We start from the raw sequence: 54579 nt of genomic DNA, 5'->3' as shown, positions 1-54579 counted from the left end.
GACCGGCCAACTCCGCGTCCAGGCGCCGCAACGCCTTGGCCCGGCCCACGAACGTCCTCAGCCTGGGTACGTTCGGCATCCCACGCGGGGACACCGCCTCAGCCGGGAGCGGACTCGACTCCTCGACCTCCCCCGCCTCCTCCCCCACCCCCACCGGCCGCTCCGCCACCCGGATCTCCCGCCCCCGCAACACCTCCAAGGCCTCCTCGCTCACCAACGCGAACGGCTTCCCCGCCGCGCCCAGGGCCCGGGTGCCCGTGCCCGCCGCAACCGGCACGACCGCGGGGAAGGAGCGGGCCGCCGCGCCCGCGCGGGCCTCGATCTCCTTGCCGATGCGGGTGAGGAGGTCGGCGACGGCGAGGGACTCGGCGCGGGGCAGCGTCGCGAGGAGGGCGGCGCGGGCGCCGGGGACGAAGTCGTACAGGCCGCGCGCCGGGTCCACCGGTTCCAGGAGGCCGCTGAGCAGGACCTCGGCGAGGTCGCTCGGCCGGGAGCCGGGAGTGACGCGCTGCTGGATGAGCCGCATGACCGGGAGCGCGGGCACCGAAAGGGCGACGTGCGCGGCGAGGTCGGCGGCCGTGGGCGAGGCGGCGAGCTGGAAGCGCAGGATGCGGTCCGTCATCGGCAGGTCGCCCTCGAAGGAGCGGGGTTCGGTGGGGGCGGGCGCACCGGCGGTGACGTAGGTGACGGCCGTGTCGCGGGGGCGGTCGCCCGCCGCCGTCACCAGGGCGGCCCAGTCGGCGAGCCACTCGGGGGCGAGTTCCAGGACGGGGACGGGCAGCGCCCCGCACCGGCGCCGTGCGCGGCCGTCGTGCGGGGTGAAGCGGAGCGCCGTGTTGGGGGCGAGGGGCCGGGCGGCCATGGCGCTGCCGGGCGTCGCGGGCGCGGCGGTGCGCCGCCAGAGGCGCTCGGGCAGCGGCTGGAGCAGGGCGGTGGGCCCGCGCCGGGCCCAGGTGTGCAGGGCCTTCGCGGCGCGCCCGGCCCACCAGTGGGGCCCGGAGCAGTCGCTGAGGACGAGGGTGAGCTGACGCCCGGTGGGGTCGAGCGCGGCGGCCGGGTCGAGGGCGGGGCGCCCCGGCGCGGCGCGCAGGCCCACGCGGTCCCCCAGGTCGGCGACGTACCAGACCCTGATGTCCCGGAAGGCGCCCGTGCGTTGGAGCGCCGCCCGCAGCTCCGCCGCGAGGGGCAGCCAGAGGTTCATCGCGGGGCCGGTGTCGACGACGAGGGCCAGGCGCAGCGGCCGCTCGGTCGCGGGCACGAGGACGGGGCCCCAGGGGCGGCGCGCGCCGTCGGACGCGGCGCGCGCGGCGGTGGCGTCCTCGTCGAGGACGAGGCGGCGGGCGTCGGGGACGCGCCGCTTCAGGGGGCGCAGGGCGCGCTGGAGGGCGAGTTCGTGGCGCAGGGCCTGCGGGGCGGGCACGAGGACGTCGTCGGCGTCGGCGCCGGGGCAGGCGGTGCCGTGCGGCAGGTGCAGGGTGCCCGCGGCGGCGGGTGCGCCGGGGCGGGGGGCGTCGGCGGGGCGGGGGTCGGCCCCGGCGTACGGGCCCCGGGGTGCGCGCACCGGGTGGTGCGGGACGTCGTCGTCGGCGCCGCCTGGGCGGAGCGCGTCCGGCGTCCGGGGCGTGCCGTCGCGCGGCGCGGGCCCGTCCGCGCCCGGCGGCAGCGTCGAGGCGAGCCACAGCATCTCCGCGAGCTCCAGCGGGGTGACGGGCGGGCCGAGCGCCTCCAGGGCGGCGCGCAGCCGGTCAAGCGTCATCGGGCCCTGTCGCCTCGCCGCTCAGGTCGCTGCTCAGATACGGCATGACCTGGTCGGCCAGTTCCAGGACGCTGTCCGGGGGGTCGCTGAACGCGGCGTGGTGGCACATGTAGATGGCGTTCAGGAGCTGGTCGTTGGCGAGGAGGCCGCCGCCGCGCCGCTCGAAGAAGCGCTGGATGACGGCGCGGGTGGCCGCGGGGAGTTCGCCCGCCTCGTCGCCGACGACCCCGGCGAGGTGTTCCCGCACGATCGCGGTCAGCTCGTCGACCGTCTTGGGCTGCTTCAGGTCCACGGTCACGCAGCGGCGCAGGAACGCGGGCGGGAACTCGCGCTCGCCGTTGCTGGTCATGACGACGAAGGGGAAGGCCCGGCAGGTGACGGTGCCGTCGCGGATCTCGACGCGGTCGGTGGTGCTGTCGGCCGTCATCACCCGGGCCGTGGCCTCGGCCCTGCGGGCCAGCTCGACGAGTTCGTAGGAGCCCTTCTCGAAGATGGTCAGCAGGTCGTTCGGCAGGTCGATGTCGCTCTTGTCGATCTCGTCGATGAGCAGGACACGGGGGTTCTCGTAGGGCAGCAGGGCGGTGCCGAGCGGGCCGAGGCGCAGATAGTCGCCGATGTCGTCATGGGGCGCCGCCGCCCCGTCCCCGGCCGCGTCGCCGCGGGCGCGCTCGGCGGCGTACAGGCGGGTGAGCGGGTCGTACGCGTACAGCCCGTCGCGCAGCGTCACGCGGCTGGTGATGGGCCAGTGCAGGACCTTGCCGAGCCCCAGTTCATGGGCGACGGCGTACGCCAGCGAGGACTTTCCGGTGCCGGGGGCGCCGGTGACCAGCAGCGGTCTGCGCAGATACAGCGCGGCGTTGACCTGCCGGACGGCGTCCGCGCCGGGGCGGTAGCTGACGGCCGCGTGGTGGTTGCCGCTGTCGCCGGGCGGCACGGGCAGCGGCGGGCCGCCGTCGAAGCGGCGCCAGGGCGGCGGGTCCGGCAGCAGCCGCACGCGCGCGTGCGGGGTGCGGCTGCCCCGGAAGACCTGCCAGCTGGACGGCGGCTGCTGCTCCCTCACACGGCCCTCCCGATCACGCACACGGCCCCCTCACTCACACTCACGCCCCTCTCAGCCACACACACGGCCCTCTCAGCCACGCGCACAGCCCTCTCCGTCACGCACACGCCCCACTCCGTCACGCGCACAGCCCTCTCCGACACGCACACGCCCCACTCCGTCACGCACACGCCCCCCTCCGTCACACCACTCGCCTCAGTCACTTCCCTTGCCCCCCATCGCCAGCGGCGGGTCCGGGCGGCGCTCCGGGTCGTCCCAGAAGAGCGTCAGCCGGTGCCCGCAGTGGTCGGCGCCGCCCCGCTGCGGGGAGCGGGCCGCCTTCCGCAGCCGCATGACCTCGTACGGGAGCCGGTCGGGGTCGTATCCGGCGACCTCCCGCGTGAGCCGGTCGAGGAACGCCGTGGGGGCGCAGGCCTCGTGCCCCGCGCCCGCGCAGTCGCGCCGCCGCCACAGCATGACGGGCACACCGATGTCGAGGGCCGCGGCGAGCCAGTCCTCCACGGGGTTCGCCGCGTACGCGAGGACACACACGTCGTCCTTGTCGTCCAGCCAGTCGTAGAAATCGTCGTAGTCGTACGCCAAGGAGCACGCCACCGGCACCGGGCGGGTCTCGCCGCGCGCCCTGAGGGTCTCCCACCGCTTGCGGGTGAGCCAGGAGACCCGCAGCGGCTTGAGGCGGTCCACGTGCCGCACCACGACGGGCACCGTCCGCATGGGCTGGGGCCGCGCGGCGCCCGGCTCCCTGATGTGCCACTCCTCGAAGGGCTCGCCCATCAGGCCCTGCGGCACGACGAACTCCAGCATCCAGTCGACGTCGTGGACCGCGCCGACCTGCGCGGCAAGCAGCGCCTCGACCTTCGCGCGCAGCTGCTGGCGCCGGATGCGCACGGGGCCCGCGCGGGCGACGGGCACGCCGTCGACGACCGTGCACACCGACAGGTCGAGGCCGCCGCCGCGGGTCATCGGCTCGGCCCGGAACATGACGGACGCCGTGGGCGCGGGCGGTCGCGCGCGTCCGGCCCCGGCCTGCTCGGCCTCCTCCGGCAGCCACCGCCGCAGCCACGCGGCGAGGCCCCGCGCGGTGTCGGCGGGAGCCCGGTGGCGCAGCTCGCGCAGGAGCCGTACGAGGCGGTCCTCGCCGACCACCTCCTCGGCCACGTACCGGATCGCCTGCCAGGGGGAGGTGAAGGGCGGCGGCGCGCAGTTGAGCGTGGGGGCGGCGAGGCGTACGGCCACCTCCAGGGCGGCCGCGTCGAGTGCGGTGCCGTCGAACACGGCGCGCAGCTCGCGGCGCGGTTCCGGGCCCATCCAGTCGAGCGGCAGCAGGTCGTCGAGGGCCTCCCAGTGGCGGCGGATGCTGTCCAGGGGCAGCATCCGCCCCTGCGCGCCGCCGAACTCCCCCTCCAGGTCGGCGTCCGTGACGATGCCGACGACCATCCCGCTCACCGGGTCGTACACGCCCGCGCCGCTGAACCCCTCGCCGAGGCGCCGCAGATGCTCGCGGGTGACGTCCACCTCCAGCCACTCACCGGCCAGGCGCCGGTCCTGACTGGTGCTCAGGGTGACGTGGGTGCCGCCCTCCTCGTGGCCCTCCGGGAAGCCGAGGGCGCGCAGCACGTGCCCGGCGCGCCCCTCGCGGGGCCGCAGCGCCCCGAGCGGGGCGAACACGCAGGGCGGCACGGCGACGGGCCGGTCGAGCACGAGCACGGCGAGGTCGGCGTGGTCGTCGACGGCGCGCCAGCCGCCCGTCCACGCCACCCGCGCCCGCACCTCACCGGCGGTGCCGGGCAGCGCGACCCACACCTCGGCGCGGCCGACGACGACATGGGCGCAGGTGATCACCCGCGAGCCGTCGACCAGGACGCCCGCTCCCAAGGGGGCGCCGCCGTCGACCGCGCCGATGCGGGCACGCCACTGCATGGTCGCCATTATTCGCCCTGCACGCCCCCGTCCGCCCCCCTTCGCGCCGACTCTTCCGCGCCCCGCTCCCCCTTCGACTCCCCCGTCGGCTCTCCCGTCGACTCCCTCTTCGACCAGGTGAGCTTGACCGTCAGATGCCCCTCGGCCGCCGTCTTCGCGATGACGGCGCCCGCGGCGGCGCTCAGCTTCACCCCGAACTCCAACTCGATGCCGTCCGGGTCCAGGGCGCGGTCCCTGAACGTGCGCAGCGCCGACATCGCGGCGCCGCGCACGTTCCCAAGCGCCGACTCGAACCGTCCCTCCACCTCGCGGATCCCGTCCCCGTCCCGGCGCGACACGGACGCGTACCCCACGTCCTTGCTGTCGACCTCGACGACGACGGGACCTTCGTCGGACTCCCAGCGCATCAGCTCCCTCATCCCGCCGAAGGTAGCCCCAACAGGTGCGGCGGAACGGGAGAGTTGGCAAATACGCCCGCCCGAGACAGCGCTCAGCGCACCCCTCGCATTCATTACTCAAGTTTGACTAGACTGACGGAATGGCTGAGAAAACGATCCCCCTGCTGCCGTGCCAGACCATCCAGCCGATCGTCGACTTCTACACCGCCCTCGGCTTCGAGACGACGTTCCTCCAGAAGAGCCCCTACGCGTATGCGGTCGTCGAACGCGGCGCCATAGAGCTCCAGTTCTTCGGGATGAAGCAGTACGAGCCCGCGGAGTCGTACGCGGGGTGCTATGTGCTGACGGACGACGTGGACGCGCTGTACGCGCGGTTCCGGGCGGGGCTGAAGGAGGCGTACGGGAAGGTGCCGCGGCGGGGGCTGCCGCGGATCGGACCGCTCAAGGACATGTCGTACGGAGTGCGGCAGTTCCTGATGACCGACCCCGGCGGGAACTCCATCCGGGTCGGGCAGCAGATCAGCGAGGACCAGAGCCATCGGCCCGCGCCCAAGGAGACGTTCGCGCGGGCGCTGCACATCGCCGACGTCTTCGTCGACTCCAAGGAGGACCTGGAAGGCGCCGCCAAGGTCATCGACCGGGCGCTCGGCCTTCAGGACGAACGGCCCACGCCCGCGCAGCATCTGCGGCTCCTGGTGCTGCGCGGGGACATCGCCCAGCGGGTCGGGGACGACGGCCTGGCGGCGCGGCTGCTTGAGCGGGCCGCCGGGATCGAACTCGACGCGCGGGAGCGGGAGTCGGTGCGGGACGCGCTGGCGCGCCTCGCGGACCTGCGGGCGTGAGCCGAAGGACCCTAGGGCTTCACGGCGACGTGCACCGTGTGGGCCACGAGCAGGAACACGTCGTCGCGGCGGTGCAGGCTCTGCTCGTCCGCGGGGTCGAGGAGGCGGCCGAGGACCTCCAGGTCGTCGGCGGCGAGGGCGCCCTCCTCGGCGGCCAGGTCGCGGTAGCGCCCGAAGGTGGAGATCACGTGGGCGCGCGCCCGGTCGTCCAGGGGCGCCGGCAGGTCCAGCAGGAACGTGCGCGTCGCCGTGTGGCGCAGGCCCGCCGCGGCGAGGAGCGCGGGCCAGTGCTCGGGGACGTCCTTGGTGCCGGGCAGGCCCGCGCGCATCCGCGTGAACCAGTCCTCGTTGGCCGCGTCCAGGCGGGCCTGGAGCCCCGGGCGGCCGAGGCCCAGGTCGCGCGGCAGGCTGCGGGGCGGAAGGCCGCCCTCGAGGACCGCGAGCGCGCCGCCGGGCGCGAGCCGGCCGGCGAGGGCGGTGAGCGCGGCGACCTGGTCGCCGACGTGGTGCACGGACCGGGCCGCCCAGATCAGGTCGGCGGGCGGCAGCGCGCCGAGCCCGTCGGGGAGTTCCGCGCGGTGCGTGCGCACCCGGTCGCCGAGGCCGAGGCGGTCCGCGCGGGCCCGCGCCCGGTCGAGGAGCGCCTGCTCGGGGTCCGCCGCGACCACCTGAGCCTTGGGGAACGCCTCCGCCAGCAGGCCGGTGACCACGCCGGGGCCGCTGCCCGCGTCGACGACCAGGGACGGCTCACCGCCCCGCGCGCCGTCCGCACCGCCGGTGCGCAGTTCCCGCAGCCAGTCGGCGACCTGCCGGTACGCGGGGGCCGTGACCTCCGCGTTCTGCTCGAGGACGGGAGCCATCTCGGCCCAGTCGACTTCGACGTGACCGCCGTGGCTGTGGCTGTGGCTGTGCCCGCCACCCCCGCCGTGCTCGCCGTGCCCGCCGTGCTCGCCATGCCCATGGCCGCCGCAGCCGCCGTGGTGCCGTGCCCCGCCGTCGTCCTCGTGCGCCGTGTCCGCCGTGTCCGCCGTGTGCGCCGTCATCGTCTCGCCGCCTCTCTGCTGGCTCCCGGGAATCCCTCTGGCTCCCGGGAATCCCTCACCCGGGATCGCTGTCAGCCTGCGCCACCGGTCGCGATTCTGGCCAGCTGGCTTGCCGGAACAGCAAACCCCGTTCCCTGACACAAGAGGTCAGGGAAGGCGTCGCCGCGTACGTCCTGCGCTTCGGGTGCGCCGCCGCCGGGCAGCCCGTGCTCGGCTGCCCCGACCGCGACCCCACGCACTTCGTCCCGGTGGGGCGCGACCAGCCGTGGATCGGCTGCGTGTGGGAGCTGCCGCCGATCCAGCACGAGCGGAACGCCTGGGTGCGGCATCTGCTCGCGCCCGCCGCACCGGACCTGGCCGCCTACCTCGCCGACAGCCTGCCGGACGGCAGCACGGGCGCCTGACGCGCTCAGCCGGCGGCGGGCTTCGCGAACGCGAGGAGGGTGAACTCCGGGTCCGGGCGCCGCACGTCCTGGTCCGGCAGGCCTGCGAGCCGCTCCGCGTACCCCCGGGCCATCGCGCTGTCCGGCGGAATGCTGGTGAACCAGCCGCGGTACAGGTCCTCGGCGGTGCTGCGCGGGCTGCGGCCCTGGCCGTGGCCGCGGAAGCGGGCCCGCCCCGCGGCGACGAGACCGAGGTCCCGCGCGCACGCGCCGACCTGCGCGGCGCCGTCCACGGGCGGCCTGATCGGGCGGCCCTTGAGGACGGCGTCGATGTCGCTGCCCACGTCGTGCGAGGTGGCCTTGTCGACGGTGGTGACGAGGCGGCCCCCGGGCCGCAGGACCCGCGCGCACTCCGCGAGCACCGTGCGGACCTCCTCGCCGTCCGCGAGCAGATGCAGCAGCCACACCGTGGTCACCGCGTCGAACCGGGCGTCGGGGAAGGGCAGTCGGCGGCTGTCGCCGAGGACGACGGCGCCCGGGACGCGGTCGGCCGCCATGAGCGCCATGGCGTACGTCGAGTCGACTCCCGTCACGTGGAGGCCGGGCTCGGCGGCGAACCGCCGGGTGACCAGGCCGGTGCCGCAGGCCACGTCGAGGAGGTTCGCGGTGTCCGGCGGCAGCAGGGAGAGGACGGCGGCGGCCGCGGCGGCGGCGCGGGGCTCACCGCCGCGCGAGGCGTCGTACCGGACGGCCTCCTTGCCGTAGTCGAGCATGGCGCTCCGCGCCCGCCCCGGTGTCACGCGGCACCGTGCCCGGGGGCCAGCTCCTCGACCCTGCGGGCGAGTGCGAAGTCGCGCTCGGTGACGGCGCCGCCCGCGCTGTGCGTGTGCACCGTGAGCTCCACCGTGTCGTAGCCGAGGGTGATCTCCGCGTGGTGGCCGAGCTCTTCCTGTACCTGGGAGACGTGTACGACGAACGCGGTCGCCGCGGCGTGCGACGCGAGCCGGTAGGAACGGGCGATCCTGCCGTCGAGCTGAGACCAGCCGGGCAGTTCGGCGAGCCGGTCCTCGATCTCCTTCTGCGACAGCGGCTCCAGGGGCATGGCCGCGCTCCTTTCCGTGCGTTCGCGCTCGTCACCCCCGCGGTGGCGCGCAGTGCCAGCCTGCCACAGCGCGTCTCTGACGGGGACTCGGCGGAACTCAGCCGCGCACGCATTCCGCCGCGAGGTCGTCCGCGAGCACGGCGATCACCGCCCGGCCCTCGGTGGCCCGCAGCCAGTCGGCGGGCAGCGCGTGGTCGCCGTGCCGGGCGCCGAGCAGGTTGCCGCAGACCGAGCCGGTCGAGTCGCTGTCGCCCGAGTGGTTCACGGACAGCGGCAGCGCGTCCTCCACGCGGTGCGTGGCCAGGGCCGCGTACACGCCGATGGCCAGGGCCTCCTCGGCGACCCAGCCCGCGCCGAGCGACTCCACGCGCTCCGCGCTCGGCTCGCCGTCGGCGGCCAGGTCCACGGCGCGGCCGAGCGCGGCGGACGTCTCCTCGTGGCCGGGGTAGCGGCGAAGCAGCCGCAGCGCGCGCAGTACGGCGCCCTCCAGGGAGTCGCCCGCGACCAGGTGCGCGACGATCGCCGCGAGGGTGCCCGCGGCGTAGGCGCCCGTGGGGTGGCCGTGGGTGATCCGCGCGCAGCGCGCCGCCAGTTCGAAGGAGCGGTCGGCGGGGGCGCGGGTGAGCCCGAAGGGCGCCGCGCGCATCACGGTGCCGCAGCCCTTCGACTCGGGGTTGACGGGACCCGGCGGGCCGAGCGGGGCCCGCGGGTCGGGGGCGTGGCGGTGTTCGAGCCCGCTGAGGCAGGCTTCGCCGGGGGCGCGGCGCGCGTACAGCCAGGGCTGCGCGGCGAGCCCGCCGCGCACGTCCGGCGCGGGGGCGGGCCGCCGCTGGGTGTCCAGCCAGCGCAGGTACGCCTCCAGGACCAGTTGGGGCGCGGCCCCGCCGATGCCCTTGCGGCGCTCGCGGGCGTGGGCGGCCTGCAGGGCCTCGACGGTGAAGAGCGTCATCTGGGTGTCGTCGCTGACGCGGCAGACGCCGTCCGCGTCCGGCAGCGGCCCGCGCACGCCGCGCGGGCCGTGCGCGGCGCGGATGCCGTCCAGCGAGCTGAACTCGACGGGATAGCCGAGCGCGTCCCCGATCGCGCCGCCGAGCAGGCAGCCGCGCACCCGGGCGCGGTAGGCCACGGTGGCCTCCCACGACGGGGCGTCCCACGGATTCGTCATGCGCCACTCCTCGATTACCGTTCGCGGTATGACAACTCTCGCTTCCGGCAGGCGAAACGGCAAAGACGGCGCCCGGGGCGGCGGCGCGGCCCGCGGCGCGCCCGCGGCGACCGACGTGGGGGCGCTGCTGCGCGGCTGGCGCGAGGAGCGGCGCGTGAGCCAGCTGGAGCTGGCGCTGCGCGCGGACTCCTCGGCGCGGCACATCAGCTTCGTGGAGACCGGCCGGTCCAAGCCCAGCGAGGAGTTCGTCCTGAAGCTCGCCGAGCACCTCGACGTGCCCGTGCGCGAACGCAACGCGCTGCTGCTGGCCGCCGGTTACGCGCCGCGCTTCCCGCACACCCCGCTCGACGACCCGTCGATGGCCGCCCTGCGCGCCGGGATGGAGCGGCTGATCCAGGGCTACGAGCCGTATCCGGCCCTGGTCGTCGACGCGACGTACGACGTGGTCGCGGCGAACCGGGGCATCGCGATGCTCCTGGACGGCCTGCCGGACGACGCCCTTCGGCCGCCCCTGAACGCCATGCGGATCGCGCTGCACCCCAAGGGCCTCGCGCCGCGGATCCGCAATCTGCGGGAGTGGCGCGGGCATCTGCTGCACCAGATGGAGCGGCAGATCGCGCTCCAGCGCTCGGCGCCGCTGCGCGCGCTGTACGAGGAGGTCGCCGCGTACCCCGTCGAGGACCCCGGCGAGGACACGGCGGCGGACGGGCAGGTGCCGCATTTCGCGCTGCCGCTGCGGATCGAGCACGAGGGCCGGGTGCTCTCCTTCATCTCGTCGATCTCCACGTTCAACACGCCGATGGACGTCACCGTCGCCGAGTTGGCCATCGAGACGCTGCTCCCGGCCGACCCGGCGACGGTGAAGTACCTCCAGGCGAAGGCCTGAAGGACCGGCGCGACGGCGGCGGTTCAGGCCCCCTTCTCGGTTCCTGTCGCGCCCTTGCCCGCCCCGTCCTCCGCACTGTCCTCCGGCTCGTCGTCCACGATCTCCGCGTCCACGACGGCGTCCTCGGCGGCTCCCTCCGCGCTCCCCCCTTCGGCGCTCCCTTCGGCGGTCCTCGACTCCCCGGAGCCGTCGGCCGCGCCCGAACCACCCGTCTGCGCGGACGCGTACATCGCCTGCCCCATCCTCTGGCTGACGGCCGCGAGCTTCTCCGCGCCCGCGCGCACGGCACGCGTGTCGGCGCTGTCCGGGCCGTCCAGGAGGGCCTTCAGCTCGGCGGCCGCGGCCGCCACCTCGTCCCTGGTGCCCGCGGGGACGCGCTCGGCGTTCTCGCCGAGGAACCGCTCGGTCTGATAGACGAGCTGTTCGGCCTGGTTGCGGGTCTCGGCGGCCTCCCGCCGCTCGCGGTCCTCCTCGGCGTGCTGCTCGGCCTCGCGGACCATCCGGTCGATGTCGTCCTTGGGCAGCGCGGAGCCGCCGGTGACGGTCATGCGCTGTTCGCGCCCGGTGGCCTCGTCCTTCGCCGAGACGTGCATGATCCCGTTGGCGTCGATGTCGAAGGTGACCTCGATCTTGGGCACGCCGCGCGGCGCGGGCGGCAGCCCGGCGAGGTCGAACACGCCGAGCTTCTTGTTGTACGCGGCGATCTCCCGCTCGCCCTGGAAGACCTGGATGCCGACCGAGGGCTGGTTGTCCTCTGCGGTGGAGAACGTCTCCGAACGGCGGGTGGGGATGGTGGTGTTGCGCTCGATGAGCTTGGTCATGATGCCGCCCTTGGTCTCGATGCCGAGGGACAGCGGCGTCACGTCGAGCAGCAGTACGTCCTTGACGTCGCCGCGGATGACGCCCGCCTGGAGCGTGGCGCCGACGGCGACGACCTCGTCCGGGTTGACGCCCTTGTGCGGGTCCTTGCCGGTGAGCTCCCTGACGAGTTCGGTGACCGCGGGCATCCGGGTGGAGCCGCCGACGAGGATGACGTGGTCGATCGCGGCGAGCTCGACGCCCGCGTCCGTGACCGCCTGCTGGAAGGGGCCCCGGCAGCGGTCGAGGAGGTCGGCGGTGAGCTGCTCGAACTGGGCCCGGGTGAGCTTCTCGGCCAGGTGCAGCGGGCCGTCCGCGGACGCGGTGACGTAGGGCAGGTTGATGTCGGTCTCGCTGGACGAGGACAGCTCGATCTTCGCCTTCTCCGCGCCCTCCCGCAGGCGTTGCAGGGCCATCTTGTCGCGGGCCAGGTCGACGCCGTGCGCGTTCTTGAACTGGCCCACGAGGTGCTCGACGATCCGCTGGTCCCAGTCGTCGCCGCCGAGTTGGGTGTCGCCGTTGGTGGCCTTGACCTCGATGACGCCGTCGCCCATCTCCAGGAGCGACACGTCGAAGGTGCCGCCGCCGAGGTCGAAGACGAGGACGGTCTGGTCGTCGCCCTTGTCCAGGCCGTAGGCGAGGGCGGCGGCCGTCGGCTCGTTGATGATGCGCAGGACCGTGAGCCCGGCGATCTCCCCGGCCTCCTTGGTGGCCTGGCGCTGGCTGTCGTCGAAGTGCGCGGGCACGGTGACCACGGCGTCGGTGACGTCCTCGCCGAGGTAGGACTCGGCGTCGCGCTTGAGCTTCTGCAGGACGCGCGCGGACAGCTCCTGCGCGGTGTACTGGTGGCCGCCGACCGAGCCGCTCTCGGGGAAGCGCCAGGCCGGGTCGCCCATGTGGCGTTTGACGGAGCGGACGGTGCGCTCCACGTTCGTCACGGCCTGCCGCTTGGCGACCTCACCGACGAGCACGTCGCCGCTCTTGGCGAACGCGACGACCGAGGGGGTGGTGCGGGCTCCTTCCGCGTTCGCGATGACGGTGGGATCACCGCCTTCCAGGACGGCGACCACGGAGTTCGTCGTACCGAGATCGATGCCGACCGCACGTGCCATGTCCAACAGCCCCTTCCGACGCGGCGATCCTTCGGCCTCCAGCACAAAACTTGAGCGGGATGTTGTCAATGCCGCGTGCGCGGCCGGGGGCGGCCCAGACCCGTATCCGTGCCGGTGTCCGGACCGGGTCCGGGTCCGGACATGCGCGAGGCCGCCGCCCCGATGACGGGGGCGGCGGCCTCGTGCCAGGACCGCGCGCGTCAGGCGAGCTTGGCCGACAGGGTGATCGTCGTGCCGGTGAGCGCCTGGCTGACCGGGCAGTTGGCCTTGGCGTCCTCGGCGGCCGAGACGAACGCGGCCTCGTCCAGGCCGGGCACCTCGCCCTCGACGGTGAGGTGGATGCCGGTGATGCCGGTGCCAGGCTGGAAGGTCACGTCGGCGGAGGTGACGAGCTTGGTGGGCGGGGTGCCCGCGCCGGTCAGACCGTGGGACAGCGCCATCGAGAAGCAGCTGGAGTGCGCGGCGGCGATGAGCTCCTCGGGGCTGGTCTTGCCGTTCGCCTGCTCGGCGCGGGACGGCCAGGACACGGCCTGCTGTCCGATGCCCGAGGAGTCGAAGGTCACCGTGCCGGAGCCCTCGGTCAGGCTGCCTTCCCAGACCGTGTGAGCGGAGCGCGTGGTAGCCACGATGCCAAATCCCTTCAGTGGAGTTCCGTGGCCTCCATCCGATCACACTCCGGGGGAAATCGCCGCGTACGGGGGTGGTACGGAGCCGTAAGAAGGATCACCCGGGCACGCGTCCGGCGGGCGGCGGCCGCACGCCGCTCGCGGCACGCGTCCGTCGCGGGGCTCTTCCGGGCGCTCGCCCCGGCGCGTGGACAGCAAGTAGACACCCTCCGTTTCCCGCCAACCGCGCGGCCCGTGCGCCGTGTTCGACCGGGCCGCGCTGGTGCGCGCGGTCCCTACGACAACCGGCGCGGCGAACACCCTGGCCAGCGGGGCCGCTGAGGTGGCACGGCACGCCCGTGGCACGGCCCCTATGGCCGGAATGTCACCTGGGCAAGGTCCCCGCGCGGTGACACTTTTAGGCCTCCTCGACCGCGTGCGTCTCAGCCACGCGAGGGGGAGAACACCCAGGGGGTACGACCCATGCGCATCGTCTACACGGACCGCGGCCCGTCGCCGCTGGAGCCGGAGAAGCCCGGCGCGGCCGGGGAGCGCGACTCGACGCTCGGCTGGTGGGGGGCGTTCAGCGTCGAGAGGTTCGCCGACGCCTCGCCGCTGCGCTACACGCACGAGGACGCCGCCGGCTGGCTGGAATACCCGCAGCGGTTCCACGACCGCAACTTCTGGTTCGCCGACGGGGGCGTCCAGGCGTGGGCGTACGAGGAGGCGTTCGACAACTGGCAGGATCGTTTCGGCATGGACGCGGTCTGCGCGGTGTACCACTCGGGCCACGGCACCATGGACGGCGACGGCGTGTTCGAGGCGCCGCTCGGCGCGGCCTGGGACGGCCGCACCCGGGCGTCCTCCCGCCGCATGGCGCTCGGCAACGAGAAGGCGCGGTACGTCTTCTGGTCCACGTGCTTCTCGCTGCGCGTCCTCGGCGGGCACTCGCCGGTGCGCACCTGGGCCGGGCCCAACACCGGCTTCCGGATGGTCTTCGGCTTCGAGACGACGAGCATCGACCACCCGGACTACGGCCGGAAGTTCTGGGACAAGTGGACGTCCGGGCAGACGTACGCCGAGTCCTGGCTGAACGCCAGCTGGGACATCTGGAAGGACCAGGCCCCTTCGGTGTGCGCGGTCGGCGCCACCCAGGCCGAGGCCGTGGACCGGCTGAACACCGAGCGGCACTTCTACCGGCCCGCCGTGTCGGACAACTGGTACGCCTGGCGCTGGTACCACGCCCGCGCCTCGCTCGCCGGGCAACTGACCGCGCTGCCACAAGCCGCTCAGACGGTCCAGCTGGCGCCGCGCGAGCCGAGCGCCGAGCTGGCCGCGGCGGGCCGCATGGCGTCCTTCCCCGCCGCCGCGCTCGAAGAGGTGGGGGCCGACCGCAGGGGCGTGCTGAGCACGAGCTCCGGCGACCGCACCGTCTCCACGGGCCCGCACGCGGTGCGCTGGGCGCGCCTCGCCGAGCCCAGCCAGCGCAACACCACGGCGCTGCCCACCGAGCGGGCCGTCGCGCTCGCCCGGGCCTTCGCCGAGGAGCACGCCGAAGGCGCCGAGCTCGTCGTGGACAGCGTGCACGACCTGATGCAGAACTCCGCCGCCAAGGACGGCTCTCAGACCGGCGTCCCCACGACCCTCGTCACGCACGTCACGTTCCGGCAGGCCTTCGACGGCGTGCCCGTGATCACGCCGGACCGGGGCGTCGTCCGGGTCGGCCTCGACAACGACGGCACGGTCGTGCAGGCGCAGCTGTCCACGCGGCAGGCCACGGGCGAGCGGCGCGAGCCGAGCAGCCGGGTCGCGCCGCCGGTGCCCGAGGGCGCGCGCGAGGCCGGTGCGCCGCCGCTCAGCGACCCCAGCGAGGCGCTCGCCGCCGCGCAGCGGCGCGTCCTCGCCGAGCTCGCCGTGCGCGGCGCGGGCGACGGCGCCGACTACGGGGCGGCCCTGGCGCCGGAGCGGCTGCCCGAGGTCAGGGACGTGCCGGGGACGTTCCAGGTGGGCTACGAGATGGAGGGCAACGAGGCCTACCCGGCCGCCCGCAAGCTGATCGAGATCGGGCCCGAGGACGGCGTCAGGACGCAGCGCTGGGTGACGGCTCCGCTCGCGCGGTAGCCGGGCTTTCGTCGGCTGGGTCCTGGGTGGCGGCCCGCTGCTTGCGGGCCGCCATCCACGCGTACACGAGGACACCCGCGAACAGGAACAGCACGCCCTGGTAGACGGCCGCGTACCCGGCCCCGGCGACCAGCCACAGGGAGAAGCCGAAGCCGAGGGCGGCGAGCACGGAGTCGCGCACGAGGCGCCCGCGGTGGACGCGGTCGTGGCGTCCTGAGGCCAGGAAGTAGATCTGCGCGGCGGCCGCGAGCAGATAGGGCACGGTGGCCGTGAACGTCGTGACGAGCACGAGGACTTCGAAGACCCCGGAAGGCCCCGCGGTGTAGTTGTAGACCGTCAGGAGCGAGGCGAGGACGACGGTCACCAGGACGCCGAAGGTCGGCACGCCGCGCCGCTTCACGGCGAAGGCGCTCGGGAACAGGCCGTCCTTCGCGGCGGCGTACGGCGTCTGGGCGCTCAGGAGCGTCCAGCCGTTGAGGGCGCCGACCATGGACACCAGGGCGGCGATCGCGACGGCGGTGCCGCCCCAGGAGCCGCCGAACATCACGTTCACGGCGTCGGAGAACGGCGCGGTGGACGTGACGAGCTTGTCGTGCGCGACGGTGCCGAAGACGGCGAGGGTGCCGAGCAGATAGACCAGGGCGGCGCCGAGCGTGCCGAGGATGGTGGCGCGGCCGACGTTGCGCCTCGGGTCGCGGACCTCGCCCGCGCTGACGGCGGCGGACTCCATGCCCAGGTAGGAGAAGAGCAGGATCGCGGCGGACGCGGACACCGCGCCGACGGCGCCGTGGTCACTGGCCTGGAAAGGACCGAGGTTGTCGGCGTCGAAGAAGAAGAGCCCGCCGAAGGCCACCAGGAGCAGCGGCAGGAACTTCAGCACGGTGGCGACGACCTGCACCGCGCCGACGTACCGGGTGCCTGCGAGGTTGGCGAGCGCGGGCAGGAGCTGCAGCACGAGCGCGGCCAGGCAGGCGGACCACTTGTGGTCGGCGACGGGTATCAGCACGTCCAGGTAGCCGACGGCGGCGACGGCGAGCGCCGCGTTCGACACCCACGTCGTGATCCAGTACGCCCAGGCGGCGAGGAAGCCCGCGAAGTCGCCGAAGGCCTCCCGCGCGTACACATAGGGGCCGCCGGTGCGCGGGTCGCGTTCGGCGAGGCGCCCGAAGACCAGGGCCAGGGCGATGGCCCCGACGGTCAGGACGGCGAACGCGACGAGGCTGACGGTGCCGAAGGGCGCGACGGACGCCGGGAGCAGGAAGATGCCACCCCCGATGATGTTGCCCATGACCAGGCAGGTCGCGATCGGGAGGCCGAACCTGCGCGCGTGCCTGCCGTCGTCGTGCGGGGCGGGCGGCGCGTCCTGTCGAAGGGCCGGAGCCGACTGCGGTGCGGTTCCGGTGTCGTGCATGGGGTGGTGCGCCTCTCGTCGTGCCGGTGCCCGGGATCGCCGGGCGCGGGCCCATCGTCAGGCACCTGGAACGTCGCGCAAAATCACTGTGTTTTGTCCTGTACGACGCGGTCGGCGGCCGCAAAACCTGTCGGGTCCACCAGGCCTGGAAGGCGATCATCCACGGCTGTGACCTGCGGCACCTCGGGCCCGAGCTCCTCGCGCAGCCAGCGTCGAAGGACCCGGTGCACCGCTTCGGCCCCGACGAGTTCGGCGCCCTCGGGACCGGGCGGTGTGAGCGCGAGCGGGGAGAGCAGGAACGGCCGGGACTGGGCGCCGCCGAGCCCGCCGTGCGAGCCGATCTGCTCCTCGAAGGCGAGGACCTCGCCTTCGAGCGGGTCGTACCAGGAGTTGACCATGATGTCGGCGGTGTGCGGGAAGGAGTGGGTGCGGCGCACGGCGTCGGCGGCCCCAGGACCGAAGTCGGCGAGGGGTCCCAGGGCCTCGGCGTCCGCGTCCGGGGGCAGCTCGTCCAGGTACACCTCGGCGCCGCGCGCCCCCAGCACCAGCGGCCCGCGCGCGCCGTCGCGCACCAGCAGGAAGCCGACGCCGGGGTGGTTGGCGAGCGTCGGCAGGAGCGCCGGGTGGCGCCGGTCGATCTCCTGGCGGGTCATGCGGTGGGGCACGTCAGGGAAGGAGACGAGGCCGAGGTTGCCGGAGGCGAGGACGATGGGCTCGGCGCGGCGGCGCGGCCGGTGCTCGCCGGTTCCCTCCTCCACGGGCCTGCGCAGCGCGGCGCGCACCGCCGAGCGGGCCTCCGCGGTGCTGTGCGTGCGGCGCGCCCTGCGGGGCACGGGCAGGCCGCACCCGGCGCGCACCAGGTCGCCGAGGGTGAGGCCGTAGCGGGCGCGGAAGGTCTCGCCGGGGCTCTGGCCGTGGTCGGACAGGAGCACGATGCGGTACGGCCGGGGCGCGTGCTCGGCGACCTGCGCGAGCAGCGCGAGGGACCGGTCGAGCCGCCGCAGGACCTTCTCGGCGTCGCCGCCGGTGGGCCCGGAGTGGTGCGCCACCTCGTCGTACGCCACCAGGTCCGCGTACACGGCGGCGCGTCCGGCGAGCATGTCGCCGATGACGGCGGCGACCACCACGTCGCGCTCCACGACCGTGGCGAAGGCGCGGATGAACGGGTACAGGCCGCCCCTGCTGACGCGCGGGCGGCGCCTGCACAGCCGGGCGCGGGTCGACTCGGCGATCTCGCGGCCGACCTCGGAGATGAAGGACAGGGCGGTGCGGACGGCGTTGGCGGGGTCGGAGAAGTAGGCGAAGTACCCGGCCCTGGACCGGTTCTCCTTGCCGCGCCGCGCGGCCATGGACAGGACGAGCGCGAGCTGCTCGGCGCCGCCGCTGAACAGGTTCCCGCGGCTGGCCCCGTCGACGGTCAGCAGGCCGCCGTCGCCGGTGCGGGCGATCGCGCGGCGCTGGAGCTCCACGGCGGACGCGGGCCGGTTGGACACCATGACCTCGCCGGTGTCCTTCTCGTACCAGCGGAAGGCGGGCACGTCGTGGTTGCTGCCGTGCAGGATGCCGAGCTGGCTGGCGCCGGTCTGGGACGACCAGTCGGTGCGCCAGGGGGTGAGCCGGTGCGTGGCCCGGGCTCCCGGGTCCCCGGGCTCGCGGTCGGCGGCGAGCCAGCGGGCCACGGTGGGCATGAGGCCCTTGCGGACGGCGTCGTCGAGGACGTCGTGGCCGACGCCGTCGAGCTGGAGGAAGACCATGCCGGGGGTGCTGGGGCGGCGGGCCCCGGTGTCCTTGCGGCGTCTGCGGTCGGCCAGGCGGTACAGGCGTCTGCGGTACGCGTCGTCGTCGCGGACGGCGAGCGCGCCGCCCGTGGCCGACGCCACCGCCGACATCACGGCGGCCACCACCACCGCCGTCTCGGCGTTCGCGTCGCCGCGGCCGTCGGGGATGAGCCGCAGCGCGAGCAGCAGCAGCGACCCGTTCAGGAAGAAGTTGAGCAGCCCGAGGACCAGGGCGGGTACGAGCAGCAGGGCCCGGACGAGGAGGGGCCACACCAGGGCGGAGAGCAGGCCGAAGGCTCCGGCGCCGAGGGCCGCGGTCACCGCGATGCGGGTGGCGCTGTCGCCGTCGTCGGACTGGAGCTTGAAGTCCGGCAGGATGCCCGCGAGGGCGAGCATCGTGAGCGTGCTCACCGCCCAGACGACGATCACGCGCCCGAGGGCACGGCCCACTGTCCGCCACCGATCACCACGCACCCGTGCCGCCCGCCTCACGTCCCTGACCTTGCCCCCAGCCTGTCACAGCGCCTACGCCCCGGCTGTCGGGCGCCCCTGTCACCGGCTCCCGGCGGGGTGTCGGAGGTGCGGTGCCAGAGGTGGAGGGGGTCAGCAGCCGTCGTAGCCCGCGGTGGGCATGGAGAGGCGGCGGTGGACCCTGGCCTTCATGTGGGAGTCGTAGCAGGGCTCCGCGAAGCCCGCGGTCTCGATCCGCACGCCGCGCCGCCCGCACTCGGCGGTGAACTCGTCGGCACAGCGCAGCGCGCGCTCCAGGACGCGGCGGCACGGCACCACGAACAGATGGACCAGGCCCGCGTCGATGTCGTTCCAGAAGACGGCGTGGTCGGCGCGCAGGCCGTGCACGACCAGCTCACGGGTGATCACATAGCCGCGGGCGGCCGCCCAGCGCGCGCACATGGCGTGCTGGCTGCGCGAGTCGACGAGGAACGGGTCGGTGTCCAGCTCCTCCAGAGGCGTCAGGCTGGCGATGGCGGCGACCCGCACCGCGTGGTCCTTCCCCCCGGTGGCGTCTCCCATGGCGTCCCCCTCACCTCTGGTGTCAGCCGACGACACTACTCCTGGCCGTAGGCTCGGAGACAGTCACACGAAGGAGGAACGGTGCGGGCGGACGTCACGGTCACCTGGTGGGGTCATGCCACCTGTACGGTCGAGGACTCCGGGACGCGGGTGCTCACCGATCCCCTCTTCGCGCGCCGCCTCGCGCACCTGCGCCGCCGCCGGGGCGCGCTGCCGCCCGCGCGCGCGGCGGTGGCGGACGTCGTGCTGCTCTCCCATCTGCACGCCGACCACTTGCACGTGCCGTCCCTGGCCCGCCTCGCCCCCGGCACCCGCGCGCTGCTGCCGCGCGGCGCGGCCCGCTCGGTGCCGGGCCTGCGCAGGCTGTCGCACCTGCGGTTCACGGAGGTCGCGCCGGGCGACGAGGTGCCGGTGGGCGACGTGGTGGTGCGGGTCGTGCCCGCGCTGCACGACGGCCGCCGCCTGCCGGTGGGCCCGCACCGCTCGCCCGCGCTCGGCTATGTCGTCCAGGGCGAGGCGCGTACGTACTTCGCGGGGGACACCGGCCTGTTCGACACGATGGCCGCGGAGGTCGGCGCCGTCGACGTGGCGCTGCTCCCGGTCGGCGGCTGGGGCCCCTACCTCGGCCACGGCCATCTCGACCCGGCGCGCGCCGCCGAGGCCCTGGCGCGGATCGCGCCGCGCAGCGCGGTGCCGGTGCACTACGGCACGTACTGGCCGATCGGCATGGACGCGGTGCGGCCGCACGAGTTCCACACGCCGGGCGACGAGTTCGTGCGGCAGGCCGCGCTGCGGGCGCCCGGTGTGGCGGTGCACCGCCTGACGCACGGCGAGAGCGTCCGGCCCCAGGCCGCCCGATGATGCTCGCCGCCGCGGTCCAGGTGACGCCGGACTCCACGCAGCAGGCGGTCGGCTATCCGTCCCTGTTCCTGCTGGTGGTCCTGGGCGCCCTGGTACCGGTGGTGCCGACGGGCGCCCTGGTGAGTTCGGCGGCGGTCGTCGCCGTCCACCAGAGCGACACCTCGCCGTTCGCGCTGCTCATCGTGTTCGGGGTGGCCTCGCTCGCGGCGTTCACCGGGGACATGGGGCTGTACTGGCTCGGGCGGCGCGGCATGCGGTCGCGGAACGGCTCGCGCTGGCTGAAGGCGATCCGCGACCGCGCTCCCGCGGAGCGGCTCGCGCGGGCCCAGGCCAAGCTCCAGGACCACGGGGTGCTGGTGCTCGTCCTGTCCCGCCTCGTCCCCGCGGGCCGGATTCCGGTGATGCTGGCCTGCCTGCTCGCGAAGATGCCGGTACGGGCGTTCGCGCGGGGCAACCTTCCGGCGTGCCTGGCGTGGGCGGTGACGTACCAGCTCATCGGCATCCTCGGGGGGTCCCTGTTCCCCGAGCCGTGGCAGGGCGTGGCCCTGGCGGTGGGGCTGACCGTGGCGATCAGCGTGGCCCCGTCCCTGTGGCGGCGCGCCCGCCGCCCCTGAGGCGGGAGTTCAGGCGGGCAGCACCCGCGAGGCCCCGACCGGCAGGTCCCACAGGTCGCCCCGGGCCAGGCCCGCCGCCTCCCACGCCGCCCGCACCCGCCGCAGGGGTTCGAGCACCGGCTCGGCCGACAGCAGGAACGTCCCCCAGTGCATGGGCGCCATCCGCCGCGCCCCCACGTCGACGGCGGCCCGCACCGCGTCCTCCGGATCGCAGTGGACGTCCCGCAGCCACCACCGGGGTTCGTACGCCCCGATCGGAAGGAGCGCCAGGTCGACGCCCGGGTAGCGCTCCCCGATCCGCGAGAACCAGTGCCCGTACCCGGTGTCCCCGGCGAAGTACACCCGCTGTCCCTCGCCGTCGGTGAGCACCCAGCCGCCCCACAGGCTGCGGCAGGTGTCCCGCACACCCCGCTTGGACCAGTGGTGCGCGGGCACGAAGTCGAAGCGGACGCCGTCGAGTTCGGCGGCCTCCCACCAGTCGAGCTCGGTGACGCGGGTGAAGCGGCGGCGGAACCAGCGGCCGAGCCCGGCGGGCACGAGGACGGGGGTGTCGCGGGGCAGCCGTCTGAGGGTGGGCGCGTCGAGGTGGTCGTAGTGGTTGTGGCTGATCACGACCGCGTCGACGCGCGGCAGCGCGCTCCAGGCCACGCCGACGGGGGTCACCCGGGCGGGGGTGCCGAGGATCTTCCGGGACCACACGGGGTCGGTGAGGACGGTGAGCCCGCCGATGCGCACGACCCAGCTGGCGTGACCGGCCCAGGTGACGGCGAGGGTGCGGGCGTCGACGCGGGGCAGCGGGCCCGGCTCGAAGGGCAGCAGCGGAATCTCGGCGAGGCCTTCGGGCCGGGGCCGCAGCGCGCCCTCCCTGGCGAACCGCGCGAAGGCCCGCAGGCCGGGCAGCGGCGCGGTGAGGCGGTCCGCGAACGACCTGGGCCACAGCCGCGGCAGCCCGACCGTCCGCGGCAGCGCGACCGCCCGCCCGAACCCGGAGCCCCGCCCGGCCGCGCCACCGGACACGGCTCCCCGTCCGGCCGTACCAGCGCCTGGCGCGGAGCCCCGCGCGGCCGGGCCGTCCGGCGTGGAGGCGCGGGCGGCCTCCTCTCTCGCCCGCTCTCCCTCCGCCGTGCGGTCCCGCTCCGCGTGCTCCGTGTGCTCCGTGTGCTCTGTGTGCTCCGTGTGCTCTGTGTGCTCCGTGTGCTCCGTGTGCTGGAGGTGGTGCTGTGTCTGCGTCACCGAGGAGGCTCCCGTCGCTGGGCTTCTGCGCGGAGGTCGTCGAAGGCCGAGCCGACCCTGGCCAACGCCCGTTCCACGTGCGGGGATTCCAGTGGGTCGGGGGCGGCGAGCGCGTGCAGGCGTTCCTCGGGGGCGGTGCCGAGGAGGGGTCCTGTGGACAGTCGTACGCGCGGCGCGCCGATGTCGTCGCCGAAGCGGTGGCCGCCGGGCGCGGGCAGGCCGAGCCGCTCCTGGAGGAAGTCCTCCAGTTCCTGGGCGTCGCTGACGCCGCGCGCGGCGAGAGCGGAGCGCAGCGGGCCGAGGTCGACGTACAGATGGCGGCCCGCGGCCGGGGGCCGGGCGAGCGCACCCGCGGCGACGACGGTCTCCCGCAGGGCTGCGGCCACGCGCGCGTGCAGCCGGTTCGCGGCGGCCAGGCGCGCGGTGACCTCCTCGGGCTCGCCGAGCGCGTACGTCGCGGCGGCGGCGACCGGCGCGGCGGGCAGCGCGCCGAGCGCGGTGAGCACGTCCAGGGCGCGGGCGCGCAGGGCGCCGCCGGGTCCGGTCGCGGGGAAGCGGGCGACGGCGGCGGGCAGGCCGGGCGGCAGGAAGGCGCCGCGCAGGTCGCTGACGACGGTGACCCGTTCGGGGTCCATCTCGGCGGGGCCGACCAGGACGGTCTCGCGCGGCCGGTGCAGCGTGTCGCGGAAGGTCTCGTCGCTGACGATGTGCAGGCCCTCCCCCGCCGCGGCCTCCACGGCCTCGTGCACGGCTTCGGGCGGCGGCACGGTCGCCGTGGGGTCGTCCGCGACGGACAGGACGAGCAGGCGCGGGGCGCCGCCCTCGGCGCGGACGCGGCGGACGGTCTCCAGGAGCGCGTACGCGTCCGGGACGCCACCGCACTCGGCGGGCGTCGGCACGTGGTGGACGGAGCGGCCGAGGAGGCGCACCTGGGGCGCCCACCAGGCGGCGCAGGGCCGGGGCAGCAGGACGTCGCCGCCGAGCGCGGCGGCGAGCGCGAGCAGCAGGGGGGCCGCGCCGGGGGCGGCGGCGACGTGGCCGCGCTCGGCGGGCAGGCCGCGGCGGGTCCAGTAGCCGCAGGCCGCGTCCAGGAGCGCCGGGTCACCGCCGGGCGGCTGCGCGCGGGTGCGGCCCGCGGCGGCGGCGACCCGCGCGGACAGCTCCGGCAGGACCGGAAGTCCTGGCTCCGGCGGGGGCGGCCCCGATCGGACGCGGCCGTGCCCCGTGTGGTCCGTCCACCGCATGGGCACCTCCGTGCGCTCCCCTGGCCACCCTCGTACCATCCGTGTGCCGTCGGGTCCCTGCGTACCCACGGCGGCGCCGCTCCACCGTGTGAGGGGCGGTGTTCCCTTCTGGATTGCTCCGTGCGGGGGTCAGCGCGCGGAAGCGCGGTCACGGCGCAGCCGGAGCGCGGCCGCGACGCACGCGCCCGCCACCAGGACGCCGCCCGCGATCAGGGCGGCCGGTGAGTCGGTGAACGCGCCGCCCTGGCCCCCGCGGACGCCGTGGGCGACGGACGGCGCGTGTGAGGCGTGCGAGGCGTGCGCCGGTCCTGGCGCGGCGCGGGTGACGGTGAACGTGGCCTCCCACTGGCCGTCGTCGTGGCACACGCCGTCCACGGACCACTCCGACGCGGGGCCGGCCGCGTCCGGGCCGCCGTCCTCGAAGTCGGCGGCCGCGGCGATCCGGGCCGTGCCCTGGTAGGCCACGCCGGTGAGCGCCTGGTCCTGCCCCTGGTCCTGGCCCGGCTGGTGCTGCTGTACGCGCTGGAGCCTGACCGTGCCCGCCTCGAACGCCTCGGAGCTCGCGTCCATGGTCGGCGGGGGCGTCGCGCTCGTGGCCGGGCAGGCGACGGAGACGGTGACCTGCTCGCCGGGGGCGGCACGGGCCGGGGTGACCTGGGCGGCGGCACCGCCCTCGGCGTGGGCGGTCGGGGCGGCGGCCAGGACGTACACGGCGTACAAGGTGAGCAGCGCGAACAAGGCGAGCGGGGCGGACAGGGCGGAAGCGGGGCGGGTCAGCGGGGCGGAAGTGCGCATGTCCTCATTCGAGCCGCTGATCGCGCTTCGCGCTCGTCCTCCCACGCCGGACGGGCTACCACTGGATGGGCTACCTCCGTACGGGCTACCGCCGTACGGACGACCTCCCTACGGACGGCCTCCGTACGGGCGGCGAGGGGCTGGAGCTCACCGGGCGGGCGTCCGCCGTGCCAGCGTGACCAGTTCGCGTTCCAGGCCCCGCCCCCGGTTGCGCACCAGGGCCTCGGCCACGTCGGCGAGCTTGCGGTTGGTGGTCTGGGAGACGCGGCGCAGCAGGGCGAACGCCTCGTCGGCGTCGCAGGCGAGGACGTGCATGACGATGCCGCGGGCCTGGTCCACGACGGGCCGGGTGCGCAGGGCCTCGCCCAGGTGGTCGAGTTCGGTGAGCGCCGCGCGGTAGTGGCGGTCGCGGACGAGTCCGGCGGTGGCGAGGTCGCCGAGGACCTGCGCGGGCCCGCAGCTGGCGTCGGCGAGGGCGCCGGGCCGGAAGCTGAACAGGCTGAGGGTCACGGTCAGTCCGGAGCGCCGGAAGGGCAGGGTGACGCTGGCGCGGACGCCGGAGTCGAGGGCGAGCGCGCGGTATTCGGGCCAGCGGTCGTCGCGCAGCAGGTCCGCGGCGTCCACGGGCGCCCCGCGCTCCTGCGCGGCGGGGATGGGGCCGTCACCGGAGCGCAGCTGGACGGAGACGAGCCCGGCGAGGTCGGGGTGGGTGACGGCGGTGGGCAGTTCCTCGCCGCCGTCGGTGACCGTGGTGCCCGCGCCGCAGCACGCGGTGGTGCAGCGCACGGCCTGTTCGGCGAGTTCGGAGAGCCTGCGCTGCGGCAGCGCTGACTCCGGTCCTTCCGGTCCGACGGGGCGAATAGGCGTCGGCATCGCGCGTACCTCCTCGTACCTCCTCGAATGTGCTCTCTTCCTCCCTGTGCGGCTTCCCTGTGAGGGCTCCGGAAAACGGGTCGGACGGGTACGTTCGACGCATGCCCCAGACGGAGGAGTTCGGTGAGGAACTCGCGGACTTCGTGCGCCGCGTCGCGGAGTTGAAGGCGTCGCGGGCGGTGCCCGCCGGTGACCTCGGCACCCTGCTCGACACGGCGCTGTTCGAACTGGACCACGCGGTGGAGCGGTTGTGGCCGGGCTACGAGCAGCTCGCCGGGGACGGACCCGTGGCGGCGACGGTGTCGGACCGCGACGAACAGCGGTTGCTGCGCACGGTGTTCCAGCGCTTTCCGCTGCCCGTGCTGCTTGTCGACGCCGAGTCCGTGGTGCGGCGGATGAACGTCGCGGCGACGGAGCTGACGGGGGTGCGCGGCGGGTACGCGACGGGGCGCCCGCTGTCGGGGTTCCTGACGCCGTCCGACCGGATCGCGTTCCGCACGCAGGCCGCGGCGGTCGCCCGCGGCGAGGGCGACCGCGGGCTCACGGTCCGGCTCCAGCGCCGCCCGGGGGCGGCGCTGCGGGCGACGCTGACGGCGCTGCGTCCTGGCACCGAGCCCCGCACGGTGCTCCTTGTGGTGCTGCAGCCCGCCGGTGCCGGGGGCCTGGACCCCGCCAAGCACGGGGACCACGGCGTGCGCGGCGGGCACGTCCCGGTGCTCGCCGAGGCGACCCGCCACGCCGAGCTGCTCGAGCTGTCGGACACGGTGACGGCGGCGCTCCTGTCGGCGCCGCCGGGCGCGGTGGACGAGGTCCTGACGCGGGTCGCGGAGGTGCTGCGCGGCCGGTTCGCGGACTGGGTGATCGCCGATGAGGTCGTCGGCGGGCTGCGGCGCGCGGCGGTGCTCGGCCCGCCGGAGGGGCCCCTTGCGGACGTGCTCGCCCAGGACCCGGGCGACTGCCCCCTGGTGGTGGAGACGGTCCGGTGCGGCGCGTCCTCGCTCCAGCTGCGGCCGCAGCCCGCCGACGCCTTCGGCCTTGACGCCTCCGGCGCGCCCGTGCTCGTCCGGGCGCAGGTGACGTCGCTGCTGTGCGTGCCGCTCGCGCCGCGCGCGGACGGCCCGGTCGAGGGCGTGCTGACCCTCTTCCGGACCGGCGCGCGGCTCGCGTTCTCCATGGCGGAGGCGCGGGCCGTGGAGGTGATGGCCCGGCACATCGCCCTGGCTATGCGGCGTCCCGCCTGACCGGGGCGCGGTCGGCGCCGGCCGGGCAGCGGGCCAGGTCGCGGGTGACCTCGTCGCGCAGCCGTCCGCAGCAGCGGCTGATCAGCCGGGAGACGTGCATCTGGGAGATGCCGAGGTGCTCGGCGATGCGGCTCTGGGTCATGTCGCCGAAGAACCGCAGGTAGAGGATGGTCCGCTCGCGCTCGGGCAGCTGCGCGAGGCGCGGTTTGACGGCCTCGCGGTCGACGACGACGTCGAGCGCGGGGTCGGGGCCGCCGAGGGTGTCGCGCAGCGCGTAGCCGTCCTCGCTGCCGGGGAGTTCGGCGTCCAGGGACAGCGCGGTGAAGCTGTCGAGGGCCTCCAGGCCCGCGGCGGCGTCCTCCTCGCTCATCTGGGCGCGCTCGGCGATCTCGGCGATGGTGGGGGCGCGTCCGGACACGGTCTGGGACAGGTCCTGGCAGGCGAAGCGGACGCGGTTGCGCAGGTCCTGGACGCGCCGGGGCACGTGCAGGGTCCACATGTGGTCGCGGAAGTGGCGCTTGATCTCGCCGGTGACGGTGGGCACGGCGTAGCTCTCGAAGGCGTTGCCGCGCTCGGGGTCGTACCGGTCGACGGCCTTGACCAGGCCGAGGGCGGCGACCTGCTGGAGGTCCTCCAGGGACTCGCCGCGGTTGCGGAACCGTCCCGCGAGCCGCTCGGCCATGGGCAGCCAGGCCCGCACGACCTCCTCGCGCAGGGCGTCGCGCTCGGGCCCGTGCGGCAGCTCGCACAGCCTGCGGAAGGCCTCGGCGGTATCGGGGGCGTCGTCGTGCGGATGGCGGCCGCGCCGGGGCCGTTCACGGCGCGCGGGGGCGGCGGAGCACGGCGAGCGGGTGCCTGCGGGGCTCTGGGAACCGGGGTCCTGGGGACGTGCGGTGTCGGATCGCATGGTGCGTCGCAACTCCCTACGGGTGCCTTTGGGGGGGACAGTCACCGTGGGAGTACGCGGGCACACGCCATGACGGGGCACACCCGGGCGAGCGGAACCCGCTCCCACGGACGTGCCTCCGTTCCGAAGCACTGCCCCTCCGCTTGCCCCTCGCGGCGTCTTTCATGCACCTGGGGAGCCAGGGCATGAAAGACGCCGTGCGCGGGTACTGCGGGCGGGGTCACACCGACAGCGCAGGGCGATCGACTAGGGGCGATCGACAAGCGAGGAGGTCTCTTCGACATGGCGGAATACGTAAGGCAGGTCATGACCCCGGGCGTCGTCACCGTCGGCCCGGACGCCTCCCTGGTCGAGGCCGCGCAGCTGATGCGGGCCCAGGGCATCGGGGACGTCCTGGTGGCGAGCGGCGGCCGGGTGCTCGGGGTGCTCACCGACCGGGACATCACACTGCGGGCCGTGGCCGACGGCGCCGACCCGCTCACGGTGAGCGCTCAGGCCGTGTGCACCCCGAACCCGGTGGTCGTCGCGCCCGACGACGACGTGGCGGCGGCCGTCGGCCTGATGCGCGACCACGCGGTGCGCAGGCTGCCCGTGGTCGAGGACGGCCGGCCCGTCGGCATGGTGAGCCTCGGCGACCTGGCGGTCGAGCGGGATCCGGCGTCGGCGCTCGCGGACATCGCCCGCGCGCCCGGCGACGGCGGCCGCGACCCGGCGCCGTGAGGCCCCGGCGCCGTCAGGGGGTGCGGCCCAGGAGACACAGGAGCGCCGTCTGCGCGTCGGCGCCCGGCGGGGGCGCCACGGCCGGGGCGAACAGACCGCTCTTGGCCAGGTCGGCCGCGTACGGGGCGACTTCGCGCGCGGCCAGGGCGACGAGGTCGTCCGGCAGGCGCTCGTCGGAGCCGGTCGCGCGCGCCAGGTCCCAGGCGTGCACCACGAGATCGGTGACCATCTGGGCGCAGTAGTCGCGGGCGGGGCTTTCGCCGTAGCTGAGGTGGACGGTGCGGGTGAGCGCGCCCGGCGCGCGGAACGCGGCGCGGGACGCCTCGGCCGCGGTGTCCCAGGAGGCGAGGGGGTCGGGGCCGAGCTGGTCGCCGTCGAAGGCCTCGCCGACGGAGTCGAGGGTGGCGCCTTCGAGGAGGGGTGGCACCCACAGCTGTTCGGCGGTGAGGTGGTTGACGAGGTCGTGGACCGTCCAGCGCGCGCAGGGCGTCGGGCCGTGCCACTGGTCCGCCCGCACGGCGTGCGCCTTCGCCGTGAAGAGGTCCAGGGCCTGGCCGTGCCGCTCCAGCAGGCCGCGGTCGTCGGTCGCGCTCATGCCGTCTCCCGTTGGTGGCAGTGGCGGCGCCGGAGCGCCGGGTACGCCTTCCGAGTCTGACGGGTCTGACGGGTCGCGTCGCGGTGTGCGCGCGGGCCACGGGGCAGGGGCGGACAGCGGCGGACAGCGGCGGGGAACGGCGCACGGAGGCGGGCCCGACGGCACACGGGGGAAGTGCCGAGGGGGAACGACGGGCCCGCTGTCCGTGAGCCGGCCCGGCTGACGGAGCCCGGGCCGGAAAGCACCGGGGATCCGTCCACGGCCGACGGCCCGGGAGAAGGCTAGTTCTCCCGCGACGCGGCCGGTCCACCCGGCGACAGCGACACGTTAGTCAGGTCCCCGGGCGGCGACGATCCGTTGTGCGCACGGGCTGTCCGCGGAACGCACATGATCACTTGGGCGGCGGCCGCGGCCGTCAGCGCCGCAGCGTCCGCGACGGCAGCTCCCCGAAGCGGGCGCGGTACTGCTCGGCGAAGCGGCCCAGGTGGGTGAAGCCCCAGCGGTGGGCGACGTCGCTCACACAGGTCTCGCCGGGGCCCGCCGCGGTCAGCTCCTCGTGGACCCGCCGCAGCCGCACCTCGCGTACGTACGCCATCGGCGACATGCCCGCGTAGCGGCGGAAGGCCTCCTGGAGCCAGCGCACGCCGACGCGGGCCTCGGCGGCGAGGGAGTCGACGGTGAAGGGGTGCTCGGGGCGCGCCCGCACGGCGTCCATGGCGCGCTTGACGGGGGCGGGGCGAAGGCGCCGCGCGGGGTCGGTGAGCTCGTCGCGGAAGCGGTGGTCGGCGGCGAGCAGCAGGCCGCTCAGGAGCGCCTCCTGCAGGGGCGCGGCGACCAGTTCGTGGGAGAGCAGGCCGCCGTCCTCGCGCAGGTCCTCGACGACGGAGCGCACCAGGCGCGCCCAGCCGCGCCCCGGCTCCCGCTCCGTGTCGAACAGCGGCCCGAAGGTGACGGGGCCGCGCACGGGACTGCCGAGCAGCCGCTCCAGGGTGCCTTCGAGGGCCGCGCGGTCCAGCTTGACGGCGAACAGACGGCAGTCGCCGGACCAGCGGTCGAGGACGGTGTCGCCCACGGGCTGGTAGACCGCGGCGCTGCCGGGCGTCGCGGCCGTGGCGGGCGCGGGGCCCTGCTGCCAGGAGAGGTGTCCGCTCTGCGGGAGGTTGACGTGGTACGCGCCCAGCTCGCCGAAGCGCATGCGGACATCGGCGTCGCAGCTGAGCTCACCGATGGTGAGCGCCCCGAGCTCCCCGATGTCGTACTGGGCGCGGAAGGGGCGCGGCCCCTCGCACACGTCCATGAAGTTGCTGTAGTACGTGGCCGCGATCACCTGCCGGGCCTCGTCCACGTCGCCCGTCCTGAAGGACGTCCTCGTGGGCACCGCGTCTCCAACCGCGCAGCGTACGACGGAGTTTCCTGCGCTGTGACGTACGCTACCGCGCGCGCTCGACCCGCCGCTCGTCCCAGACGGGCTCGGGGGTCTCGCGCACCTGGCCGTCGGCGCCGAAGACGAGGAAGCGGTCGAACGAGCGGGCGAACCAGCGGTCGTGGGTGACCGCGAGGACCGTGCCCTCGTACGCCTCCAGGCCCTCCTGGAGCGCTTCCGCCGACTCCAGGTCCAGGTTGTCGGTGGGCTCGTCGAGCAGCAGGGCCGTCGCGCCCTGGAGTTCGAGGAGGAGGATCTGGAAGCGGGCCTGCTGGCCGCCGGAGAGCTTCTCGAAGCGCTGCTCGGCCTGCGCGGTCAGTTCGTAGCGCCGCAGCCGGGACATCGCCGCGCCCCGGTCCTTGGCGTGCTCGCGCCACAGGATGTCGAGCAGGGTGCGGCCCTCGAGCTCGGGGTGGGCGTGCGTCTGCGCGAAGTGGCCGGGCACGACGCGGGCGCCGAGCTTCCACGCGCCGGTGTGCGCCACCGGGTTGCCGCCGCCCTCGGAGTCCGCCGCGAGCAGGCGCAGGAAGTGCGACTTGCCCGAGCCGTTGGAGCCGAGGACGGCGACGCGCTCGCCGTAGAACACCTCCAGGTCGAAGGGTTTCATCAGGCCCGTGAGCTCGAGCTCCTTGCAGGTCACGGCCCGCACTCCGGTGCGGCCGCCGTGCAGGCGCATGGTGATGTCCTGCTTGCGCGGCGGCTCGGGCGGCGGCCCGGCCTCCTCGAACTTGCGCAGCCGGGTCTTGGCCGCCTGGTAGCGCGAGGCCATCTCGTCGCTGCGCGAGGCGTACTGCTGCATGTCGAGGACGAGCTTCTTGAGCTGCGCGTGCTTCTCGTCCCAGCGGCGGCGCAGCTCCTCGAAGCGGGCGAAGCGCTCTTGGCGCGCTTGGTGGTACGTCGCGAAGCCGCCGCCGTGCACCCAGACGTCCGAGCCGCCGGGGCTCGGCTCCACGCTGACGATGCGGTCGGCGGCGCGGGCGAGGAGCTCCCGGTCGTGGCTGACGAACAGGACCGTCTTGCGGGTTTCCCTGAGGCGCTCCTCCAGCCAGCGCTTGCCGGGGACGTCCAGGTAGTTGTCCGGCTCGTCCAGGAGCAGCACCTCGTCCGTGCCGCGCAGCAGGGCCTCGAGGACCAGGCGCTTCTGCTCGCCGCCGGAGAGGGTGCGCACCTCGCGCCACTGGGCCTTCTCGTAGGGCACGCCGAGGGCCGCCGTGGTGCAGATGTCCCACAGCGTCTCCGCCTCGTAGCCCCGGGCCTCCGCCCAGTCGGAGAGGGACTGCGCGTACTGGAGCTGGGCCGCCTCGTCGTCGACGGTGAGCAGGGCGTGCTCGGCGGCGTCCACCGCCTTCGCGGCCTCGCGGATGCGGGGGTGTGCCACGGCGACGAGGAGGTCGCGCACCGTCGACCCGTCCCGTACGGAGCCCACGAACTGGGGCATGACGCCGAGGCCGCCGCTCACGGTCACCGTGCCGCCGTGGGCCGTCAGCTCACCGGCGATGATCTTCAGAAGCGTGGTCTTCCCGGCGCCGTTCGGCCCCACGAGCGCGGCCGATGTGCCCTCCGCCACCCGGAAGGAGACATCTGCGAGCAGCGCCCGGCCGTCGGGCAGGTAGTACTCGATGTGCGCGGCCTCTAGATGTCCCATGAGGGTGATTGTCCGTGCCCGCGCTCGCGAGCGGCAAACGGTTTATGGCGGTGCGCCCCTGGGCGGCGGCGGTGCCCGGTGTGACCCGAAGCACCCGCCCGTTGCCGTCGGCGCGGCGCGGGTATCCGGGTGCCATGAGTCCTGACGCCGAGTTCCCCCCGCCCTCCGCCCGCGGCCCGAGGGCCACGCTCGCCGCCGTGGACCGCCGGGTCTTCGACGTGGTGGCCACGCGGCACTGGCCCGGGGCCGACCAGGTCCTGCCGCGCCTCAGCCGGGCCGCCAACCACGGCGGCCTGTGGTTCGCCACGGCGGCGGCCCTCGCGGCGACCCGGCGGCCGGGCGCCCGGCGCGCCGCCGTGCGCGGCGCTGCCTCGCTGGCGCTCGCCTCCGCGGCCATCAACACCCTCGGCAAGCGGTCGGTGCGGCGGCCGCGGCCGCTGCTCGACGGCGTGCCGCTGATGCGGCGCCTGAAGCGGCAGCCGGTGACCACGTCGTTCCCCTCGGGGCACGCCGCGTCCGCCGCCGCCTTCGCCACCGGCGTGGCCCTGGAGTCCCGCGGCCTGGGCGCGGCCGTCGCGCCGCTCGCCGGTGCCGTGGGTCTGTCGCGGGTGTACACGGGCGTGCACTTCCCGAGCGACGTGCTCGCGGGCGCGGCCCTCGGCGCGCTCGCCGCGTACGCCGTGCGCGGCCTGGTGCCGACGCGTGCGCAGCTGCCGCCGCCGGGCCGTCCGCGCGCCGAGGCTCCGGCCCTGCCCGGCGGGCGCGGTCTCGTGGTGGTCGTCAACAGCGGCGCCCGCTCCCCCGAGCGGGTCCGCGCGCTGCTCGACGCGCTGCCGCACGCCGAGGCCGTGACCTGCGCTCCGGACGAGGTGGCCGCGGCGCTGGACAAGGCGGCCGCCCGCGCCCGCGTGCTCGGGGTCTGCGGCGGCGACGGCACCGTCAACGCGGCGGCGGCCGCGGCCCTGCGGCACTCCGTCCCGCTCGTGGTGGTGCCCGGCGGCACGCTCAACCACTTCGCGCTCGACGTCGGCGCCGAGGACCCGCGCGAGGTGGCGCGCGCGGTGGAGGCGGGGGACGCGGTCGCGGTGGACGTGGGGCGGTTCAGCGCGGGCCGCGGCGAGGGGTACTTCCTCAACACCTTCAGCCTCGGCGTCTACCCCGAGCTGGTGCGCGAGCGCGCGCGGTGGTCGCCCCGGATCGGGGGCTGGCCCGCCGGGGTGCTCGCCGCGGCCCGGGTGCTGCGCGCGGACCGGCGGCCGCTGCGGGCGGAGTTCCGGGGCACCGAGCGGGCGCTGTGGCTGCTCTTCGCCGGGAACTGCGTGTACCACCGCCTCGGTCTGAACCCCGCGCGCCGGTTCGACCTGGCCGACGGGCTGCTCGACGTGCGCGTCGTGCACGGCGGCCGCAGGCCCGGCGCCCGGCTGCTCGCCGCGGCCCTGACCTCGCCCGTGGAGCGCTCCCCCGTCCAGACGGCGGTCCGGCGCCGGACGCTGCGCGTCGAGGGCCTCGGGCCGGGCACCGCGGTCGCGTACGACGGTGAACTCACGCGCGTGGAGGGCGAGTTGCTGATCGAGAAGCTGCCGGAGGCGCTCACGGTGTATCGGTCGTCGCTGACGTCCTGAGAGGGCGACCAGCGGCGCGAGGGCCTGCACGTCGTCCCGCATCTTGATACGGGGGGTCTCATCATGCGGTCACGCGGCGTACAGTCCGGGACATGGCACAGCACTCCCACCCGGACAGCGCCGACACCACTGACGTCAGCGACGCCACCGACATCAGCGACGTCCGCGACACCGCCGTCTACACGCACGGGCACCACGAGTCGGTCCTGCGGTCCCACACCTGGCGCACCGCCGCCAACTCGGCGGCGTACCTCGTCGGTTCGCTCACGCCGCGCATGCGGGTCCTCGACGTCGGCTGCGGGCCCGGGACCATCACAGCCGACCTGGCGGCGCTGGTCCCCGGCGGGCGCGTGACCGGCGTCGACCGGGCGCCCGGAGTCCTGGAACAGGCACGCGCCACGGCGGCCGAACGCGGGCTCGGCAACGTCGAGTTCGCCGTCGGTGACGTGTACGCGCTCGACTACCCCGACGGCGCCTTCGACGTCGTCCACGCCCACCAGGTGCTCCAGCACCTGGGCGACCCCGTGCGGGCGCTGCGCGAGCTGCGCCGGGTCTGCGCGCCGGGCGGGATCGTCGCCGCCCGCGACAGTGACTACGCCGCCATGACGTGGCACCCGCACACGCCCGGCCTGGACGACTGGCTCGCGCTGTACCGCCGGGTGGCCCGCGCGAACGGGGGTGAGCCGGACGCGGGCCGACGCCTCAAGTCCTGGGCCCTTGAGGCCGGTTTCACGGACGTCACCGCCACCGCGAGCACCTGGTGCTACAGCACGCCCGAGGAGCGGTCCTGGTGGAGCGGCCTGTGGGCGGACCGCACGGTCGCGTCCTCGTACGCCACGCGCGCGACCGAGGGCGGCTTCGCCGACGCGGCGGAGCTGCGGGTCGTCGCGGACGCCTGGCGGGAGTGGGGCCGGGCCGCGGACGGCTGGTTCGCGGTGCTGCACGGCGAGGTCCTCTGCCGGGTGTGAACAGGCCTGATGGGGACACCCGGACGGCAGGAGGTACAGACTATGGTTCCGATTCTTCTGGTCCTGCTGCTCGTCCTGCTGCTCGCCGGTTTCGGCTTCGCGGTGAAGGTGCTGTGGTGGCTCGCCATCGCGGTGCTCATCGTGTGGCTGCTCGGCTTCCTGCTGCGGGGCGCGGGCCCCACCGCTTCCGGCTCATCACCACGCTGGTACCGGTGGTGACTGATAGTCAGCCCCTCGGCAGCAGTGGCCCCAGCGGCCCGAGGTCCAGGTTCAGGTCCTCGGGCCGCAGCCCGAAGTGCTCGCGCAGCTCGGCCATGCGCTCCTCCAGGAGCATCAGCGTCAGGCCGACCCGCTCCTCCTGCTCCTCGGTCAGCTGCCCGGTCTCGAAGCGGCGCAGCGCCTGGCGCTCCATGAGCTGGCGCAGCAGTTCCACGACGGTGAGGACGAGGGCGACCAGGTCGCGCTCCACCGTCTGGGGATCGAACTCCACGGTCGCCCGCCGCCGGTTCGCGCCCCTGTCGGCGCTCGGGTCCGCGCTCGGGTCGGGTCCCGTATCGGCTCCCGTATCGGCTCCCGTATCGGCTCCCGCGTCGGCTCTCATGTCGTCCACGGCGGCTCCCGCGTCGGCCACGGCGCTGGCACCGCCGCGCCGACCGTGCTGATCAGCGCCTTCAGATCGATCCGTACGAGATCCACGTCCGCGATGCGCAGGGTGAGGTCACCGGCGATGACCACACCCCCGGCGAGCAGCCGGTCGAGGAGGTCGACGAGGGCGATCTCGCGCTGCCGGACGCCCGGCGCCACGGCGGTCATGAGCCGTCCCCCGCCCCGGCATCCGTCCCGGCATCCGTCTCCGCCGGGTCGTCCGTGAAGGAGTACGCCGCCCACGGGCCCGTCACCTCGATCCGCAGGCCAGGACCGGTGCCGTTGACGCCGTTGACCGTGCCGATCAGTTCGAGGAACTCCTCCCCCTGCGAACGCGGCACCAGATAGGCGGCGTTGAGGACGTTCTGGCCGGACCCCACGTCCGTGAGCGCGGGGCCCTGCGGCGGGTGCAGCCGGGACGCGGGGGCCCGGCGGTCGAGCGCGGCGTGCAGGCGCCGCGCGAACACCTCGGCCCGCGCGACGCGCTCCTCGCCCTCGGCCCGCCGCCGTCCGCGCTGGCGCAGATAGTCGCGCCCGGACGCGGGCGGGGCCGCCGAGCGCGCGGCGGGCGGCTCCGCGTCGCCGGCGCGGAGCCACACCTTCACCCCCCACTCGACGTGCCCGTCGATCCGGTCCAGGATCCGGCGCAGCCGCTCCGACTCGCTCTCCAGCATGCCGCGTACGCCGCTGTCGTCCCGGAACACCGTCGCGAGCCGCAGCGGCAGCGGGCAGGTGACGGCGGTGAGCGCGCCCACCACGTTCTGGTGGGCGCGCGCGGTCTCGGCCAGCCAGTCCAGGTCCTCCAGGTGCGCGCGCAGCGGCTCGCCCCCGAAGTCCCCGGCGGGCACCAGGCCGACGACCGCCACCAGGCCGTCATGTGCCAGCTGCCGCGGCGGCACGCCCGCGACGCCGGTCAGGTCCGCGTGCAGCGGGCCCCGAAGCGGGCGGCACACGGCGTAGACATAGCGCAGCTCATCGGTCGCGTTCACGGTCACGGTCACCTCCGCGCGCGGGCGCGGACCCGCCGCGCCCCGGCTCCAGTTCCTCCAGACGCTCGAGCCGCTGCCGCAACTCGGCGTTCTCACGGGCGAGTTCGGACCTGCGGGCGCCGCTGGAGAGGGCCGGGTCGTCCTCCCACCAGTCGATGCCCATCTCCTTGGCGCGCTCCACCGAGGCGACGACGAGCCGCAGCTTCACGGTGAGCAGCTCGATGTCGAGCAGGTTGACCCGGATGTCCCCGGCGATGACGACGCCCTTGTCCAGGACGCGTTCGAGGACGTCGGCCAGGTTCGTCCCACCCGTCTGCCCGTACGCCTCGGGCAGACGGCTCGCGGTGGTCATCGACGGCTCCGGGGCTTTTCGTACGCGTCCTCGGCGTCCTCGGCGTCCTCGGCGTCCTCGACACCTTCGTCTTCGTCTTCTTCGTCTTCTTCTTCGTCTTCGTACTCGTCCGCGTACGCGTCGTCGTCCTCGTCGTACACGTCGCCTTCGGTGCCTTCGGTGACCTCAGCGTCCTCGATGTCCTCGGTGTCCTCGGTGTCCTCCGCCGTGGCCGCCCGCAGCGACACATGGCGGGCGAAGTGCTTGAGGTCGAGGCGGGTCCTGCGGCCCTGGGCGCGCCAGAGGTTGCCGGTGCGCTCGAACAGGCCCTTGGGGTAGTACTCCAGGACCAGCAGCACCCGGGTCAGCCGCTCGGCGAGCGGATGGAAGGTGACGACGCCCTTCGTGGTGCCCTTGGCCCCCTCCGAGGTCCACGCGACGCGCTCCTCCTCCACCTGGTCGGTGACGCGCGCCGTCCAGCTCCTGCTGGACCAGAACACCTTGAGCTTCCAGTGCGACTCGGTGTCGCTCACCTCGGTGGCGTCGCGCACGCCCTTGGTGAACGTGGCGAAGTCCTCGTACCGCGTCCACCGCTCGTACACCTCGCGCGCCGGCACGCCGACGTCGACGTACTCCATGATGACGGTCGGCTTCTGCCCGCTCCCGCTCTTGCCGCCCTTGCCGCCCACCCGCTCCAGCGCGCCCTTCAGGGAGCCGGTGACCGCCTCCTTCAGGCGGCTGCCGCCGATCTCCACGGCGCCGCGCAGCGGGCCCTTGCCCGAGGCGATCTTGCGGCCGCCGTCGAGCGCGAGGCGGGCGAGGCCAGGGCTGCGGCCCTCGGCCATGTCGTTGAGCTTCACGGTGGCCCCGCCGAGGCCCCGGCCGACGCCGATCAGGGCGCGCTCGGCCTGCGCCATGAGGTAGGACCGCGCCTCGTCCTTGAGGCGGTCCGCCGCCGGGCCGCGCAGGGCGGCGGACAGGGGGTTCTCGGGGGCGCCGTTCGACGCCGCGTCGCGGATCCTCTCGCGCGTCTCAGTCATCGTCGCCCCCTTGCGATCGGCCGCTCTTCCTCTTCGCCGTGGACCTGGTGGCGGCGGGCCTCTTGGCCGTGGTCCGCTTGGCCGCCGTCCTCTTGGCCGCGGTCCTGCCGCCGCCCGCGGCCCTGCCGCCCGTGGTCCGCTTGGCCGCGCTCCGGCGGCCCTTCTGGGACCCGGAGCCCTTCCGCGCGGTGTCCTGGTCCGGCTCCTCGTCCCGGTCCGGCTCCTCGTCGCGAGGCGGCTCCCCGTCCCGGTCCGGTTCCTCCTCCGCCTCGGAACCGCCGACGGCGAGCCGGTCGCGTACGTCGAGGGTGCGGTCGTGCAGGCGGTCGGCGAGGGAGTCGATGCGGCGCTCGACCAGGGACCCGGTGGCCGCCTTGCCGACGCCCCGCAGGTCCTCCTTCAGCTGGTCGCCGATCTCCTTGAACTGCGGGTTGTTCTCCAGCCGCGCCGTCACCGCGCGGCCGAGGGAGGCCGGGCTGAGCTTCAGCCGTTTGCCCGCGACCATCGTGCCGAGCGCGAAGGCCAGCTTGGCCTTCTTGGTGCGCCCGAGGACGTACCCCGCGCCCACACCGAGGGCCACTGCCGTGCGTGTCATCATGTCGCCGTCCTGTTCTCCGCTGGTGTGCCGCCCTGGCCGCCGTGGCCGAGCCGCGCGAGGAGCTCGTCCTCGCGGCGGTCGAACTCCTCCTCGCCGATCTCACCGGCGTCGAGCCGCTCGGCGAGCGCGGCGAGTTCGGCGTGGACGGCCGAGGGGTCGTAGTACTGCCGCTCCGCCTCCGCGACCACCTGCCGGAGCACCCACAGGGTGCCCCGGGCGGGCGCCGCGGGCAGCGCGAGCAGTTCGCCGATGAGGCCCATGCGCGAGCGTCACCGCGCCCGGGCCGCGCCCTCGGCGCGCTCGGCGGCCGGGGCGGCGGGGTCGACGAAGCTGTACGGGGGCAGCGGCCCGTTCACCCGCACCTCCAAGTGCGGCTGCTCCTTGCGCAGTTCCTCGACGGCGGCGACGAAGGCCTCCGCCCCGGCGCGGCTCACCAGGAACGACAGGTTCGCCAGCCAGCCGGTGCCGCCGGGCCCCGCGCTGACCGCGTCGGCGCACGGCTCCAGGGCGCGGCGCACATCGGCGGCGTCGAGGGCCTCGCGCGCCTGCACGGCGGCGGTGAGGCGCTCGCCCAGCTGGAGCTTCTGCTCGTAACTCCCGCCTCCTGCGGCGCGGTTGGCCTCAGCGAGGGTGCGCAGTTCGCGGTCCTCGGAGAGCACCCGGTGCAGGACGCCCTGCTCGTCGTGGGAGGCCTTCACGTTGTACTCGGCCTTGCCCTCCAGGGCGCGCAGACGCTCCTCGTAGTGGCCCGCGAGCTCCTCCAGGACGGCGAGGACGGCCGCGTCGTCCTCGGCGAGGCTGCCGAAGCGCATCGGCAGGACCGGGCCGCCCGCGCCCGCCTCGTCCAGGACGCTCTGGTGGGCGAGCAGGTCGCGGCGCTTGGGGCGCAGGTCCTCGGGGCTGTCGCTGACGAGCGCGGCGAGCGCGCCCTGCCGCAGGACCCGCACGGTCCTGGCGGGGGCGCCGATGCCGCCCATGCCCTCCGGCAGCGCCGGGTGGCCGGTGCCCGCGATTCCGTAGATGTACGTGGTCACTGCTCTTCCTCCTTCCTGGAGCGGGTCGTCGAGCGGCGGGGCCGCCGGGCGGGCTCCTCCTCGCGGCTCTCGTCCCGCGCCTGGCGGAACGCGTCGGACACGGTCTGGGCGGCGCCGGAGAGGGCGCCCTTGGACTTGCCGCGCGCGCCGGACTCGGTGATCTCGCCGACGAGGTCGGGCACTCCGGGGCTCTTGCGCGGGCCCGCCTCCAGGTCGAGGCGGTTGCAGGCCTCGGCGAAGCGCAGATAGGTGTCGACGCTGGCGATGACGACGCGCACGTCGACCTTGAGGATCTCGATGCCGACGAGCGAGACGCGCACGAACGCGTCGATCACGAGCCCTCGGTCCAGGATGAGTTCGATGACGTCGTACAGGCCACTGGTGCCGCCTGCGCCGCCGCTTTGCTGAGCTGGGACGACGGTCATATCGACCGGTCCTCCTTAAGCGTCTTGAACGAAAGGTTCATTAGGGGGTGTTGGTGGTGTCGCGGGTGTCGCGGGTGTCGCGGGTGTCCGTGGCCGCCCCGGTCAGCCGCCCTGGCGGTGCGGGTCGGCGCGGCCGCGCTCGTAGCGGCGCACCCTGCGGTACGCGGTCAGCTCGCCGCCCGGGTCCAGGCTCACGGCGTACGTCGCGAGCAGGCTCATGGTGTCCGGGACCCGGGCGAGCTCCAGGACCTCGACCTCAAGCTCCCACCCGGCGTCGGTGTGCTCGAACGAGGAGACCGACTCGGCGGTGAGGCCGGTGAGTTCCGCGAGCTGCTCCCGCGCGTGGCGCAGCACCGCGAGCGGGCCAGGCGGCCCGCCGGACTGGCTGGACTGGCTGGACTCGGACTGGGTGGTCGTGTTGTTCGACTTGCGTGACGTAGGGGTCATGGCCACCTCCTGGGCCGAGTGACCGGGTGCGGCCGTGGCAAACCTGCGCCGGGACGCCGGGCGGGCGGGCGCGGTCTCACCGCACGACGTGCTCCACGAGGAGCCGCACCGCCGCCGCGATCGCCTCCGCGTCGATGCCCGCGTCCCGCAGCTGTTCGGCGGGCGAGGCGGAGCCCGGCATGGCGGTGACGGCGAGGCGGACCAGGCGCGGGGCGGGGCCGCCGTCGCTGAAGGCCGCCGCGACGGCGTCGCCGATGCCGCCCTCGACGCGGTGGTCCTCGACGGTGAGCAGACAGCCGGTGTCCTCGGCGGCCGCGCGCAGCGTCGCGTGGTCGACGGGCTTGACGGAGTACAGGTCGACGACGCGGACCGGGATGCCCTCGCGGTCCAGGGCCCCGGCGGCGACCAGCGCCTCGTGGACGGTGGCCCCGGCGGCGACGACGGTGAGCCGGTCGGCGGCGGAGGCCAGCGGCACCTTGGCGCCGCCGACGGGGAACTCCTCGTCGGGGCCGTAGAGGAGGGGCGCCGCCCCGCGGGTGGTGCGCAGGTAGCGCACCCCTTCGAGGTCGGCCATGGCGGCCACCAGCTTCCCCGTCTGGCGGGCGTCGCACGGGTACAGGACGGTGGAGCCGTGCACGGCGCGGAACAGCGCGAGGTCCTCGAGGCCCATCTGGGAGGGCCCGTCCTGGCCGATGGAGACGCCCGCGTGGGAGCCGACGAGGCAGATGTCCGCGCCGCCGACCGCGGCCATGCGCACGATGTCGTGGGCGCGGGTGAGGAACGCCGCGAACGTCGACGCGTACGGCACCCAGCCGCGCCGCGCGAGGCCCACGGCCGCGGCGACGAGCTGCTGTTCGGCGATGTAGCACTCGAAGTAGCGCTCCGGGTGCTCCTTGGCGAAGTACTCCGCGCGCGTGGAGTCGCTCACCTCGCCGTCCAGGGCGACGACGTCGCCGCGGGCCGAGCCGAGCGCCGCGAGGGCGTGGCCGTAGGCGTCACGGGTGGCGACCTCCGCGTCCTCCTCGTAGCGGGGCAGCGACAGGTGGCCGCTGCGGGTGGCGCGCAGCACCCGCGCGGCCGGGGGCGCCTGGACGTGGACGCGCAGCCGCCGGACGCCGCCGAGTTCGGCGACCGCGGCGTCCGCGTCGGGCAGCGGCTTGCCGTGCAGGCCCTCGCGGTCCTCGGCGGCGGCGACGCCCTTGCCCTTGACGGTGCGGGCGAGGACGACGGTGGGCTGCCCGACGGTGGAGCGCGCCTCGTGGAGGGCGCGGTCGACGGCGTCGGTGTCGTGCCCGTCGACCGTCACCGCGTGCCAGCCGAACGCGGCGAAGCGGCGCGCGTAGGCACTCAGGTCCCACTCGTGCCGGGTGGGACCGCGCTGGCCGAGCCGGTTCACGTCGACGAGCGCGGTGAGGTTGTCGAGGTGTTCGTACGCGGCGTGCTCGGCCGCCTCCCACACGGCGCCCTCGGCCAGTTCGCTGTCGCCGCACAGCACCCACACGCGGTAGGGGACGCGGTCGAGCCGCTTGCCGGACAGGGCCATGCCGACGCCGACGGCGAGGCCCTGCCCGAGGGAGCCGGTGGCGACCTCCACCCACGGCAGGCGGCGCGGCGTCGGATGCCCTTCGAGGCGGCTGCCCCGCGCGCGGAACGTCAGGAGTTCGCCGTCGTCGACCGCGCCCGCCGCCTTGTACGCGGCGTACAGCAGCGGTGCGGCGTGGCCCTTGGAGAGGATGAACCGGTCGTTGCCGGGGTGGTCGGGGCGCTGGAAGTCGTACCGCAGGTGGCGGGCCATGAGCACCGCCATCAGGTCAGCCGCCGACAGGGACGACGTGGGGTGCCCGGACCCGGCGGCGGCCGCGGCGCGCACGGAGTCGACGCGCAACTGCTGGGCGAGGTCGTGGAGTCGGCCGTCGGCGAGGCCGCCGTCGTGCGGGGTGTCGTCCGCCATGGTCACTCAGTCCTCCTCGGGAGGGGTCGCGGGGTCCTTGTCGGGGGTCGGGGCGGGTGCGCCGGGCAGTCGGGCCAGCTCCGGCGATGACGTGTCGAGCGGCACCGACCAGGACCGCACGAGGCCCAGTTGCACGCCCTGGCGCGGAAGGAGCGCGTCCAGGAGCCAGTCGGCGGCGACCCGCACCCGGTTGCCGGGCATCGCCGCCAGGTGGTAGCCGCGCGTGACGGCCCCGGCGAGCGGCCCGGACAGCGGGACGCCGAGCGGGTTGGCGGCGGCCCGTACGCCGCCGAGGTCGACGGTGAAGCCGAGGTCGTGGTGGCGGTAGGAGCCGCGGCGGCCGACGCCGAGCGACGCGGCGACGTTGCGGCCCGCGACCTTGCCCTGCCGCCAGGCGTGCTGGGCGGTCATGGCGGTGTAGCGGCCCGGAGCGGTGAGGTCGGGCACGGCGGCCGCGTCCCCGCAGGCGAACACCTCCGGGTGGCCGGGCACGTTGAGGAAGGCGTCGACGACGAGGCGGCCGTGCTCCAGGGGCCTGCCGGTACCGGCGACGAGCGGGTCGGGCCGCACGCCGACGCACCACACCAGCGTGCGCGTGGCGACGGCGTCGCCGTCGTCGAGCAGCACGCCCTCGCGGGTGGCCTCCTTCACGGACGTGCCCGTGCGGATCTCCACGCCGCGCTCGCGCAGCACGCGCTCCGCGGTCCGCGACAGGCGCCGGTCGAGCTCGGGCAGGACGCGCGGCGCGATGTCCAGGAGCAGCCAGCGCGGCCGGATCCCGGCGCGCAACGGCTGGCGGCGCACCAGGGACCGGGTGAACAGCTGTCCGTGCGCGGCGACCTCGACGCCGGTGTACCCGGCGCCGACGACGACGAAGGTGCACCGGGCCCGGCAGGCCTCGGCATCGGGCGCGGCGGCGGCGAGCTCGATCTGCCGGGTCACGTGGTCGCGCAGGTACAGCGCCTCGGGCAGCCCGCGGAAGCCGTGCGCGTGCTCGGCGACCCCGGGCACGGGCAGCAGCTTGTTGACGCTGCCGACGCACAGCACGAGACGGTCGTACGTCAGCTCGCCGCGCTCGCCCTCGGGGCCGGTGTAGCGCACGGCGCGGCGGTCCAGGTCGAGGCCGTCGGCCTCGCCGAGGACGAGGCGCGCGTGCCGCAGCGCGCGCGGCAGCGACACGGTCACGCGGCGCGGCTCCAGGACGCCCGCGGCGACCTGGGGCAGCAGCGGCAGGTAGAGGAAGTAGTCGGTCGGGTTGAGCAGGGTCACGTCGGCCCGGCTCCGGACGAGGCGCGACAGGGTGCGCGCGGCCTGGAACCCGGCGAAACCGGCACCGACGATCACGACGTGGGGGCGTGCGGACGGTCGGCTCACGATGCTCCTTCCGGTGGGGCGACCGGTGCCTGCCCGCGCGGGCGGCACGCGGTGCCTCCGGTGGGGTGCGGCACGGACCTCCCAGGTGCCCGTGGCCGCCCGGGTGAAACGCGGTGCCGTTTGCCGGGCGGGGCCGCTGGTTACCCGTCCCCGGCCCCCGCCGTGAGAGAGGCCGCCTGATGAACCCCACGAAGAGGGCGGGCGAGACCCCGCTCGGCCTGGAGCCGCCCGTGGTGTCCGCGTACACGGTCCCGGCGGACGCGCCGGAGGCGGACGGCACGTCCGCCTGGGACACCACGACGATCGTCGTGGCGCAGATCGGGGCGGCCGGCGCCACCGGCACCGGCTGGACCTACGCGCCCGCCACCACCGTCGGGATCGTGCGCGAGCTGCTCGCACCGGTGCTCGTGGGCCGCGACGCCCTCGCCCTTCCCGCGGCGCACGACGCGATGGTCAAGGCGGTGCGCGACGCGGGCCGTCCCGGCCTCGCGTCCCGCGCGATCTCAGCCGTCGACATCGCGCTGTGGGACCTCAAGGCGCGCCTGCTGGAGGTCTCGCTGGTACGGCTGCTCGGGGCGGCCCGCGAGGAGGTGCCCGTGTACGGCAGCGGCGGCTTCACCACGTACCACGACACGCACATGGCGGCCCAGCTCAACGGCTGGGTGCACGGCCAGCACATCCCCCGCGTCAAGATCAGGGTCGGGGAGGGCTGGGGGCGGGCGGCGGCCCGGGACGTGGCGCGGGTGCGAGCGGCCCGCCAGGTCATCGGCGAGCAGGCGGAGTTGTACGTCGACGCGGGCGGCGGCTACACGCGCAAGCAGGCGGTGCGCGTCGGCCGGGTCCTGGCCGAGCACGGCGTGGGCTGGTTCGAGGAGCCGGTGTCGTCGGACGACCTGCGGGGGCTCGCGCTGGTGCGGGACGCGCTGGTCTGCGATGTGACGGCAGGTGAGTACGGCTGCGACCTGCCCTACTTCGCCCGCATGATCCCCGCCGTCGACTGTCTCCAGGTCGACGCGACCCGGTGCGGCGGCCTCACCGAGTGGCTGCGCGCGGCGGCGCTCGCGCAGGCCCACGGCCTGGAGGTGTCGGCGCACGGCGCCCCGCACGCGCACGCGGCGGCCGCGGCGAGCGTGCCGAACCTGCGGCACATCGAGTGGTTCCACGACCACGTCCGGGTCGAGTCGATGTTCTTCGACGGCGTCCTGGACCCGACGGGCGGGGCGGTGCGGCCGGGCGAGGGCGTGGGCCACGGTCTTGTGCCGCGGACGGCGGACGTGCGGGAGTACCGGGTGGCGTGAGCGCGTACCTCCCATGAGCCGCCCGTACGTCCCATGAGCCGGGCCGGGGAATATCCGGTGGCGTGCGGGGGTCTGGGCGGGCGACGCTCACGGGCATGGAGACACGCGAGGAACCAGCACCCGCGACACCGCATGTCCTGTCGCCGGACGCCTCGGACATCGCGGACGCCCCAGGCGTCCCGGCGCCCGACGTCCTGCTCATCGGCGGCCGTTCGGGCGTGGGCAAGTCGGCCGTCGGCTTGGAGGTCGCGGCGCTGCTGCGGGCCGCCGACGTCGGTCACGCCCTCATCGAGGGCGACGTCCTGGACGCCGTCCACCCCACCCCGCCGGGCGACCCCGACCGCTCCCTGCTCACCCGCCGCAACCTGGCCGCCCTGTGGGCGAACTACGCGGCCCTTGGCTGCCGTCGGCTGATCTACACGAACACCGCGAGCGTCCTCGGCAGCGAGGAGTGGATCTTCAACGAGGCGCTCGGCGGAGCCCCGCGGCTCGGCGGGGCCCCGCGGCTCGGCGGGGCCCCGCGGCTCGGCGGGGCCCCGCGGCTCGTCCGCGTACTGCTCACGGCGACCGACGCCACCGTCGCGGAGCGCCTGACGGCACGGGAGCGTGGCTCGGAGCTGCACCAGCAGCTGCGCCGCAGCGCGTTCATGTCCCGGCACCTGGACCGCCACGTCCCCGGCGGCACCCACCGCGTCGCCACGGACGGGCGGACCGTGGGCGAGGTGGCGGCGGAGGTCCTGCGCACGGCCGGGTGGCCGTGCGGGGCTCACCGCGCCTGCGGCGGCACGGCCGGGAAGTCCGCGGTGCCCGGCGGGTGACTGCCGGGGGCCGCGGCCGGGGGTGTCAGGGGTGCATCAGGCGCCCGGGGTGCCGGGGGTGCTTGTGGGGTACGGGCGTTCGGGGGCGCCGTCGCCGCCGCGCCCCGTCCGTCGTGGCCGCTCGGCCGCGCCGCGTTGCGCAGGATCACGGCGGTGGCCGCGAGCAGCGCGGTGACGATGAGGCCCGCGGCCCAGCCGGGCAGGCCGACCGCGATGACCAGGCCGAGGGTGAGCGCCGCGGCGGCGCCCGCGTACAGCGCGACGGCGCCGGACGCCGTGTACAGCGCGGCCTTGCGGCGCTGCTTGTGCGCCACGGCGGCGAGTTCGGCGCGCAGTTCGTCGCGCAGCTCGGCCCGCAGCGACTCCCGCAGGGACGTGCGTACCGCCTCGTGGACGACCTGCGAAAGCGCCGTCCCGAGTGTCGTGTCCGGGATCCCCGGGTCCGGGTCCCGCTGGGTCAGAGGTTGATCCGAAGCAGTCATGGCGGCCGGGTACCCAGGGCCAGCGGAGCGTAACGGCGCCCGGCGCGCGGCGGCCTCCGGGAGGCCGCCGCCCAAGGAGCGTGAGCTTCCGCCGAATCGATCTCCTGCCCGCGCGGCGCCAACTAGGCTCGTTCGTATGGAAATCCTGGGAACCGTACTGCGCGTCTGCGTGCAGGACCTGGAGGCGTCCGCCGCCTTCTACGAACAGCTGACGGGCAGCACCGCGATGCGGTTCGAGCGGGGCGGCGTCTCCGTCGCCTCGGTCGGATGCTTCCTGCTGATGAGCGGGCCCGAGCAGGAGCTCGACGTGCTGCGCAAGGTCACCGCGACGATCGCCGTCAAGGACGTCGACGAGGCCCACGCGACGCTGACCGCCGCGGGCGCCCACATCGTCGCGGGCCCCGTCCCCACGCCCGCGGGCCGCAACCTCATCGCGATGCACCCCGACGGCACGATCCTCGAGTACGTGGACCGCAACGCGGCCTCCTAGCCCGGCGGCTGCGGCCGCATCCGGAAGTCGTACGCGGGTGGCACCGGCTCCCCCGGTGCCACCCGCTCCCAGACCTCCGCCGTCGCGTCCTCTCCCTCCCGCAGGTCCGCCACCTCGAAGCCGTCGTCGAACACGCCCCGCGCGGCCGTGACATCGCCCTCCGCGAGGAACAACTGGGCCTGGAGCAGCCGGAAGCGGCCGACGCCGCGCGCACGAGGGCTCAACCGCTCCCACACGGCGCGCGCCGCCTCCGCGCGCCCCACGGCGAGCAGCGCCTCCAGTGCCTCACGCCCGAGCGCCGCCGTGACCCGGTCCCCCACCGCACCCGCCTCGCCCGCCCCGCTCTCCTCGCCCGCCTCGCTCTCCGCGTGCCACGCCTGCCCGCACAGGTCGTCGAAGGCCTCCGCGTACCGGTCGGCGGCCCGCTCCCCGTGGCCCTCGGCCAGGTCCGCGACCGCCAGGCAGCGCAGCAGCGGCCAGCGGGACTCCGCCCGGCCGAGCCCGCGCTCCCAGCTGCGGACGGCCTGCGCCCGGTCCCCCGCGTGCCACTGGGCCACCCCCAGGTGGTACTCGGCGTGCGGGCGCGCGGGCGCCGTCTCCAGCATGTCCCGCCAGTGCGGGGCGACGAGCGTCGGGCCGGGCGGCGCGGCCGCGGGCGGCTCGGGCACCGCCCCGGACCGCAGCAGCTCCAGCCAGGGCTCCTGCGCGGGCCCGAGCGTGTCCTCGGCGAACGGCGTGCCCGGCAGCTTGTGGCCGCCGCGCAGCACTTCCAGGGCGCCCCAGCCGGACCCGGTGGCGAGCGCCTCGCCGGGCTCCGCGTCGGCGCACGGCAGCCACCGCGCGTAGGCGGCGTCCACGGCGGACGGCGGCAGCGCATCGGCGAGGCGGGCCTCGACGGCGGCGCGGGCCGCCGCCCAGTCGTCGCCGTGCGCCGCGCCCGGCGGTACCGAAAGCGGTCCGTACGTCTCCAGCCAGGAGATCTCGCTCTCGGCCTCCAGGCGCAGGTGCTCCAGCTGGGTGCGCGCGAGGCCCGCCTGGATCTCCGCGTACGCGCCGCCGCCTGGCCCGCTCAGCCACTCCTGCCAGTGCCGCCCGCCGCTGCCGGTGCCCCAGCGGAACAGCTTGCGCCCGCGCAGCGCGGCCGTCGACGTCTGGACGAGTCCGTGCCCGTCCGCGTCGAGCGCCGCGATCCAGCGGCGGGCGCCGTCCGGCACGTCGTAGAAGTAGTCGGCGGCGTGGGCCCCGTGGGGCTGCGGCACCGGCACCCGGGTCAGGGCGCGCGTGTAGTCGTACCCCCAGGCCTCGTCGGCCGGGGCGAGCACCCGGTGCTCCTCGGGCACGGCGGTGTTGGACCACCAGGACAGCGGCACGGGCTTCTCGTGCGGATTGCGCACCCGCACGCCCACGTGCAGGAAGTCCGAGCCCTCCGGCAGCCACAGGTCCACTTGGAAGGGCACGTCCCGCAGCCGCTCCCACTCCCACAGGCGCAGCATCGGGCCGCCGTCGGGGGCGGTCGCGACGGCGGCGTGCAGCGGCGCGCAGGACAGGGTGGTGTGGCCGGTGGCGCCGATGTTCCACTCGATGCCGCCCGCGAACCAGGCTCCGTTCAGCGCGAAGGACGCGGGCTGGAACACCGGGTTGCGGTACAGCAGTTCACGCCCGGTCGGCAGGTGCGTGAGCGAGTGGACCCGGCCGCCGAGTCCGGGCAGGACCGTGGCGCGCAGCCGGTCGTTCTCCAGGACGATCACCTCGAACGGCGCGTCCGTCCGCGTGCGGCCGTAGCCGTCGCGCAGCGGCGTCGGAAGGACCGAGCGCAGCCGCCCGTACTCCAGCTGCCGCGCCATGTCGCGCGGCAGTTCCGCGCGCGCCCGGTCGTCGACCGCGGCCGTGGGTGTGTCGCGCGGCAGCCGCAGCGGCGGCAGCGGGTTGTCGGGCCCCAGCCCGGCTGCGGGCAGGGTGATCAGGTCGCGTCGCACGGTCGTCGCCACGGCGGTCTCCTCCGGTCATCGGGTCGTTGACCATGGAACACGCTCGACGCCGCCCCGGCCAGAGCCTTCGGCGTGCCAGCTGTGCGCGGGCGGTCAGGACCCGGTGAAGGCGGACACCACGACGTCGGTGAGGGTGTCGCCCGCCATGCCGTCCGGGTCGAGGTCCGGGTCGTAGATGGTGACGTTGAGCCCGACGCAGCGCGGCGAGCGGACCAGCGGCCGCAGCAGCGCGAGGAGTTCGTCGGGGTGCAGCCCGTCCTCGTCCGGGCTGTCCACGGCGGGCATCACGGCCGGGTCGAGGACATCGGCGTCCAGGTGCACCCAGAAGCCGTCGAGGGACTCGTGCTCCAGGCTGGCCACGGCCGAGCGCGCCACGTCGGCCGCGCCCCACTGGCGCAGTTCGCCGACGGTGACGGTCGGGATGTTCAACTCGCCGAGTTCCGCCCGGTCCTCGTCGTCGTCGCGCATGCCGAAGAGCCGTACGTCCTCGTCCCGCAGGTAGGGCCGCAGCCCTTCGAGGTCGGTGAGGTCGTCCTGGCCGCGCCCGGTGGCGAGCGCCAGTTCCTCGCCGCCCGCGGCGCCGACGCGGTCGGAGTTGCCCGGGTGGCGGAAGTCCGCGGAGGCGTCGATCGCGGCGAGGCCGTAGCGCCCCATGCGGCGCAGCGCGAGGGACGCGCCGAGCTGGATGGAGCAGTCGCCGCCGAGGACGACGGGCAGGTCACCGGCGCGCACATGGTGCTCGACGCGGTCGGCGAGGCGGGGCGTATAGGCGGCGATGGCGGCCGCGTTGAAGACGCCGTCGCCCTCTTGCCAGTCGCCCCGGTCGTAGCGCGGCGGTACGACGACGCCGCCCTCGAAGGCGTTCAGACGCCGCAGGATGCCCCGCTCGCGCAGCGCTCCGGCGAGTTTGTAGCAGCCGGGCACGGTGCCGGGGGCGGGCGGGCGCAGGCCCAGGTTGGAGGGGGCGTCGACGACCACGATGTTCCGCATGCGCTCCATACTCCGCGACGTACGCTGGCCCCTTCAACGACAGTGTCGGACGTCACGGCCCGCGGCGCCTGGGACGGTCTGGCGGAGGAGGCCCGCGCCCGGCTGACCGCCGTGGCGGGCGACCACGGCCTGGCGGCGATGCGCTTCACGCCGGAGGGCTCGCTCGCGTACGACCTGCCGCTGAAGCACTTCACGTACCGCATCGTCGTGGTCCCGGCCTTCGCGAACTGCGGTCCTTCCCCACGGACCTGGACACGATGAAGGTCAACCGGAAGCCCGCGAGGGCGCGGTCCTCGTCCCGGTAGCCGCCCGCATCTCGGCCGTGAGCGCCCAGCGCTGGTGGTCGCGCCAGGCCCCGGCGATGAACAGGAAGTCCGGCGAGAAGCCCTCCAGCCGGAAGCCCGCGCTCCGGGCGAGTGCGATGGAGGCGGCGTTGCCGGGCTGCACGTTGATCTCCAGGCGGTGCAGGCGCAGGGCGCCGAAGGCGTGGTCCACGACGAGCCCGAGCCCCTCCCGCATCAGACCGCGCCCGGCGGCGTGCGCGAACACGCCGTAGCCGAGCGCTCCGCAGCGGAAGCCGCCCTCGACGATGTTGTTGACGTTGATGAATCCGGCGAGGGCCCCCGAGGGCCGCTCGCAGACGAGGAACCCGGCCTTGGTGCGGTCCTCGATGAGGATGCCCGCGTACCGCTCGTAGTCCGCGGGCGTGGTGGGCGGGAACAGCCAGGGCCGGTGCAGCTCCTGGCTCTGCCGCGCCCGCGCCGTGAACTCGGCGCCGTCCGCACGGGTGAAGGGGCGTATCCCCACGCGGGGGCCTTCGGCGAGGTGCACGGGGCGGGCGAGGGGGCGCATCCGCCCACGCTACCCGGGGACCCGCCCGGGTCTCACCTGCGTTTGCGCACGACGTAGGCGCCGCACACGGCGCCGATCACCGCGGTGCCGAACAGGGCCATCCACAGCGGCATGGTCACTTCGGGGATCAGCAGCCGGATCTTGGTGCTGCGGGTGTTCTCGAAGATGAAGATGAGGGTGAGCAGGGCGATGACGGCGACGGTGATCCTGCCGGGCGTCATCAGCTCGCCGAAGCCGCCCTTGGCGGGGGGCTTGGAGCCGCCCGTGGAACTGGTGGGGCTCATGTGGGGACCCTTCCCTATCCGTCGGAGCGCGGGCCGCTCCCCTGGTCCAGGATGGGCAGGGGCCCGCCGATCGCGCGCGGTGGGCGTCGCGGCCGGGTGGACCGCTGGGCCGACCGGGTGACCCCGCCCGGCCCCGCCGCCGTCCTGGTCCGCGCGCCCGCCCGGCCCCCGCCGACGCCCGGCCCCGCTAGCCGACCGGCAGCCGCAGCACCCCCGTGTCGCCGGGCGCGCTGGTCACCGTCACGGGCTTCACGCCCCGGTTCCCGCCGTACGCCCCGTCGCTCGCCGCGATCACGAAGCGCAGCCGGTGCCCCTTCTCGTACCGGTGCACGATCCCCGGCAGCCGCACGGTGAACGGCCGCCGCACGTCCGGCACCCGCGCCGGCGCCACCAGGCGGTGCACCAGCGTCCGGGTGCCGTCCGGCGCCACGTCGTACAGCTTCACGAAGAGGACCAGCTTGTCGGCGGCGTCACCGGAGGCCTGGGCCCGCTCGGCGCGGGGCGAGTGGACCCGCAGCCGTGCCTCGGGCGCGCCCACCACGGCCACGGCCTCGCCGAGCGGCGCGCTCGTCCAGGCCAGATGCGTGCCCGCGCGGTCGTGCGGCGCCGGGTCTGGCAGCCCCAGGGACGTGGCGAGCGGACTCTCCGAGTGGCTGGTGGCCACCAGGCGGTTGCGGTACGCGCGGCTGCCGGGCCGCACCTTGGCGCGGGCGTCGACGAGGGTGCCGTCGCCGGACAGATAGAGCTCCCGGCGCGGCGCGGGCACGGCGGGCGCGGTGGCGTAGGCGCGGTCGGGGTCGCTGATCCAGTCCCGGTAGTAGGCGAAGTCGGGCCCGGTGCCGACGCTGTGCTCGTGCCGCAGATAGCGGTCGAACCACGCGAGCACGCGCCGCCCGACGTAGCTCGACTCCAGGTTCCCCGCGCCCAGGTCCAGTTCACCGGCGACCGGCTTGCCCGCGCCGCTGCTGTGCCCCCCGGCCTGCCAGATCATCTTCGTGGTGGTGCCGTGCGCCTTGAGCGCCCGGTACGTCGCCTCGGCCTCGTTGAGGTGGAACAGCGTGTCGGCCTGGCCCTGCACGAGGAGCGTGGGTGCCTTGACCCGCTCCAGGTACGACACGGGTGACACGCCTCGCAGGAACTCCTGCAACCGCCGCGTGCGCTGAGCGGGGAAGCCGCCGGAGCTGAGGGCGCGGAACGTCTCGCAGGCCCGGGGGACGAAGCGACGGCAGCCGGGCGCGTTGACGCGCGAGGGGGCCGCGTCCGGCGCGAGCGGGGGCAGGGCCCGCAGGCGCTGGGCCTGGGCGGGCTGGGCCTGCGCGGGCTGGCCCTCGCCCTGGGCGTAGAAGCCCTTCGCCCACTGCCACTTGGCGGCGCCGGGGACCTCGCGGCCCCTGGCCGCGCGGTCGACGACGCTGTTGGGGGCGAGCGAATACCTCAGGTCATGCCAGGTGATCAGGGGCACGAGGGCGTCGACGCGGTGGTCCACGGCCGCCGTCGCCAGCTGGATCGCCCCGCCGTACGACCCGCCGAGCATGCCGACGCGGGGGTCGCCCGCGCCGTCCGCGGTGACGAAGTCGGCCCTGGTGCCGTCGTCGGCGGCGCGCTCGCCCGCGAGGAAGTCCAGGAGCCCGGAGGCCGCCCTGCCGTCGATCCGCGGGTCGTCGAGCGAGATCTGGCACCCGGACCGGCCGAAGCCGAGGCCGGAGTACACGAGGCCGACGTACCCGCGCTCCGCCACCGCCTTGCCGATGGCCGCCGTCCCCGCGTCGTCCTTGCTGCCGCCGAATCCGTTGGTCGCGACCACGGCGGGCGCGGGGTGCGCGCGGTCCACGCCCCGCGGCCGGTACAGATCCGCGTCCACGGCGCACCGGCGCTCCCCCGCCGCGACCGTGAACGTGAGGGGCGTGACCGTGAACTCCCCCGCCGCCACTGGGGATCGGCCCCGGTGACCGGAGGCGGGGGCGGCGAGCAGCAGGGGCGCGGCCAGGGCCGCCGCGGCGAGCAGCGCGACGGGCTTGCGGCGCCCGGGCGGGAAGGCGGCCAGCGCGCGGGGCAGCGGGGCGCGGCGGGGTAGGGAACGACGGGGCAGGGCACGGCGGGGCATGGGGACCTCCATGCTGAGGGCGATCGGTGTCGCCCGGTAGGGACCGGCTCGCGCGTGTGTGGTCAGACGCGTCGTACGGGGATCAGGCCCGAGGCACCGGCTGGTTGACGGAAGGGGGCGGCGAACGGGACGCGCGCTAGGGGCCTTCTGGTGCGGGACCCCAGGGGCCTTCTGGTGCAGGACCTTAGGAGCCCTCTGGTGCAGGCCCTAGACGAGGGCCGGCACATCGAGAGCCAGCGTCCCCGCGTTCGCGTCCAGTTCCCCGGGTATCCCGAACGGCACCGTCAGCGCCTCGTCGCAGTGCCCGAAGCCGAACTCCTCCACCACGGGCACCCCGAGCCCGGCGAGCCTCTCGCTCAGCAGCGGCCTCAGTTCGTCGTAGGGGTCGCAGTCCGCCCACGATCCGAGTGCCACCCCCGCCACCCCGTCCAGCCAGCCCGACCGGGTGAGCTGGGTGAGGTACCGGTCGATGCGGTACGCCTCCTCGCCGGTGTCCTCCAGGAGCAGCAGGCCGCCCCGGGCGTGGGCCCGCGCCTTGGCCGCCCCCAGGTCGGCGGCCAGCAGCGACAGACAGCCCCCGAGCGTGACCCCGCGGGCCCGGCCGCCGGTCAGCGCCCGCCCCGCGGAGGCGATCACCCGCACCGACTCCGGCTCGAACAGCGTGGCCCGCAGGTGCTCCTGCGCCCGCGCGCTCTTCAGGAAGTCGGCCCCCGCCACCATCGGGCCGTGCAGGGTCACCAGGCCCATGCGGCACGCGAAGGCCTCGTGCAGCGTGGTGATGTCGCTGAAGCCGAGGAACACCTTGGGGCCCGCCGCGCGCATCGCGTCCCAGTCGAGGAGGTCGACCATCCGCGCCGCCCCGTACCCCCCGCGCGCGCAGAACACCGCCGCCACCGACGGGTCGCACCAGGCCCGCTCCAGGTCCCGGGCGCGGTCCGCGTCCGTGCCCGCGAGATAGCCGAAGCGGGGGTGGGTGTCCAGGGCGTGCGGGGCGACCACCGGGTCCAGGTCCCAGCCGCGCAGGATGTCCAGGCCCGCCGCGAGCCGCGCCTCGGGGACGGGACCGCTGGGCGCGACGACGGCGACGCGGGCGCCGGGGGCGAGCCGCGCGGGCCGCGTCAGGGGCGCGAGGGGCGCGGCGGGCGTCAGGGGCGCGCTCATTTGGTGAGCTCCAGCGTCGGCAGGCCGCCCGCCGGGTCGAGCCGGAACACCTGCGCGTACAGGGACAGCTCGGCCTCCAGGGCGCGGACCATGGTGTCGGCGCGCCGGAAGCCGTGCCCCTCGCCCTCGAAGGCGATGTACGCGTGCGGCACCGTGCGCTCCTGAATCCGCTCCAGGAAGCGCTCGCACTGCGCGGGCGGACAGATCACGTCGTCGAGTCCCTGGAGCAGCAGGAACGGCGCGGTGACGCGCTCGGCGTGCCGGGCGGGCGACCGCTCCTCGTACCGGCCGGGCACCTCGGCGGCGGGCCCGACCAGCGTCTCCAGATAGCGCGACTCGAAGTCATGGGTCTCGCCGTCGCTCCACGAGGTGAGGTCGAGGACGGGATAGATGATCGTGCCGCAGGCGTACACGTCCGTCGTCGTCAGCGAGCTCGCCGTGGTCCAGCCGCCCGCGCTGCCGCCGCGGATCGCGAGCCGCGCGCGGTCGGCGGTGCCCTCGTCGGCGAGGGCGAGCGCGACGGCCGCGCAGTCCTCGACGTCGACGACGCCCCACTGCTCGCGCAGGCGGTTGCGGTAGGCGCGGCCGTAGCCCGTCGAGCCGCCGTAGTTGACCTCGGCGACGCCGATGCCGCGGGAGGTGAAATAGGCGATCACCAGGTCGAGGACGAGGGGCGCGCGCGAGGTGGGGCCGCCGTGGGCCCACACCACGTACGGCGGCAGTTCGTCGTCGGGTGCGATGTGCCCGGGGTGGTGGGGCGGATAGACGTGGGCGTGGATCTCGCGGCCGTCGGGCCCGAGGAAGGTGCGGATCTGGGGTTCGGGGTAGTACGTGGGGTCGACGGGGTCGTCGTGCGCGGCGCCGATCACCCGGGCGCGGCCCGTGCGGGTGTCGAGCTCCACCACCTCGTAGGCGCTGCGAGGGCTCGCGGCGACGCCGACGACGCGGGTGCCGCCCGCGGCGACGGACGCCGACCACTCCGTCCAGGGCCCGGCCGCGTCGACGACCTCGCCGGTCTCCGGGTCGAGCACGCCGAGCGCGGTGGCGCCCGTGCCGTGCACGACG

Annotated in this window: 55 protein-coding genes and 1 pseudogene (2 of these 56 running past the window's edge); 15 read left to right on the top strand and 41 right to left on the bottom strand. The window is 75.2% G+C overall.

Translation table 11 applies throughout. The features are described from left to right. The 4 genes from AC07A4_RS17215 to AC07A4_RS17200 form a co-directional block, all read right to left on the bottom strand. Positions 1–1756 carry the beginning of an SAV_2336 N-terminal domain-related protein gene (locus AC07A4_RS17215; protein ID WP_478598883.1) on the bottom strand. Its footprint begins 2612 nt before the window's first position, so 1756 of the gene's 4368 nt are visible here — the first part of the coding sequence; its start codon is at positions 1754–1756; the stop codon falls past the left edge of the window. Beyond that, complete coding sequence (locus tag AC07A4_RS17210) at positions 1746–2816, bottom strand: AAA family ATPase (protein WP_478598881.1); 1071 nt, start codon at positions 2814–2816, stop codon at positions 1746–1748. Before AC07A4_RS17210 ends, AC07A4_RS17215 begins: the two co-directional genes overlap by 11 nt. Before the next feature lie 195 nt (positions 2817–3011). Next, positions 3012–4736, bottom strand: a complete 1725-nt coding sequence (locus tag AC07A4_RS17205; protein ID WP_478598878.1) for a VMAP-C domain-containing protein — start codon at positions 4734–4736, stop codon at positions 3012–3014. Positions 4737–4744: 8 nt separating this feature from the next. Then, positions 4745–5155 (bottom strand): CU044_2847 family protein, encoded by a 411-nt coding sequence (locus tag AC07A4_RS17200; protein ID WP_478598876.1) that lies wholly within the window; start codon positions 5153–5155, stop codon positions 4745–4747. 119 nt (positions 5156–5274) lie between these two features. On the opposite strand from AC07A4_RS17200, the gene AC07A4_RS17195 reads away from it, so the two are divergent. Then, on the top strand, positions 5275–5976 hold the full coding sequence (locus tag AC07A4_RS17195; protein ID WP_478598873.1) for a bleomycin resistance protein: 702 nt from the start codon (positions 5275–5277) through the stop codon (positions 5974–5976). A gap of 11 nt (positions 5977–5987) precedes the next feature. On the opposite strand, the gene AC07A4_RS17190 is transcribed toward AC07A4_RS17195, so the two are convergent. Further along, positions 5988–7019, bottom strand: coding sequence for a class I SAM-dependent methyltransferase (locus tag AC07A4_RS17190; protein WP_478598871.1), 1032 nt, complete (start codon positions 7017–7019; stop codon positions 5988–5990). A gap of 170 nt (positions 7020–7189) precedes the next feature. On the opposite strand from AC07A4_RS17190, the pseudogene AC07A4_RS17185 reads away from it, so the two are divergent. After that, positions 7190–7423 (top strand): annotated as a pseudogene (locus AC07A4_RS17185) (hypothetical protein); the annotation flags it as partial. Between the two features lie 5 nt (positions 7424–7428). On the opposite strand, the gene AC07A4_RS17180 reads toward AC07A4_RS17185, so the two are convergent. From AC07A4_RS17180 to AC07A4_RS17170, 3 genes are all read right to left on the bottom strand, one after another. Beyond that, positions 7429–8175 carry a class I SAM-dependent methyltransferase gene (locus AC07A4_RS17180; RefSeq protein WP_478598979.1) on the bottom strand — a complete coding sequence of 249 codons (747 nt, stop codon included), beginning with the start codon at positions 8173–8175 and terminating at the stop codon, positions 7429–7431. A 23-nt stretch (positions 8176–8198) separates the two neighbouring features. Beyond that, positions 8199–8504, bottom strand: coding sequence for a 4a-hydroxytetrahydrobiopterin dehydratase (locus AC07A4_RS17175; RefSeq protein WP_478598869.1), 306 nt, complete (start codon positions 8502–8504; stop codon positions 8199–8201). A gap of 97 nt (positions 8505–8601) precedes the next feature. Continuing rightward, entirely contained in the window at positions 8602–9669 is a 1068-nt protein-coding gene (locus tag AC07A4_RS17170; protein ID WP_478598867.1) for an ADP-ribosylglycohydrolase family protein, read from the bottom strand. Positions 9670–9697: 28 nt separating this feature from the next. Here AC07A4_RS17170 and AC07A4_RS17165 point away from each other — a divergent pair, with 28 nt between their 5' ends. Continuing rightward, entirely contained in the window at positions 9698–10555 is an 858-nt protein-coding gene (locus AC07A4_RS17165) for a helix-turn-helix domain-containing protein (protein ID WP_478598865.1), read from the top strand. Positions 10556–10578: 23 nt separating this feature from the next. On the opposite strand, the gene dnaK is transcribed toward AC07A4_RS17165, so the two are convergent. Further along, the gene (dnaK, locus tag AC07A4_RS17160) at positions 10579–12525 is read right to left on the bottom strand and encodes a molecular chaperone DnaK (protein ID WP_478598862.1); all 1947 of its coding nucleotides are present in this window, start codon (positions 12523–12525) and stop codon (positions 10579–10581) included. A 200-nt stretch (positions 12526–12725) separates the two neighbouring features. Continuing rightward, positions 12726–13151 carry an OsmC family protein gene (locus AC07A4_RS17155; protein WP_289944193.1) on the bottom strand — a complete coding sequence of 142 codons (426 nt, stop codon included), beginning with the start codon at positions 13149–13151 and terminating at the stop codon, positions 12726–12728. A 462-nt stretch (positions 13152–13613) separates the two neighbouring features. Between AC07A4_RS17155 and AC07A4_RS17150 the strand changes: the two genes are divergently transcribed. Further along, positions 13614–15251, top strand: coding sequence for a DUF6345 domain-containing protein (locus AC07A4_RS17150; protein ID WP_478598859.1), 1638 nt, complete (start codon positions 13614–13616; stop codon positions 15249–15251). Here the strand turns inward: AC07A4_RS17150 and AC07A4_RS17145 are convergent. The 3 genes from AC07A4_RS17145 to AC07A4_RS17135 form a co-directional block, all read right to left on the bottom strand. Then, positions 15211–16662, bottom strand: a complete 1452-nt coding sequence (locus tag AC07A4_RS17145) for an amino acid permease (protein WP_478598856.1) — start codon at positions 16660–16662, stop codon at positions 15211–15213. The genes AC07A4_RS17150 and AC07A4_RS17145 overlap by 41 nt on opposite strands. A gap of 83 nt (positions 16663–16745) precedes the next feature. Next, positions 16746–18914 (bottom strand): phage holin family protein, encoded by a 2169-nt coding sequence (locus AC07A4_RS17140; protein ID WP_478598976.1) that lies wholly within the window; start codon positions 18912–18914, stop codon positions 16746–16748. Positions 18915–19043: 129 nt separating this feature from the next. After that, complete coding sequence (locus tag AC07A4_RS17135; RefSeq protein ID WP_478598854.1) at positions 19044–19472, bottom strand: hypothetical protein; 429 nt, start codon at positions 19470–19472, stop codon at positions 19044–19046. A gap of 81 nt (positions 19473–19553) precedes the next feature. Here AC07A4_RS17135 and AC07A4_RS17130 point away from each other — a divergent pair, with 81 nt between their 5' ends. Both AC07A4_RS17130 and AC07A4_RS17125 read left to right on the top strand, forming a co-directional pair. Continuing rightward, positions 19554–20333, top strand: coding sequence for an MBL fold metallo-hydrolase (locus AC07A4_RS17130; RefSeq protein ID WP_478598851.1), 780 nt, complete (start codon positions 19554–19556; stop codon positions 20331–20333). Then, the gene (locus AC07A4_RS17125; protein ID WP_478598848.1) at positions 20330–20947 is read left to right on the top strand and encodes a DedA family protein; all 618 of its coding nucleotides are present in this window, start codon (positions 20330–20332) and stop codon (positions 20945–20947) included. The genes AC07A4_RS17130 and AC07A4_RS17125 overlap by 4 nt, the downstream gene beginning before the upstream one ends. Positions 20948–20956: 9 nt before the next feature. Here the strand turns inward: AC07A4_RS17125 and AC07A4_RS17120 are convergent, their stop codons facing one another. From AC07A4_RS17120 to AC07A4_RS17105, 4 genes are all read right to left on the bottom strand, one after another. Next, a complete protein-coding gene (locus tag AC07A4_RS17120) occupies positions 20957–21964 on the bottom strand; it encodes an MBL fold metallo-hydrolase (RefSeq protein WP_478598974.1) in 1008 nt (335 codons plus the stop codon). A gap of 212 nt (positions 21965–22176) precedes the next feature. Beyond that, positions 22177–23424: an aminotransferase class I/II-fold pyridoxal phosphate-dependent enzyme gene (locus AC07A4_RS17115; RefSeq protein ID WP_478598846.1), complete on the bottom strand. Its 1248-nt coding sequence runs from the start codon at positions 23422–23424 to the stop codon at positions 22177–22179. 129 nt (positions 23425–23553) lie between these two features. Further along, positions 23554–24219 carry a hypothetical protein gene (locus AC07A4_RS17110; protein ID WP_478598844.1) on the bottom strand — a complete coding sequence of 222 codons (666 nt, stop codon included), beginning with the start codon at positions 24217–24219 and terminating at the stop codon, positions 23554–23556. A 147-nt stretch (positions 24220–24366) separates the two neighbouring features. After that, positions 24367–25092, bottom strand: a complete 726-nt coding sequence (locus AC07A4_RS17105) for an ANTAR domain-containing response regulator (protein WP_478598841.1) — start codon at positions 25090–25092, stop codon at positions 24367–24369. A gap of 101 nt (positions 25093–25193) precedes the next feature. Here AC07A4_RS17105 and AC07A4_RS17100 point away from each other — a divergent pair, with 101 nt between their 5' ends. Further along, on the top strand, positions 25194–26333 hold the full coding sequence (locus tag AC07A4_RS17100) for a PAS domain-containing protein (protein ID WP_478598839.1): 1140 nt from the start codon (positions 25194–25196) through the stop codon (positions 26331–26333). Here the strand turns inward: AC07A4_RS17100 and AC07A4_RS17095 are convergent. Beyond that, complete coding sequence (locus tag AC07A4_RS17095; RefSeq protein ID WP_478598837.1) at positions 26314–27240, bottom strand: RNA polymerase sigma factor SigF; 927 nt, start codon at positions 27238–27240, stop codon at positions 26314–26316. The two genes, AC07A4_RS17100 and AC07A4_RS17095, sit on opposite strands and share 20 nt — an antisense overlap. A gap of 282 nt (positions 27241–27522) precedes the next feature. On the opposite strand from AC07A4_RS17095, the gene AC07A4_RS17090 reads away from it, so the two are divergent. After that, positions 27523–27960 carry a CBS domain-containing protein gene (locus AC07A4_RS17090; RefSeq protein WP_478598835.1) on the top strand — a complete coding sequence of 146 codons (438 nt, stop codon included), beginning with the start codon at positions 27523–27525 and terminating at the stop codon, positions 27958–27960. 13 nt (positions 27961–27973) lie between these two features. On the opposite strand, the gene AC07A4_RS17085 is transcribed toward AC07A4_RS17090, so the two are convergent. The 3 genes from AC07A4_RS17085 to AC07A4_RS17075 form a co-directional block, all read right to left on the bottom strand. After that, entirely contained in the window at positions 27974–28555 is a 582-nt protein-coding gene (locus AC07A4_RS17085; protein ID WP_478598833.1) for a TIGR03086 family metal-binding protein, read from the bottom strand. Between the two features lie 415 nt (positions 28556–28970). Next, the gene (locus AC07A4_RS17080) at positions 28971–29933 is read right to left on the bottom strand and encodes an AraC family transcriptional regulator (RefSeq protein WP_478598831.1); all 963 of its coding nucleotides are present in this window, start codon (positions 29931–29933) and stop codon (positions 28971–28973) included. A 52-nt stretch (positions 29934–29985) separates the two neighbouring features. Next, positions 29986–31623, bottom strand: coding sequence for an ABC-F family ATP-binding cassette domain-containing protein (locus tag AC07A4_RS17075; protein WP_478598829.1), 1638 nt, complete (start codon positions 31621–31623; stop codon positions 29986–29988). 134 nt (positions 31624–31757) lie between these two features. On the opposite strand from AC07A4_RS17075, the gene AC07A4_RS17070 reads away from it, so the two are divergent. The 3 genes from AC07A4_RS17070 (at position 31758) to AC07A4_RS17060 (ending at position 34432) form a co-directional block, all read left to right on the top strand. Continuing rightward, entirely contained in the window at positions 31758–33245 is a 1488-nt protein-coding gene (locus AC07A4_RS17070) for a phosphatase PAP2 family protein (protein ID WP_478598827.1), read from the top strand. Between the two features lie 152 nt (positions 33246–33397). After that, complete coding sequence (locus AC07A4_RS17065) at positions 33398–34213, top strand: methyltransferase domain-containing protein (protein WP_478598972.1); 816 nt, start codon at positions 33398–33400, stop codon at positions 34211–34213. A 42-nt stretch (positions 34214–34255) separates the two neighbouring features. Next, a complete protein-coding gene (locus tag AC07A4_RS17060) occupies positions 34256–34432 on the top strand; it encodes a hydrophobic protein (RefSeq protein WP_478598825.1) in 177 nt (58 codons plus the stop codon). 7 nt (positions 34433–34439) lie between these two features. Here AC07A4_RS17060 and AC07A4_RS17055 read toward each other — a convergent pair whose 3' ends face one another. The 12 genes from AC07A4_RS17055 to AC07A4_RS17000 all read right to left on the bottom strand — a co-directional run bounded on the left by AC07A4_RS17055 (position 34440) and on the right by AC07A4_RS17000 (position 43047). Continuing rightward, positions 34440–34814, bottom strand: a complete 375-nt coding sequence (locus AC07A4_RS17055) for a gas vesicle protein K (RefSeq protein WP_478598970.1) — start codon at positions 34812–34814, stop codon at positions 34440–34442. Next, positions 34811–35026, bottom strand: coding sequence for a gas vesicle protein (locus AC07A4_RS17050; protein WP_478598824.1), 216 nt, complete (start codon positions 35024–35026; stop codon positions 34811–34813). Before AC07A4_RS17050 ends, AC07A4_RS17055 begins: the two co-directional genes overlap by 4 nt. Continuing rightward, on the bottom strand, positions 35023–35847 hold the full coding sequence (locus tag AC07A4_RS17045) for a GvpL/GvpF family gas vesicle protein (protein ID WP_478598821.1): 825 nt from the start codon (positions 35845–35847) through the stop codon (positions 35023–35025). The genes AC07A4_RS17050 and AC07A4_RS17045 overlap by 4 nt, the downstream gene beginning before the upstream one ends. Next, on the bottom strand, positions 35831–36199 hold the full coding sequence (locus AC07A4_RS17040; RefSeq protein ID WP_478598818.1) for a gas vesicle protein: 369 nt from the start codon (positions 36197–36199) through the stop codon (positions 35831–35833). Before AC07A4_RS17040 ends, AC07A4_RS17045 begins: the two co-directional genes overlap by 17 nt. After that, complete coding sequence (locus AC07A4_RS17035) at positions 36196–37218, bottom strand: SRPBCC family protein (protein WP_478598816.1); 1023 nt, start codon at positions 37216–37218, stop codon at positions 36196–36198. The genes AC07A4_RS17040 and AC07A4_RS17035 overlap by 4 nt, the downstream gene beginning before the upstream one ends. Then, positions 37211–37816 (bottom strand): DNA primase, encoded by a 606-nt coding sequence (locus tag AC07A4_RS17030; protein ID WP_478598814.1) that lies wholly within the window; start codon positions 37814–37816, stop codon positions 37211–37213. The genes AC07A4_RS17035 and AC07A4_RS17030 overlap by 8 nt, the downstream gene beginning before the upstream one ends. Beyond that, on the bottom strand, positions 37813–38076 hold the full coding sequence (locus AC07A4_RS17025; protein WP_478598812.1) for a gas vesicle protein GvpG: 264 nt from the start codon (positions 38074–38076) through the stop codon (positions 37813–37815). The genes AC07A4_RS17030 and AC07A4_RS17025 overlap by 4 nt, the downstream gene beginning before the upstream one ends. Positions 38077–38085: 9 nt before the next feature. After that, complete coding sequence (locus AC07A4_RS17020) at positions 38086–38850, bottom strand: GvpL/GvpF family gas vesicle protein (RefSeq protein WP_478598810.1); 765 nt, start codon at positions 38848–38850, stop codon at positions 38086–38088. Continuing rightward, positions 38847–39275, bottom strand: a complete 429-nt coding sequence (locus AC07A4_RS17015) for a gas vesicle structural protein GvpA (RefSeq protein ID WP_478598807.1) — start codon at positions 39273–39275, stop codon at positions 38847–38849. Before AC07A4_RS17015 ends, AC07A4_RS17020 begins: the two co-directional genes overlap by 4 nt. A 102-nt stretch (positions 39276–39377) precedes the next feature. Continuing rightward, positions 39378–39722, bottom strand: a complete 345-nt coding sequence (locus AC07A4_RS17010; RefSeq protein WP_478598804.1) for a gas vesicle protein GvpO — start codon at positions 39720–39722, stop codon at positions 39378–39380. A 76-nt stretch (positions 39723–39798) separates the two neighbouring features. Further along, positions 39799–41673, bottom strand: a complete 1875-nt coding sequence (locus AC07A4_RS17005) for a transketolase (protein WP_478598968.1) — start codon at positions 41671–41673, stop codon at positions 39799–39801. 6 nt (positions 41674–41679) lie between these two features. Then, on the bottom strand, positions 41680–43047 hold the full coding sequence (locus AC07A4_RS17000) for an NAD(P)/FAD-dependent oxidoreductase (RefSeq protein ID WP_478598802.1): 1368 nt from the start codon (positions 43045–43047) through the stop codon (positions 41680–41682). A gap of 179 nt (positions 43048–43226) precedes the next feature. On the opposite strand from AC07A4_RS17000, the gene AC07A4_RS16995 reads away from it, so the two are divergent. Continuing rightward, positions 43227–44345: an enolase C-terminal domain-like protein gene (locus AC07A4_RS16995; protein WP_478598800.1), complete on the top strand. Its 1119-nt coding sequence runs from the start codon at positions 43227–43229 to the stop codon at positions 44343–44345. Positions 44346–44440: 95 nt separating this feature from the next. Then, the gene (locus AC07A4_RS16990) at positions 44441–45163 is read left to right on the top strand and encodes a hypothetical protein (protein WP_478598797.1); all 723 of its coding nucleotides are present in this window, start codon (positions 44441–44443) and stop codon (positions 45161–45163) included. On the opposite strand, the gene AC07A4_RS16985 is transcribed toward AC07A4_RS16990, so the two are convergent. After that, positions 45112–45645 carry a phage holin family protein gene (locus AC07A4_RS16985; protein WP_478598795.1) on the bottom strand — a complete coding sequence of 178 codons (534 nt, stop codon included), beginning with the start codon at positions 45643–45645 and terminating at the stop codon, positions 45112–45114. The genes AC07A4_RS16990 and AC07A4_RS16985 overlap by 52 nt on opposite strands. 136 nt (positions 45646–45781) lie before the next feature. Here AC07A4_RS16985 and AC07A4_RS16980 point away from each other — a divergent pair, with 136 nt between their 5' ends. Continuing rightward, entirely contained in the window at positions 45782–46135 is a 354-nt protein-coding gene (locus AC07A4_RS16980) for a VOC family protein (protein ID WP_478598792.1), read from the top strand. On the opposite strand, the gene AC07A4_RS16975 is transcribed toward AC07A4_RS16980, so the two are convergent. Together AC07A4_RS16975 and AC07A4_RS16970 are read right to left on the bottom strand one after the other, a co-directional pair. After that, entirely contained in the window at positions 46132–48123 is a 1992-nt protein-coding gene (locus tag AC07A4_RS16975) for a DUF5107 domain-containing protein (protein WP_478598790.1), read from the bottom strand. The two genes, AC07A4_RS16980 and AC07A4_RS16975, sit on opposite strands and share 4 nt — an antisense overlap. 93 nt (positions 48124–48216) lie before the next feature. After that, positions 48217–49113, bottom strand: coding sequence for an arginase family protein (locus AC07A4_RS16970; RefSeq protein WP_478598787.1), 897 nt, complete (start codon positions 49111–49113; stop codon positions 48217–48219). A gap of 42 nt (positions 49114–49155) precedes the next feature. Here AC07A4_RS16970 and AC07A4_RS16965 point away from each other — a divergent pair, with 42 nt between their 5' ends. Continuing rightward, positions 49156–49374 (top strand): DUF6204 family protein, encoded by a 219-nt coding sequence (locus AC07A4_RS16965; protein WP_478598785.1) that lies wholly within the window; start codon positions 49156–49158, stop codon positions 49372–49374. A 3-nt stretch (positions 49375–49377) separates the two neighbouring features. Here the strand turns inward: AC07A4_RS16965 and AC07A4_RS16960 are convergent, their stop codons facing one another. From AC07A4_RS16960 to AC07A4_RS16940, 5 genes are all read right to left on the bottom strand, one after another. After that, complete coding sequence (locus AC07A4_RS16960) at positions 49378–49965, bottom strand: GNAT family N-acetyltransferase (protein WP_478598783.1); 588 nt, start codon at positions 49963–49965, stop codon at positions 49378–49380. A gap of 32 nt (positions 49966–49997) precedes the next feature. After that, the gene (locus AC07A4_RS16955; RefSeq protein WP_478598780.1) at positions 49998–50249 is read right to left on the bottom strand and encodes a LapA family protein; all 252 of its coding nucleotides are present in this window, start codon (positions 50247–50249) and stop codon (positions 49998–50000) included. Between the two features lie 187 nt (positions 50250–50436). Beyond that, the gene (locus AC07A4_RS16950; RefSeq protein ID WP_478598777.1) at positions 50437–52353 is read right to left on the bottom strand and encodes a CocE/NonD family hydrolase; all 1917 of its coding nucleotides are present in this window, start codon (positions 52351–52353) and stop codon (positions 50437–50439) included. 207 nt (positions 52354–52560) lie between these two features. Continuing rightward, positions 52561–53514, bottom strand: a complete 954-nt coding sequence (locus tag AC07A4_RS16945) for a S66 peptidase family protein (RefSeq protein ID WP_478598774.1) — start codon at positions 53512–53514, stop codon at positions 52561–52563. After that, positions 53511–54579: the 3' portion of a S9 family peptidase gene (locus AC07A4_RS16940; protein WP_478598771.1), read on the bottom strand. It continues 923 nt past the right edge of the window; only the last 1069 of its 1992 coding nucleotides appear in the window; the start codon falls outside the window, past its right edge; its stop codon occupies positions 53511–53513. The genes AC07A4_RS16945 and AC07A4_RS16940 overlap by 4 nt, the downstream gene beginning before the upstream one ends.

This window comes from Streptomyces sp. NPDC043996, from assembly GCF_056435225.1.
The sequence above is the reverse complement of the archived record's forward strand: the minus strand, read 5'-3'. Positions and strand labels throughout refer to the sequence as shown.

Coding starts and splice junctions, on each gene's coding strand:
- AC07A4_RS17040 (WP_478598818.1), bottom strand. CDS start 36,199: ATGACCACCGCGAGCCGTCTGCCCGAGGCGTACGGGCAGACGGGTGGG.
- AC07A4_RS17095 (WP_478598837.1), bottom strand. CDS start 27,240: ATGCGATCCGACACCGCACGTCCCCAGGACCCCGGTTCCCAGAGCCCC.
- AC07A4_RS17060 (WP_478598825.1), top strand. CDS start 34,256: ATGGTTCCGATTCTTCTGGTCCTGCTGCTCGTCCTGCTGCTCGCCGGT.
- AC07A4_RS17165 (WP_478598865.1), top strand. CDS start 9,698: ATGACAACTCTCGCTTCCGGCAGGCGAAACGGCAAAGACGGCGCCCGG.
- AC07A4_RS17190 (WP_478598871.1), bottom strand. CDS start 7,019: ATGACGGCGCACACGGCGGACACGGCGGACACGGCGCACGAGGACGAC.
- AC07A4_RS17010 (WP_478598804.1), bottom strand. CDS start 39,722: ATGACCCCTACGTCACGCAAGTCGAACAACACGACCACCCAGTCCGAG.
- AC07A4_RS16995 (WP_478598800.1), top strand. CDS start 43,227: ATGAACCCCACGAAGAGGGCGGGCGAGACCCCGCTCGGCCTGGAGCCG.
- AC07A4_RS17110 (WP_478598844.1), bottom strand. CDS start 24,219: ATGCGCACTTCCGCCCCGCTGACCCGCCCCGCTTCCGCCCTGTCCGCC.
- AC07A4_RS17090 (WP_478598835.1), top strand. CDS start 27,523: ATGGCGGAATACGTAAGGCAGGTCATGACCCCGGGCGTCGTCACCGTC.
- AC07A4_RS17115 (WP_478598846.1), bottom strand. CDS start 23,424: ATGCGGTGGACGGACCACACGGGGCACGGCCGCGTCCGATCGGGGCCG.
- AC07A4_RS16945 (WP_478598774.1), bottom strand. CDS start 53,514: ATGAGCGCGCCCCTGACGCCCGCCGCGCCCCTCGCGCCCCTGACGCGG.
- AC07A4_RS17055 (WP_478598970.1), bottom strand. CDS start 34,814: ATGAGAGCCGACGCGGGAGCCGATACGGGAGCCGATACGGGAGCCGAT.
- AC07A4_RS17085 (WP_478598833.1), bottom strand. CDS start 28,555: ATGAGCGCGACCGACGACCGCGGCCTGCTGGAGCGGCACGGCCAGGCC.
- AC07A4_RS17100 (WP_478598839.1), top strand. CDS start 25,194: ATGCCCCAGACGGAGGAGTTCGGTGAGGAACTCGCGGACTTCGTGCGC.
- AC07A4_RS16980 (WP_478598792.1), top strand. CDS start 45,782: ATGGAAATCCTGGGAACCGTACTGCGCGTCTGCGTGCAGGACCTGGAG.
- AC07A4_RS17070 (WP_478598827.1), top strand. CDS start 31,758: ATGAGTCCTGACGCCGAGTTCCCCCCGCCCTCCGCCCGCGGCCCGAGG.
- dnaK (WP_478598862.1), bottom strand. CDS start 12,525: ATGGCACGTGCGGTCGGCATCGATCTCGGTACGACGAACTCCGTGGTC.
- AC07A4_RS17075 (WP_478598829.1), bottom strand. CDS start 31,623: ATGGGACATCTAGAGGCCGCGCACATCGAGTACTACCTGCCCGACGGC.
- AC07A4_RS17195 (WP_478598873.1), top strand. CDS start 5,275: ATGGCTGAGAAAACGATCCCCCTGCTGCCGTGCCAGACCATCCAGCCG.
- AC07A4_RS17015 (WP_478598807.1), bottom strand. CDS start 39,275: ATGACCGTCGTCCCAGCTCAGCAAAGCGGCGGCGCAGGCGGCACCAGT.
- AC07A4_RS17105 (WP_478598841.1), bottom strand. CDS start 25,092: ATGCCGACGCCTATTCGCCCCGTCGGACCGGAAGGACCGGAGTCAGCG.
- AC07A4_RS17150 (WP_478598859.1), top strand. CDS start 13,614: ATGCGCATCGTCTACACGGACCGCGGCCCGTCGCCGCTGGAGCCGGAG.
- AC07A4_RS17135 (WP_478598854.1), bottom strand. CDS start 19,472: ATGGGAGACGCCACCGGGGGGAAGGACCACGCGGTGCGGGTCGCCGCC.
- AC07A4_RS17145 (WP_478598856.1), bottom strand. CDS start 16,662: ATGCACGACACCGGAACCGCACCGCAGTCGGCTCCGGCCCTTCGACAG.
- AC07A4_RS16985 (WP_478598795.1), bottom strand. CDS start 45,645: ATGACTGCTTCGGATCAACCTCTGACCCAGCGGGACCCGGACCCGGGG.
- AC07A4_RS17200 (WP_478598876.1), bottom strand. CDS start 5,155: ATGAGGGAGCTGATGCGCTGGGAGTCCGACGAAGGTCCCGTCGTCGTC.
- AC07A4_RS17025 (WP_478598812.1), bottom strand. CDS start 38,076: ATGGGCCTCATCGGCGAACTGCTCGCGCTGCCCGCGGCGCCCGCCCGG.
- AC07A4_RS17205 (WP_478598878.1), bottom strand. CDS start 4,736: ATGCAGTGGCGTGCCCGCATCGGCGCGGTCGACGGCGGCGCCCCCTTG.
- AC07A4_RS17050 (WP_478598824.1), bottom strand. CDS start 35,026: ATGACCGCCGTGGCGCCGGGCGTCCGGCAGCGCGAGATCGCCCTCGTC.
- AC07A4_RS16950 (WP_478598777.1), bottom strand. CDS start 52,353: ATGCCCCGCCGTGCCCTGCCCCGTCGTTCCCTACCCCGCCGCGCCCCG.
- AC07A4_RS17170 (WP_478598867.1), bottom strand. CDS start 9,669: ATGACGAATCCGTGGGACGCCCCGTCGTGGGAGGCCACCGTGGCCTAC.
- AC07A4_RS16955 (WP_478598780.1), bottom strand. CDS start 50,249: ATGAGCCCCACCAGTTCCACGGGCGGCTCCAAGCCCCCCGCCAAGGGC.
- AC07A4_RS17180 (WP_478598979.1), bottom strand. CDS start 8,175: ATGCTCGACTACGGCAAGGAGGCCGTCCGGTACGACGCCTCGCGCGGC.
- AC07A4_RS17035 (WP_478598816.1), bottom strand. CDS start 37,218: ATGACTGAGACGCGCGAGAGGATCCGCGACGCGGCGTCGAACGGCGCC.
- AC07A4_RS17005 (WP_478598968.1), bottom strand. CDS start 41,673: ATGGCGGACGACACCCCGCACGACGGCGGCCTCGCCGACGGCCGACTC.
- AC07A4_RS16990 (WP_478598797.1), top strand. CDS start 44,441: ATGGAGACACGCGAGGAACCAGCACCCGCGACACCGCATGTCCTGTCG.
- AC07A4_RS17125 (WP_478598848.1), top strand. CDS start 20,330: ATGATGCTCGCCGCCGCGGTCCAGGTGACGCCGGACTCCACGCAGCAG.
- AC07A4_RS16960 (WP_478598783.1), bottom strand. CDS start 49,965: ATGCGCCCCCTCGCCCGCCCCGTGCACCTCGCCGAAGGCCCCCGCGTG.
- AC07A4_RS17030 (WP_478598814.1), bottom strand. CDS start 37,816: ATGATGACACGCACGGCAGTGGCCCTCGGTGTGGGCGCGGGGTACGTC.
- AC07A4_RS16970 (WP_478598787.1), bottom strand. CDS start 49,113: ATGCGGAACATCGTGGTCGTCGACGCCCCCTCCAACCTGGGCCTGCGC.
- AC07A4_RS17175 (WP_478598869.1), bottom strand. CDS start 8,504: ATGCCCCTGGAGCCGCTGTCGCAGAAGGAGATCGAGGACCGGCTCGCC.